At 57.9% G+C, this 57,671-nt stretch carries 44 protein-coding genes and 1 tRNA gene (1 of these 45 cut by a window edge); 22 read left to right on the top strand and 23 right to left on the bottom strand.

Annotated elements, in window-relative coordinates:
* The 4 genes from PLN84_RS00310 to PLN84_RS00295 form a co-directional block, all read left to right on the top strand.
* Positions 1 to 1,081 carry the 3' portion of a DegT/DnrJ/EryC1/StrS family aminotransferase gene (locus PLN84_RS00310; protein WP_292385220.1) on the top strand. The gene continues 98 nt to the left of window position 1, outside the view, so 1,081 of the gene's 1,179 nt are visible here — the last part of the coding sequence; its start codon lies beyond the left edge, outside the window; its stop codon occupies positions 1,079 to 1,081.
* 4 nt (positions 1,082 to 1,085) lie between these two features.
* Positions 1,086 to 1,745 carry a PHP domain-containing protein gene (locus PLN84_RS00305; RefSeq protein ID WP_292385222.1) on the top strand — a complete coding sequence of 220 codons (660 nt, stop codon included), beginning with the start codon at positions 1,086 to 1,088 and terminating at the stop codon, positions 1,743 to 1,745.
* A 160-nt stretch (positions 1,746 to 1,905) separates the two neighbouring features.
* Entirely contained in the window at positions 1,906 to 3,327 is a 1,422-nt protein-coding gene (locus tag PLN84_RS00300) for an aminotransferase class I/II-fold pyridoxal phosphate-dependent enzyme (RefSeq protein WP_292385223.1), read from the top strand.
* 24 nt (positions 3,328 to 3,351) lie between these two features.
* Positions 3,352 to 4,329, top strand: a complete 978-nt coding sequence (locus tag PLN84_RS00295; protein ID WP_292385225.1) for a GNAT family N-acetyltransferase — start codon at positions 3,352 to 3,354, stop codon at positions 4,327 to 4,329.
* A 357-nt stretch (positions 4,330 to 4,686) separates the two neighbouring features.
* On the opposite strand, the gene PLN84_RS00290 is transcribed toward PLN84_RS00295, so the two are convergent.
* The 7 genes from PLN84_RS00290 to PLN84_RS00260 all read right to left on the bottom strand — a co-directional run bounded on the left by PLN84_RS00290 (position 4,687) and on the right by PLN84_RS00260 (position 17,987).
* Positions 4,687 to 6,171, bottom strand: coding sequence for a flippase (locus PLN84_RS00290; RefSeq protein WP_292385227.1), 1,485 nt, complete (start codon positions 6,169 to 6,171; stop codon positions 4,687 to 4,689).
* Positions 6,172 to 6,461: 290 nt separating this feature from the next.
* Entirely contained in the window at positions 6,462 to 8,327 is a 1,866-nt protein-coding gene (locus PLN84_RS00285) for a hypothetical protein (RefSeq protein WP_292385228.1), read from the bottom strand.
* A gap of 7 nt (positions 8,328 to 8,334) precedes the next feature.
* Entirely contained in the window at positions 8,335 to 8,724 is a 390-nt protein-coding gene (locus tag PLN84_RS00280) for a hypothetical protein (RefSeq protein ID WP_299953469.1), read from the bottom strand.
* Positions 8,725 to 8,883: 159 nt separating this feature from the next.
* Positions 8,884 to 10,077 (bottom strand): glycosyltransferase family 4 protein, encoded by a 1,194-nt coding sequence (locus PLN84_RS00275; protein ID WP_292385231.1) that lies wholly within the window; start codon positions 10,075 to 10,077, stop codon positions 8,884 to 8,886.
* Between the two features lie 826 nt (positions 10,078 to 10,903).
* Complete coding sequence (locus PLN84_RS00270) at positions 10,904 to 13,225, bottom strand: CARDB domain-containing protein (protein WP_348531851.1); 2,322 nt, start codon at positions 13,223 to 13,225, stop codon at positions 10,904 to 10,906.
* Between the two features lie 1,982 nt (positions 13,226 to 15,207).
* A complete protein-coding gene (locus PLN84_RS00265; RefSeq protein WP_299954978.1) occupies positions 15,208 to 16,350 on the bottom strand; it encodes a glycosyltransferase family 4 protein in 1,143 nt (380 codons plus the stop codon).
* Between the two features lie 32 nt (positions 16,351 to 16,382).
* Entirely contained in the window at positions 16,383 to 17,987 is a 1,605-nt protein-coding gene (locus PLN84_RS00260) for a right-handed parallel beta-helix repeat-containing protein (protein WP_300033115.1), read from the bottom strand.
* 1,236 nt (positions 17,988 to 19,223) lie between these two features.
* On the opposite strand from PLN84_RS00260, the gene PLN84_RS00255 reads away from it, so the two are divergent.
* The 3 genes from PLN84_RS00255 to PLN84_RS00245 are packed head-to-tail and all read left to right on the top strand — an operon-like array spanning position 19,224 to position 21,813.
* Positions 19,224 to 19,508, top strand: coding sequence for a hypothetical protein (locus PLN84_RS00255; RefSeq protein ID WP_292384257.1), 285 nt, complete (start codon positions 19,224 to 19,226; stop codon positions 19,506 to 19,508).
* Complete coding sequence (locus tag PLN84_RS00250) at positions 19,505 to 20,587, top strand: CapA family protein (RefSeq protein ID WP_292384258.1); 1,083 nt, start codon at positions 19,505 to 19,507, stop codon at positions 20,585 to 20,587. Before PLN84_RS00255 ends, PLN84_RS00250 begins: the two co-directional genes overlap by 4 nt.
* The gene (locus PLN84_RS00245) at positions 20,584 to 21,813 is read left to right on the top strand and encodes a glycosyltransferase (RefSeq protein WP_292384260.1); all 1,230 of its coding nucleotides are present in this window, start codon (positions 20,584 to 20,586) and stop codon (positions 21,811 to 21,813) included. Before PLN84_RS00250 ends, PLN84_RS00245 begins: the two co-directional genes overlap by 4 nt.
* Before the next feature lie 55 nt (positions 21,814 to 21,868).
* Here the strand turns inward: PLN84_RS00245 and PLN84_RS00240 are convergent, their stop codons facing one another.
* Positions 21,869 to 23,326, bottom strand: coding sequence for a right-handed parallel beta-helix repeat-containing protein (locus PLN84_RS00240; RefSeq protein ID WP_292384261.1), 1,458 nt, complete (start codon positions 23,324 to 23,326; stop codon positions 21,869 to 21,871).
* Between the two features lie 544 nt (positions 23,327 to 23,870).
* Between PLN84_RS00240 and PLN84_RS00235 the strand changes: the two genes are divergently transcribed.
* Both PLN84_RS00235 and PLN84_RS00230 read left to right on the top strand, forming a co-directional pair.
* A complete protein-coding gene (locus tag PLN84_RS00235; RefSeq protein WP_292384263.1) occupies positions 23,871 to 25,046 on the top strand; it encodes a glycosyltransferase family 4 protein in 1,176 nt (391 codons plus the stop codon).
* Between the two features lie 204 nt (positions 25,047 to 25,250).
* Positions 25,251 to 27,458: a DUF2206 domain-containing protein gene (locus tag PLN84_RS00230; RefSeq protein WP_292384265.1), complete on the top strand. Its 2,208-nt coding sequence runs from the start codon at positions 25,251 to 25,253 to the stop codon at positions 27,456 to 27,458.
* A 16-nt stretch (positions 27,459 to 27,474) separates the two neighbouring features.
* Here the strand turns inward: PLN84_RS00230 and PLN84_RS00225 are convergent, their stop codons facing one another.
* The 4 genes from PLN84_RS00225 to PLN84_RS00210 form a co-directional block, all read right to left on the bottom strand.
* Positions 27,475 to 28,716 (bottom strand): oligosaccharide flippase family protein, encoded by a 1,242-nt coding sequence (locus PLN84_RS00225; protein ID WP_292384267.1) that lies wholly within the window; start codon positions 28,714 to 28,716, stop codon positions 27,475 to 27,477.
* Positions 28,717 to 28,905: 189 nt separating this feature from the next.
* Positions 28,906 to 31,464 carry a CARDB domain-containing protein gene (locus PLN84_RS00220; RefSeq protein ID WP_348531850.1) on the bottom strand — a complete coding sequence of 853 codons (2,559 nt, stop codon included), beginning with the start codon at positions 31,462 to 31,464 and terminating at the stop codon, positions 28,906 to 28,908.
* Between the two features lie 580 nt (positions 31,465 to 32,044).
* Entirely contained in the window at positions 32,045 to 33,529 is a 1,485-nt protein-coding gene (locus tag PLN84_RS00215; protein ID WP_292384271.1) for a hypothetical protein, read from the bottom strand.
* Positions 33,530 to 34,008: 479 nt separating this feature from the next.
* On the bottom strand, positions 34,009 to 35,559 hold the full coding sequence (locus tag PLN84_RS00210) for a hypothetical protein (protein WP_292384272.1): 1,551 nt from the start codon (positions 35,557 to 35,559) through the stop codon (positions 34,009 to 34,011).
* 499 nt (positions 35,560 to 36,058) lie between these two features.
* Between PLN84_RS00210 and PLN84_RS00205 the strand changes: the two genes are divergently transcribed.
* The 4 genes from PLN84_RS00205 (at position 36,059) to PLN84_RS00190 (ending at position 39,237) form a co-directional block, all read left to right on the top strand.
* On the top strand, positions 36,059 to 36,679 hold the full coding sequence (locus tag PLN84_RS00205; protein WP_299952819.1) for a hypothetical protein: 621 nt from the start codon (positions 36,059 to 36,061) through the stop codon (positions 36,677 to 36,679).
* A gap of 74 nt (positions 36,680 to 36,753) precedes the next feature.
* Entirely contained in the window at positions 36,754 to 37,893 is a 1,140-nt protein-coding gene (locus PLN84_RS00200) for an ORC1-type DNA replication protein (protein WP_292384275.1), read from the top strand.
* A gap of 64 nt (positions 37,894 to 37,957) precedes the next feature.
* Complete coding sequence (gene mch, locus PLN84_RS00195; RefSeq protein ID WP_292384277.1) at positions 37,958 to 38,905, top strand: methenyltetrahydromethanopterin cyclohydrolase; 948 nt, start codon at positions 37,958 to 37,960, stop codon at positions 38,903 to 38,905.
* 258 nt (positions 38,906 to 39,163) lie between these two features.
* Positions 39,164 to 39,237: transfer RNA gene (locus tag PLN84_RS00190), tRNA-Val, on the top strand.
* Between the two features lie 464 nt (positions 39,238 to 39,701).
* Here the strand turns inward: PLN84_RS00190 and PLN84_RS00185 are convergent.
* Positions 39,702 to 41,309, bottom strand: a complete 1,608-nt coding sequence (locus tag PLN84_RS00185) for a hypothetical protein (protein ID WP_299952814.1) — start codon at positions 41,307 to 41,309, stop codon at positions 39,702 to 39,704.
* A gap of 347 nt (positions 41,310 to 41,656) precedes the next feature.
* On the opposite strand from PLN84_RS00185, the gene PLN84_RS00180 reads away from it, so the two are divergent.
* The 3 genes from PLN84_RS00180 (at position 41,657) to PLN84_RS00170 (ending at position 43,524) form a co-directional block, all read left to right on the top strand.
* On the top strand, positions 41,657 to 42,640 hold the full coding sequence (locus PLN84_RS00180) for a proline iminopeptidase-family hydrolase (RefSeq protein WP_292384281.1): 984 nt from the start codon (positions 41,657 to 41,659) through the stop codon (positions 42,638 to 42,640).
* Between the two features lie 54 nt (positions 42,641 to 42,694).
* Positions 42,695 to 42,904 carry a TOBE domain-containing protein gene (locus PLN84_RS00175; protein ID WP_348531852.1) on the top strand — a complete coding sequence of 70 codons (210 nt, stop codon included), beginning with the start codon at positions 42,695 to 42,697 and terminating at the stop codon, positions 42,902 to 42,904.
* A 110-nt stretch (positions 42,905 to 43,014) separates the two neighbouring features.
* Positions 43,015 to 43,524: a hypothetical protein gene (locus tag PLN84_RS00170; protein WP_292384283.1), complete on the top strand. Its 510-nt coding sequence runs from the start codon at positions 43,015 to 43,017 to the stop codon at positions 43,522 to 43,524.
* A 436-nt stretch (positions 43,525 to 43,960) separates the two neighbouring features.
* Here the strand turns inward: PLN84_RS00170 and PLN84_RS00165 are convergent, their stop codons facing one another.
* The gene (locus PLN84_RS00165; protein WP_292384285.1) at positions 43,961 to 44,401 is read right to left on the bottom strand and encodes an SET domain-containing protein; all 441 of its coding nucleotides are present in this window, start codon (positions 44,399 to 44,401) and stop codon (positions 43,961 to 43,963) included.
* Between the two features lie 215 nt (positions 44,402 to 44,616).
* Between PLN84_RS00165 and PLN84_RS00160 the strand changes: the two genes are divergently transcribed.
* Together PLN84_RS00160 and PLN84_RS00155 are read left to right on the top strand one after the other, a co-directional pair.
* The gene (locus PLN84_RS00160) at positions 44,617 to 45,528 is read left to right on the top strand and encodes an ABC transporter ATP-binding protein (protein ID WP_292384361.1); all 912 of its coding nucleotides are present in this window, start codon (positions 44,617 to 44,619) and stop codon (positions 45,526 to 45,528) included.
* Positions 45,529 to 45,535: 7 nt separating this feature from the next.
* On the top strand, positions 45,536 to 46,303 hold the full coding sequence (locus tag PLN84_RS00155) for an ABC transporter permease (RefSeq protein ID WP_292384287.1): 768 nt from the start codon (positions 45,536 to 45,538) through the stop codon (positions 46,301 to 46,303).
* A gap of 107 nt (positions 46,304 to 46,410) precedes the next feature.
* Here the strand turns inward: PLN84_RS00155 and PLN84_RS00150 are convergent, their stop codons facing one another.
* Complete coding sequence (locus tag PLN84_RS00150) at positions 46,411 to 46,587, bottom strand: CxxC-x17-CxxC domain-containing protein (RefSeq protein WP_348531849.1); 177 nt, start codon at positions 46,585 to 46,587, stop codon at positions 46,411 to 46,413.
* A gap of 44 nt (positions 46,588 to 46,631) precedes the next feature.
* Positions 46,632 to 46,808 (bottom strand): CxxC-x17-CxxC domain-containing protein, encoded by a 177-nt coding sequence (locus PLN84_RS00145; protein WP_348531848.1) that lies wholly within the window; start codon positions 46,806 to 46,808, stop codon positions 46,632 to 46,634.
* Positions 46,809 to 47,164: 356 nt separating this feature from the next.
* On the opposite strand from PLN84_RS00145, the gene PLN84_RS00140 reads away from it, so the two are divergent.
* The 4 genes from PLN84_RS00140 to PLN84_RS00125 all read left to right on the top strand — a co-directional run bounded on the left by PLN84_RS00140 (position 47,165) and on the right by PLN84_RS00125 (position 52,314).
* Entirely contained in the window at positions 47,165 to 49,156 is a 1,992-nt protein-coding gene (locus PLN84_RS00140) for a methyltransferase domain-containing protein (protein WP_292384292.1), read from the top strand.
* Positions 49,157 to 49,238: 82 nt separating this feature from the next.
* Positions 49,239 to 50,495, top strand: coding sequence for a hypothetical protein (locus PLN84_RS00135; protein WP_292384294.1), 1,257 nt, complete (start codon positions 49,239 to 49,241; stop codon positions 50,493 to 50,495).
* Positions 50,496 to 50,505: 10 nt separating this feature from the next.
* The gene (gene nifB, locus PLN84_RS00130; protein ID WP_292384296.1) at positions 50,506 to 51,423 is read left to right on the top strand and encodes a nitrogenase cofactor biosynthesis protein NifB; all 918 of its coding nucleotides are present in this window, start codon (positions 50,506 to 50,508) and stop codon (positions 51,421 to 51,423) included.
* Positions 51,424 to 51,456: 33 nt separating this feature from the next.
* The gene (locus PLN84_RS00125) at positions 51,457 to 52,314 is read left to right on the top strand and encodes a DNA glycosylase (RefSeq protein WP_292384298.1); all 858 of its coding nucleotides are present in this window, start codon (positions 51,457 to 51,459) and stop codon (positions 52,312 to 52,314) included.
* A gap of 181 nt (positions 52,315 to 52,495) precedes the next feature.
* On the opposite strand, the gene PLN84_RS00120 is transcribed toward PLN84_RS00125, so the two are convergent.
* From PLN84_RS00120 to PLN84_RS00090, 7 genes are all read right to left on the bottom strand, one after another.
* Positions 52,496 to 53,209 carry an ABC transporter ATP-binding protein gene (locus PLN84_RS00120; protein ID WP_292384300.1) on the bottom strand — a complete coding sequence of 238 codons (714 nt, stop codon included), beginning with the start codon at positions 53,207 to 53,209 and terminating at the stop codon, positions 52,496 to 52,498.
* A complete protein-coding gene (locus tag PLN84_RS00115; RefSeq protein ID WP_292384302.1) occupies positions 53,209 to 53,979 on the bottom strand; it encodes an ABC transporter permease in 771 nt (256 codons plus the stop codon). Before PLN84_RS00115 ends, PLN84_RS00120 begins: the two co-directional genes overlap by 1 nt.
* Before the next feature lie 46 nt (positions 53,980 to 54,025).
* The gene (gene modA, locus PLN84_RS00110; RefSeq protein WP_292384303.1) at positions 54,026 to 54,847 is read right to left on the bottom strand and encodes a molybdate ABC transporter substrate-binding protein; all 822 of its coding nucleotides are present in this window, start codon (positions 54,845 to 54,847) and stop codon (positions 54,026 to 54,028) included.
* A gap of 393 nt (positions 54,848 to 55,240) precedes the next feature.
* Positions 55,241 to 55,522 carry a hypothetical protein gene (locus PLN84_RS00105; protein WP_292384305.1) on the bottom strand — a complete coding sequence of 94 codons (282 nt, stop codon included), beginning with the start codon at positions 55,520 to 55,522 and terminating at the stop codon, positions 55,241 to 55,243.
* Positions 55,523 to 55,784: 262 nt separating this feature from the next.
* A complete protein-coding gene (locus PLN84_RS00100; RefSeq protein WP_300182395.1) occupies positions 55,785 to 56,042 on the bottom strand; it encodes a hypothetical protein in 258 nt (85 codons plus the stop codon).
* Positions 56,043 to 56,167: 125 nt separating this feature from the next.
* On the bottom strand, positions 56,168 to 57,394 hold the full coding sequence (locus PLN84_RS00095) for an adenosylhomocysteinase (RefSeq protein ID WP_292384307.1): 1,227 nt from the start codon (positions 57,392 to 57,394) through the stop codon (positions 56,168 to 56,170).
* Positions 57,395 to 57,464: 70 nt separating this feature from the next.
* Positions 57,465 to 57,671: hypothetical protein (locus tag PLN84_RS00090; protein WP_348531847.1), on the bottom strand; the 207-nt coding region annotated here is incomplete at its 5' end.

Genomic DNA, 57,671 nt, shown 5'->3' with positions numbered 1-57,671 from the left:
CATGGGGCCGGTGACCGAGGAGTTCGAAGCAGCATTTGCCCGTTACCTCGGCGTAAAGCATGCGTTTGCGGTATCGAGCGGGACGGCGGCACTGCACATCGCACACGCGGTGCTCGGCATCGGGAGCGGTGATGAGGTCATAACGCCATCGCTCACGTTTGTTGCAACAGCGAACTCGGTCCTCTACTGTGGAGCGAAACCAGTCTTTGCCGATATTGTCGGAACAGATAATTTGAACATCTCATGGGAAGAGATCGGGGCGAGGGTCTCGCCCCGGACACGGGCGATCACCGTCGTCCATTACGGGGGGTATCCCTGTGACATGCAGCCGATCCTGGAGGTCGCTCGCGATCATGATCTCCGGGTCATCGAGGATACGGCGCATGCAGTCGGTGCGACCTATAAGGGGCGGAAGTGCGGGACAATAGGGGACATTGGGTGTTTCAGCTTCTTTGCGAACAAGAACCTTTCTACCGGCGAAGGGGGCATGGTCGTGACCGACGACGACAAACTTGCCGAGAAGATCAAGGTCCTGCGCTCGCACGGCATGACCACGATGACCTGGGACAGGCATCGGGGGCACGGGTATAGTTACGATGTCACCGATCTTGGGTATAATTACCGCATCAGTGAGGTCGCCTCCGCGCTCGGCATCGTCCAGCTCCGGCGCCTGAAGCAGAACAACGCGCGACGGAAGCGTATCGCTGACCGGTATCGAAAGGCGCTTGAGGGGACCGAAGGTATAGGGTGCCCGTTCGGCGGGAGAATCGATGGTGAATCCTCGCACCATATCTTCCCGGTAGTTCTCTCCAGGGACCTCCCAAGAGCCGAGCTTCAGGCGGAGATGAAGAAGCGGGGGATCCAGACGAGCATCCACTATCCTCCGATCCATCTCTTCACTTACTACCGGAGGCTTTTCGGGGATACGCGGGGGTCGCTCCTGAAGACAGAGTTTATCGGGGAACATGAAATGACGTTGCCGCTCTACCCAGGCATGACCGAGGAGGGGGTGGACTGCATCTGCACCGCTATCGACGAGGTTACCCCGGCCATCCTGGCAGAAAAAAAGGTTTCCAGATGATGAGATGATCGCCGATCTGCACATTCACTCCCGCTGTTCCCGGGATTCTCTTATGGACCCCGCCAAAATTGTAAGTATTGCCAGGAAGCGGGGCCTCGCCGGCATAGCAGTAACGGACCACAACACCATTCGCGGAGGCATCCTTGCCCATGAGGCAAATCGGGACAAAGATTTCCTGGTTGTCATCGGTGCAGAGATAAAAACAGAGTACGGCGACATTCTGGGCCTGTTTCTCGATGCGGAGATCGTAGCACGGAAGTTTGACGATGTAGTCAAGGAGATCCGGGCCCAGGGCGGCCTTGCTGTCCTTGCCCATCCCTACCGGCAATATCCTTCACCCAGATCCCTGATGGAGCAGGTGGATCTCATTGAAGTATTTAATAGCAGGTCACGGCGTCGCATCAACGCGATCGCTGCGACGCTTGGGCAGCCCTCCGGAAAACCGGTGACCGGTGGGAGCGATGCACATGTTTACACTGAGATCGGGAGGGGTGTTACAATCTGCGCAGGCACAGACCTCGAGAAGGCGCTCCGGGTTGGAGAGACTACAGTGAGGGGGCAGGAGTCAAACTACTACATCGTGCACGGGTTGAGTTACACCATCGAGAAACTCAAAGGCCTGACCAGGGCCGGGAAAGGTGGCAACAGCGGGTTTATCTGCTAGTGCGAGATGGCGCCTCCGGGCAATCTGGAGGATGATGCTCCACTCCTCCCTCGACCAACACCAGCAGGGGGATGGCCCGGCCGGGGCTCTTCACCCGGGGGAGAAGATTATATACGTGCTGCGATCACTGCACCCTGTCCATTGTCTTGGGGGAGAAATAATGTTAGCGCGGTCTCGAGCATACCTGAACGTCGAGCGGATCGTCGATACACTGTCTGGAGAAGACTTGGAGGATGAGAACCACATCCTCGACTTCGAGAACCGTTTTCGCGATTACATCGGGGCAGAACGGTGCTATGCGACAAACCAGGCCCGTGCAGCCCTGCTAATAGCGTTACGGGCTTTGAACATCTCTCCGGGCGACGAGGTGCTTGTTCCTGACTTCACCTACGAGGGGGTCGTCGACGTCATCCTGGAGTCCGGGGCGACCCCGGTTTTCGTCGAACCGGCACTTGACGACTTCAACGTCCCGTCAGGGCATTTTGAAGAGAAGATAACAAACCGGACAAAAGCGATAATTGCAACGCACCTCTTTGGAATCCCATGCGATATCGCGGACTTACCGGCCATTGCCAAGGATAACGGCTGCTCTGTCATAGAGGACTGTGCCCAGTGCCTCGGTGCGGAGTTTGAGGGGAAGAACACCGGGATATTAGGAGATTTTGCTATTTTTAGTTTTAACTACGAAAAACACCTCACGACTGGCGAAGGGGGGATGCTGGCCGTCAACAATCCGGCCTTTTTCGAAGATGTGGAGCGGGTCATAAAATCCTGCATGCGTATGCCGCTCTACAATGAGAAATGCTACGTCTACGGCATGCTCATCCAACATATGGCCACAGAGCGGGCAGTCTACAAAACAGACCTTCTCGCATACTTTGGTCAGAACTGCTGCCGGGCCGATCAAGAGATCTTCGGTCTTATAGATAACCTGGTACAGAGGTGCGCAGCATGGGAAGACATTCAGGATGCTCTTCTCCCATACATCGAACGGGAGATCGATAAGACCGGTTATGTACCGCCCCATATGAGGAACGTGGTTGTGAAGAAAGCGCTCTTGCGCGCAGGAGAGGTCAAGTCAAGAGTCTTCCGCCCGCCCATCAAGAGAATAGGGTCAGGTAACTTGCTGATGGGCGTTCCAAGGGCTCTCGCGGGGTTTTGGGGATTAAAAGACCTTCAGGCGGTAAACGCGATCCGGAACAGGAATGCCCACCTCATTTACGACGCCATGCAGGATAACCCGTCCTTCTTACTCCCGAAGGTCTCCCCAGGTAAGGTTCCCGCATTCCTGAAATGCAACATGATAAACCAGACCAACCACCCGCTCTCCGCAATCATCAGGAACGCAAGAATCCGGGGATACGAGATGGGGAACATCCAGTGGCCAAGGCCGGTACACCTGCTTCCCCGGTTCCGGCACGTCGCGTCACGACTGAGAGATGCGTTTCCCGTAACCAGTTACCTGACCGGGCGAATCATCAATATCCCAGTCCACTGCGGCGTGACCCCGGATGATATCGAGGGTATGACTGCCTGCCTTGCGGGGTTTAGCGACAACACCAGGCCAGGTAGGGAGATATAGCAGGTTGTGTGGTGGCAGTGACTTATGCAGTTTGAGTACACTGATTCAGTCTCTCCCGGCACCTGGAGATCGTTTCTTGATGGCAGAGAGAACGTCTATTTCTTCCATACCCCCGAGTGGGCGAAGATCATGAAAGAGGCGTTCAACTATCGAGTTGCGACAAGGCTATACCATACCCCCGAGGGCGACATACTCATCCCGATGATGGAGTCGCGACGGTTCGGGTTTTCCTTCTACCAGGCCGTCCCCCACGGATACGGCGGTATTTTCTCATCTTCGGACGCCTCCGACAGACTCCTGCTGAGTGTAATCGCCAGCATGGCCGGAGGGAGGCATCTTTCCCTTGATATCGCGCTGCCGCCAGGCGCCACGTTGCAGGCTGACGGCCTCCCCCGTATCCGGAAGACCCTATCCCAATGGAATTATACACACATCGTGCGCCTGCGGGGGCCTGGAGGTGCGGTGGAGGAGAAATATAACAGGCATGTGCGGCGGGATATCAGGGTTGCCGAGCGGAACCATGTCGAGACCGTCCAGAAAGATAGTCTCATGCAGTTTCGACAGTATTACGCCCTCTACGAGAGGAGAGCAAGAGAGTGGGGACATCGAATACCACCCTATTCCCTAGATTTCTATGATCTCCTGCACCGCTACGGCCGCCCGTATGTCCAGGTGCGCCTGGCAGAGATGCACGGTGCAGTTATCGGAGGTCTCGTGACGTTCGAGTACATGGATACCATGTTCACATGGAGCAACGCAGCCCCGGAAGCGTCCCGTTCTTTCCGCCCAATTCATCTGCTCCTTCACGATGCCCTACAGTCTGCTCAAGAGAAGGGATACTCACTTGTAAACCTCGGGGGAAGCGGGAATCTGCAGGGAGTTCAAAAATTTAAAGAAAGCTTCGGCGCCACACGGGTCGACCTTGAAACTTACCGTATCGAGTCCCGGCTGGCCCTGCTTGCTCAGATAGGTCGGAAGCCGCTGACCTCTACAAAGCAGTGAGATCCGTGGTTTTGCGTCAAGAGGATCGCGCCAGATTCCCAGGAGCCAGCACTGTTGCTCTTAAGTAGTACGATCTGTAATTGTTTCTGGACCTCATCTCTCTGATTCGAGTGGAGATCATACCTTTGGGGAGACCGACGAGGAGAGACCTGATCACAATGTGGATCTCTCTCAATTCACCGTTCCATCTGCCGCACTCACCTCCTCTGCGTACTCATGCACACGGTAACTATCGAGTCGCCACCAGGGGGTGGATCTCCGTTTGCCTATATCGAGCAGGTGGCCAGTGCGTCCATCATCACCGCTTTGGGCTACTCCCATATTCATTTCGGTTCCTATGGCGGAGCGATCCTCTGATCAGCGTCTATTGAGACGACCTGCGGCGATGCGCACGAATATCGGGGAGACCATACTGAAGAACTCTCTTTTATCGTCAGGTGTCAGTAAAATCCGGTAAATATAGACACCATACAGACCAGTGAAGAGAACTGCAAGTACATATGGGTGAATCATGTCCCGCAACAGGAAAAAAGCAATTATAAGTACTGTGATGACCCCAAACGTTGTTATGATAGTCGCGGACTCGATCCGTATATCAAAGACATGATGAAGTACCCAGAGTATCAGCACTGCGAGTATCGTGTACGATCCGACCGTGCCGATAGCCGCACCGGTTATACCCAACAGGGGAATGAGCGTCACGTCGAAACAGACGTTGGCTCCCGCCATCACGAGGGTCGCCTTTGAAGAGAGCCCGGGCCTGTTCATGGCGCTGATGGCCGGTCCAATGGATGATACCGCTCCGAATACAATCATCCCATACACGAGGATAATGATGACTGGCACGGCCGGCAAGTAAGCAGGGCCGAAAACGAACGTGATAATTGCCTCGGAGAGACAGATGAGGACAAGGCCCACCGTCGAAAGAAGGATCAGGCAGTACCTAATTGACCTAGTTATCACGGCCTCAACTGCATCTCGAAGACCTTTGCTGTAATACTCTGATATCGCGGGGTAACTGACCGTGGAGATCGAACCGGGGAGCGAGAGAAAGGCCACCCGGGCTATTGCGAACGCAACCGCATACCAGCCGACATCAGCATCCGTCAGCATATACCCAATGAGGAGAGTGTCGGTATAGGTGTTGATTAGGAAGATCGCACCTGCGATGAAAACCTGACTCCCAAATGTCAGTATCTTCTTTGTTGTCGCCCAGTGGTCGACAACCTGGAGGCTGAAGTGCCGGCGGGCGACCGAGATGACAAACGCAAACGTCCCGATCTCGGTCAACAACAGTGCCAACACTGCTCCGGCCGCACCAAAGCCCGAAAGTATGAATAGCGTCGCCAGCACTATCAGAAGGAACGAGCGGAGTATGAATCGGAACGAGTAGGATCTCATCTCCCGCAGCCCGTTCAGGAGGCTGAGGAGCGTAGTGTTGACGACAGAGAGCGATATAGCAGGCGCAATAATCCGGATAAGGCCAGCCAAATCCGGCATCCCAAAGATCTCTGCAATTTCTCCTGAGAAGAGGAAGAAGACAAGACTGGCTACGGTACCGAGCAGGATTGAATTGATAACTCCTGTGGTGACGATGGTGTTCAGCCGCTCCTGATCGTCCTTGTAGTCAGCCACGTACTTTACGATCGTCTCCGGGATGCCGATGCCCGCGACCAGCGTAGATACGGTGAATAGAGTCAGCGTAAGGGTGTATAGCCCGAAGTCCGCTGGACCAAGCCACCGGCTCAGTATGATGTTTAAGAGAAAACCAGAGCCGAGAGCGACGATCTGACTGACAAACACCCAGCTGATATCGAATGCAAACTTGGAAGAACCCTTCATATGCTACCTGATCCGACCCATGGTGACATCTAATACATCGCTGGCATTTATACCAGAGTTCTGTTCAAGACTGCGGGAGCAAGAGATAGCTGTAATCCAGTATAAAAGATAGGATCTGAAGGGTGCCTGACCAATCTTCTGTTTAGATACGCTGCGATACCCCTAGCATCCAGACGACTACAGGCACAACCTCCGATCGTCCGACCCGCATAGTTTTCCTCACCACTGGCAGCACCCTCAGCATGCTTCATGATTACATGGCTACAAATATCCACATCGGTTCACCAAGTTTACGAGTTATTGAGCACAAACAGGCTGGCTGAACCTGATTCATACACCCTGTCATACTCTTCCCTATCGAGTGTTCTCTCCGGGTCATGCGTTAACCGAAACATCCCATCGTAACAGATAATAGTATGATCCCTGATATAGTCCCGTACCAGAACTGTGCTTATTCCATGCGAACGATAGGCCCCCTCGATGAGCATCTCGTCGATAGGTATGATGAAATCTGGATCTGAGGCGACGTAATTCACAACCCGAGCATACCTGTCCGCCCCGACCGGGCCAGCCCGTATGCTATCCACCGTGTCAAATGCCCGCAACTCCGACTTCGTGAATCCGGTTCTTACGGCACTGTTCGGTGAGAGAAACGGATTGTCGTTGTTTGCTGCCGGGCTTGCGATCATGGCAAAGACAAAGAGGCTGATGCATGCAGCAAACAGGAGCGTAACCGTTCTTTTGCGGGACCGCCCTATAACCAGTAGTAGCGATGCCGTGAGCGGGACAGAGAGGAATATCTGGGCGAAGTACCACCACCTGTGCTCGATGAACGAGAGCCCCGTCACGAGCGGAAAGAAACCGAGGGCAAGAATGGTGATCCCCACCACCCCTAGGGCAAAACCATTCCTCTCCCTTCGTGCCACCAGGTAAAAGATGCCGACGAGACTCAGAGCGAAGAAGAGGAACATGCCAGTGTTGTTAAAGATCTGTTCTAGAACCGGCACAAACTCGTGATAAATGTCGATAACTCTTGGATTCTGGACGAAGTAGTCTTGGGAAAAACCCTGCCGGATCAAGTCCAAGAGAACTGCAAAATGCCCTGAGACAAAGTACCACCACCCAAGCATGGTAGCCAGAAATAGTGAGGCCAGAGCCAATGTAACAGGATACGCTTCCGTGCTGCCGTCTCTCCTGATGTGGTCGTAGAATCTACATGCACCCCACGTCAAATAGAGCACCAACGCCATGCATGCTGCTGTGATGGTGTGTGTCAGGATGATGGCAAAAAGGAGGATGAGCGCAAGGTTTCTAGCCCAAATTGGGCTGGTAGATTTTAGTTTGAATAGAAGATAGATGACAAGGGCCATAAATACCGCGGCGAAGGCATTAGGGATCGACACGACACCCATGCTGATCTGCTGGTTTGCGGTGATCAGCATGAGCCCGCCCAGCAGCCCGATCCGCTCATCATTGAAGAGGGCCGTTCCAAGGGAGTAGATGACCAGCGGGAAGATTACAAGCTGCGCCAGGCTCACTGAAAACATCGTCGCGAGCCTATAGTCCAATCCAGCCAGGAGCGAGGTTCCGGCAATCTCCAGGTGGAAGAGCGGTATGTAGGTGTACATGTAGCCTTGGGGAATAGTATGGAGATCCAGCATCTGTAATACAAACATCTTGTGCGCCCAGGGGTCAGATTGCATCATACCCGGGATGATCAGGATCTGCGACCACACCACCGATATTCCAAGGAGAATTACCTGCAACAGAATCTCGGACGCCTTTCTCCGACATGGAAGGAGAGTTTCGACAGCGATGACACCAGCCATGAGCGAAGTCAGGATGAAGTAACCAGGCGGCCGCTCATACTGAGAGGCGCGGAGGTAGAGCACGGCGATGCTCAACACATAAAGGGCTAGGAAGAGAATGAACAGCACGGCGGAGAGCCGATCCTTACCGGGACTCACTCCGGCGAGCTGCGGTCCCGGAAACGCCGATTGTGCATTCTCCCTGATAGCAAGCCAGAGCAGGCAAGAGAGGAGGACAAGGACACCGGCAAGCATGTATACCAGGCGTCCAGTAGTGAGCGCGAGGTAGATGACAAGGATAACCGAGGCGACGATGCCGAGGTAGGCGAGGGCCTTATCTAGATGCACGCGGCGATCAACTCCCGAGCCCGTCGATGATGGCAGTGGATTGCGCCACCACCCGTTCGGAGGTGATCTCCGGTTCCACGCACTCCCTAGCGACCCTAGAAACCGGTACCGGGTTCCAGCGCCCGAGGACATCTAGGATAGAGATTACGATGTCTTCCAGGGTGTTTGATGCTAAGGTAAAATCAGTTTCACCATCCCTAATGAAGTCGGGCACAGTACCCACGAGTGCGGCGAGTGCGGGCGTGCTGCAGACCACAGCCTCGATACTGAGGCTCGGAAGCCCGACTGTATAGGAAGGGGGCACAAGCAGCCTGATGCTGTTGGGATCAGGGGAGAAGTCCTCGTGTCGGTTCCACCCCGCGATCATCACCTGCCCAACAATGCTATTCTCGAACACCCGCCCGACGTTCCCCACCACTAGCGGGGTTCGTTCATCCGTAAGACTTGACAGAATCCCAACGGGGTTGGCGGTGGGGCGCAGATCCGATCGCTCGATCGGAGAGGTAAGCGGTCCAACAGCAATCTCTCCCGTGATAGTCCCTGCGTACAGTTCAGATCACCTCTCCCGATAAGCGCCGATAGGCGCTGTAGTCCGTCCACCGTACTCCCCAACTACATCCTTATAGATCCCAACATAGCGCTCGGCAACCCTCGACCAGTCGTAATCATCAACCCTGGCCGCTGCCGCCCGACCAATTCTCTCGCATGCAGCATCGTCTCCCAAGAGCAAGAGTATCCTCTCACCGAGCCCAGCCGCGTCTTCAGAACGGAATATGATCCCAGTCACCCCGTCCTCAACGATACCGGGGTGGGACATATCTGACGCGATTACGGGTTTGCCGAACGCTGCGGCCTCAAAAAGGGGAGAGGGCTGACAGTCCCATCGGGACGGGACGACCACTATCTTGCACTGCCGGTAGCAGCAGTATTTCTCCTCGTCCGGCACGAAACCGAGAAAGGTGACGTTCCTCTCAAGCCCCAGGTCCCGGGCAAGTCTCCGGAGTTCGGGTTCCTGGGGCCCTTTTCCCCCGATACAGACCCTGAGGTCTGGGAATGCCTCCACTACGCCCGGCAAAGCCCTCAACAGAACATCCGCACCCTTCAGCCGGATGAGCGTGTTGATAAAGACGATATCTGGTCCTTCCCCCGGCAGGAGAGAGAGAAGTGGCGACCGGAGCCGTTCGAGGTCAAGCCCAGCGGCAACGACGTGGACTCGACCGTTTTCCGGCGTGCGGAGAAGTTCACTGACTGATGAGGCATCTACAACAATTTCGGGGGCACGTGAGAGTACCCACCGTTCGTTCAGGATGAAGAAGGTGTGGAAGATGTATGAGAGAGCCCGATCTAGCGGGCGCATATCCTCACGGTAGTATGCAATCTCTCTCTCCAAGACGCCAAACGCTGTCACGAGGGTGGGGTAGTCGCTCCGCAGGAGCATGCATGCTGTGGAATAGGGATACTGGGTAGAGAGCACATGGACAATATCAGGCCCGATGGAGCTGACTGTCTTTGCCATCCTGTAGAGCACTAGAGGATGGAAATACGGGAAGGAGAGCAGATCGCCCTTACGGAGAATGTGATAGGTAAGCCCGTCTTCCTGCCGTGTAGCGTTTACGCTACCCATAGTGATGAGATGCAGATCGATATCATCATGCCCGGCAAGGCGTGATATCAGTTCTGATGTGTAGATGTTTGAACCTTTATACGATTCCATCTCTCTGGCATATTGGCAGAGAAGGGCCACTTTCATGGACATCTCCCTTCAGGTTATGGTACGCCGTCCGAGTAAGGTCGTTAACTACTCAATCATACGGTGCAAGAACGTAGTTATCATCATTGCATATATAGTTTCACGTATAAATCGGCAGGCTGAATGAAAGAGCGCACGTCCCGGATCGCTGTCCAGGATACCCGGAAAGCGGGAATGAGATCATGCAGGATCAACTGGCAATCCAAGCAACATCGACGTTATTGGTCCATTTATGAGAGAGACTAACCTTGATGTTGTACTCACCGAACACCAAGATCTGACCCTCTAACAGGTCGTAGATCTGCATTCCGTAGTCGCCAGTAGATTACAGTTTACAACCTCGCAGCCATGGAGGAGGCCCAATCCCTCGATCGCGAAGAGATCGGTTTGAGTGTGATTGAACCAGTGTTCCCTGTGGACCATCCTTATCGATGACGGTAGCAAGGAGACACTTCCTGAGAATATCCAATCCACAGGCTTTCGCTCATATGTCCTCACGCTAAGGTTTGGACGGAACGGACTGCCATTGAAGATCAATTTCGCATCAGTTTACTTCAACACAAGTATGGCCCCAAATGACAAATATGTCAATTTGAAGAATAGATTTAGCCCTAAAACGCCCCAACCCCTATTAGATCACACCATAGACCCGAGCTACGACGAGGAAAGTATTTTCAACAATTCAGTTTCTGATCTGCGCAGCCTCATAAGCGTTTGGGATATGCTCCACCAGTAACGTTCACGAGAGCGGCAGAGAAATTTCCGGCTAGCAACCGGGCAAAATAAAGCAGGAGAGAGGGAGATATCTCCGCTCCCGGTACAGGCGTTAGAGCGAGGAAGTCCTGCCGAAGAAGAAGTCAGCGAGCAGGGCAACGTCGTTCCAGTCCACAGTGCCGTTTCCGTCAAGGTCGGCAGCCGTGTTGGGGGTGGTCTTCCCCTGCGCCATCTCGGCAGCGACCGTCACGTCGGCCCAGTCAACACTGCCATCTCCGTTGAGGTCTCCCCTGACGGGAGCCGGGGTGGCGCCGACGACGATCTCCTTGCTCATAACGTTGTTGGTCTCATCAGCCTCGGCAATCCGATCGATATCATCCACCCAGGCTTGGACGGTGTGCGTCCCGGAAGTTGCCTCCCAGATGGCAGAACCACTCGGACCGCCGTTCGCGGTCACGGTCACCCATTCACCAGGTGGGATCGCAGAGGTGTGGCTATCCGACCAGACAGTAAGACTGTCGTCCACGAGGAAAGCAACACCGGTGATGACTCCCGCAGGCGCGGGGGCAGTCCCCTGATTCTTGAGGGTGGCCGAGAACGTCACCGCACTCCCGGTTGCCGGACTTGCCGGGTTCCAGGAGATGTCAGTCACCACGAGGTCCGGCTTCCCGGAGGGAGCCGGGGTGGCGCCGACGACGATCTCCTTGCTCATAACGTTGTTGGTCTCATCAGCCTCGGCAATCCGATCGATATCATCCACCCAGGCTTGGACGGTGTGCGTCCCGGAAGTTGCCTCCCAGATGGCAGAACCACTCGGACCGCCGTTCGCGGTCACGGTCACCCATTCACCAGGTGGGATCGCAGAGGTGTGGCTATCCGACCAGACAGTAAGACTGTCGTCCACGAGGAAAGCAACACCGGTGATGACTCCCGCAGGCGCGGGGGCAGTCCCCTGATTCTTGAGGGTGGCCGAGAACGTCACCGCACTCCCGGTTGCCGGACTTGCCGGGTTCCAGGAGATGTCAGTCACCACGAGGTCCGGCTTCCCGGAGGGAGTCGGGGTGGTGGGCGTGGGGGTAACCGGTGACGGTTGCTCGCCAGAATACGGTTGCATGGTCAGGCGCGACACGTCGACCGAACCTGATACGGCAACAGGCTGGGCCGCGTTCGACCGGACGGTTCCGGAGAACTGGATGTTCTGACCGTTCGGACACGAGACCGGGGTGCCCCCGCCACCGTAGGTGTCGATATTAAATGAACTATCCCTGATCGGGTATCCGGAGATGCCGAAGACGTTGCTCTTTGAACCGTCACCTTTCGGGTTAACGATGACCAATCCATTTGTAGTTATTTGCCCGGCATCTGCCGCCCTGATTCCGTACTTCTTGGCGTCAACTGAGATACAGTTCTCCAAATGCACATTACTCGTGTAGTCAAGCCAGTACCCGATCTCAGAACCGGTGTCCGTACAATTATAAAGGCTGGCATACGCCGATGGATACCACACAGCATACCCATAATTCCTGTTATCCGCCGCAGTGCAGTTAATGAGAGTCATGTCTCCATGAAGAAAGAACCCGGCGCCGAAAAGGCACCCGTACGAGTCCGAATCTTCTGGACCATTGTAATAATCGTCAGGTTTTTGGCCGTTGTTCTTCGAGACGCAGTCCTGAAGAACAAACCGTGTCTTTTTCGGGGCTGCCTCGACGATGAACCCCGCCTCTAAATTACCTTCCGCGTAACAGCGAATGACCTGGCAGTCCTCGACATCCGCGTTCTCTGCAAGCTGGAACCCACACGTCCACTGGCCGTGCGGAGAATACTGGCTATATCGACCGCAGTTGATCGCTTCACAGTCGATGTAACGAATGTTCCGGATGACCCTTGGCGACCCCTCTCCGGCACTCTGCCACCCGTGCCTGCCGCAGTCAATGGCCTTACAGTTGACAAACTCGATATCCTCCATGACATCATTGCCTACGTAGAGGAAGAAGGCCCCGCCGTAGAAGGAGTTGTCAACGGTTGCCGTGACATTGTGGACTTTCACATGGTCGCTGTTGTAGAGAAAGATTGCGCCAGTGCCTGTCGTCTTGAAATCACGCAGCACGACGTTTTGTTGTGCTTCGCACATTATACGGCCGGAGGACCACGAGAGCCAGGTAGCGTCAGGCCCCTGCCCTTCTAAGACCACATTGCTCGGAATGTTCAGGTTACTATCGAGCTGGAAGGTACCCTCGGTCAGGGTGACCGTGCCTCCCGCACTGCCGAGAGCATTAAGTGCTCGCTGGATCTCAACCTGATCAGCGGTGCCGTCGCAGGTATAATCTGCCTGTGCTTTCGACTGGGCAGAACTGTCACCTGCCGCAACAACCAGAGCGCTGCCGGCCTGCACAATGCAGCCAAGAGCAACGCACCCCAGAAGGAGCAGCAGCACCTTCCGGTGGAGAATGGGGTTTCTTTTGGGTTTTTTCTGTATTTCGTTAACAGGATAGCTCAACCGCATACCTCCTATACTCAAGGGCCGGAGCAGAGGCGCTCCGACGTCCATTATGTATCATAGTTCTACTATATATAGTAATTGATTTTAAAAAACATTTAAAATCACGTATTTATCAAATATAGTGGGTTTTATTAAATATAATTCATTTCCATCAGAATAAACAAACAATATGTTTTGGATATACATATAAATATCACATTATGAGACATAGAACAGAGCACGACAACACCCGCCAATTGACGGATAAAACTTATAGCCTGCCGATTTTTTCGAAAAGGACTTTTTCATGAAGATGACATGAGAAATCATATCTTCCCCAAAGGGTTCAGGCCGGTATGTATCGTAGAACTGGATGGAGAAATGCCAGGATCTCGCCCCAAAACTCTCATGAATGTCTTAGCCACTGGCTCGGTTGACAGATAGCGGGGCATCAGGTGCAGAAAACAAGTGCGCCAGATCCAGATTTCTCTCCGATTGCCCAATGTCCTGAGCCGTGGCGACTATCGTCACGCAATGGAGAGGAGCGAGAAGGGGAGAATCCCCTAAAGGTGGCATTCTCCGGAAAGTCGTGTTTGAAGGCATGGAGAACAGGACACCTTTTCGATATAACTACGATTTTTTGTAAAAATCGCACATGAAGCCGAGAGGGGGGCCAATACACCAGATGAAAACACTCATACCAGTCCGATGCCTCACGGTCCAGGTACGGATAACGTGAGGCTCCCACCGGTTATGAAAAACACTATGTCTGGGAGCCAAACGGCTATTGCACGAACACCCCTTGTTTCCAGATTACCGATTTTCATCAGTTACGAGAGAGGTCGTCCCAATATTCTCCGAACCTTCGGTATACCCTGATCGGAGCACTTATGTCCATTGAATCTGCCGTCTAAGCTGTATCCATGGCTAGGAAGGTGAAACGGCTTTCCATTGGGAGTCGCACCTTCGCACCTGCGGTGCTCGAACTTCGGTTCTACGAACCGTCGCACTTCGCGTTCTTCGCGACTTCACGTGAGGTCACGTCATCACCCTCTCCCGGTAACCGGGTGTTCTCTAGGGGGTGTGCGAAGCACTTCAACAGAGCCCAATTTATAGCAATCATGCCAGATTGATCCCATTTTTCGCCGAGATTACCCTAATATCGGCCACACCGTGCACGAGATTAATCTTTCTGATCCGGTACCGGATCGGAGCGGGTCAGGGAAGATCACCTGGTACACGCCTTTCTCGCACAGTTCAAGGTGGTACCGGTGTAGTGTTGATCAGGTGCCGCAGTTTGCCGGGGTTGGAAAGTACAGGATGCCGTTGAACATATGGAGAACACCTCGGTGATCTCCAGTTAGGGAAATGTTCGATTTTCTGTGGCCGGCGAGAGGTCACATCGGGGCCGCCCGATATGCGGCTTCGTTGGTGGGAACTATTTCTCAACAATTACCCACAGATCATCATCAATTTCCCGGAATACCACGGTCCAGATTTTAATTCGAGAGGCGACATATTTTTAGGACGACCTCAGACAAAGACTCATAATGCGCTCTGTCTACTTGTGCCCTAGGCACAGTTTCGCATCACGGAGAAGGGAGCTGCCCTCACTCCCTGTCGCGATAGCCCACCATGGTCCATTGCACGGGACAAGGCCGGGAAGAGCCGGCCCTGGTTATCCCTGCACCCTATATCTCATGTACGTTTTATATAAAAAACACCTCTGCCGGGAGAAGAGCAATCTCTCCCGCTCCCTCCTGCGAGACGATAACGTGGGAAAACCCTATCCTCAATCCATCTAGCACCGATAGTAGACCTAATAGTTGTTGAACTACGCGATTGTGTCCAGTTCCATGAAAATATTCAACTGCCGACACACCTAGGATGTACTTAGTGCTAGAGATTCCAGCCTGGAAACCGGTAGACGGGAATGATCACCCAAGCATCTGCTCATACAGCCGTTCATATGCGAGTACAACACTATCCCAAGTGTAATTCGATCGCACAAGTTCCCTCCCCCTCGTCGAGAGTTGCTGGCAACGTGCAGCATCATCGAGTAGCTCCGGGATAACATAGGCCAGAGTATGTTCATCACGGGGGGGTACCAAAACAGCATGATCACCAAAATTGTCCCTGATGCAGGGCAGATTCGTTGTGATAATCGGCAGGCCGAAAAACATGGCCTCCAGGATCACTGTAGGCATTCCTTCCGAGAGGGAAGGGAGAACATATGCATCTGATGAGAGATATGCCGAGACGAGATCCTGGAACGCCACCGTCCCCGGGAATCTGACATAAGTGTCGATGTGGTAGCTCCGGGCGAGTTCTCGTGCTTTATCCCGGTAGTCACCATCCCCGATGAAAAGGAAAATCAGATTATCCCGACCCTGCTCGTTTACAATCAGGTCGACCGCCCGCACAAGCGTGTCAACCCCTTTCCTCGTCGAGATCTGCCCGACAAAGAGCACCCTCTTCTTTCCTTCGAGCCCATACGCCTTCTCAAACCCGGTCGTATCCCTGGCCATATAAGGCAGGAAGTCCCCGGATCTGATTGCGTTTGGGATAATAGAGATCTTCTCTCTGCTGACACCAAAGGTCGATACGTACTCCGCATCTGAGGGGGAGAGCGTAACAATCCTGTCCATCCTGTTTACCAGCCAGCGTTCGACCGTCTTCCGGTAGAGCGTCACAAACAGGTCTCTGATCGGATCCCCGAACATATGCTGCCCGTGGTGTGTCAGAACCGTCGGGATACCGGACTCTTTCCAGGCAATAGCTGCACTCAACGCAGCAGCGCTGTATGCGTTATGGACGTGCAAGATGTCAGCTCCCACGAGGTTCTCACTGGGCCTGAAGAAGGATGGCACAAACGGATCGCTGAAGGGGCATGCCAGGCAGGCGTAGCGCTTAACCACGACCCCATTGTCGTTCTCAACCGGGTTACCCTCTGGTATGTTTGCGGTCAAAACAGTTACCTCATGGCCCCGGTCGGCAAGCGCCCTGCCCAGATTATGGACATATCGCTCAATGCCCCCAGTGTGCGGTGGGTAATAGGGTGTAACCTGAACTATTCTCATAAGTATGCCATCACAATCCTCATCAGGAAGTTCTACGGCCAGTAACTGTCCTCTGTTCCAGTTAAAATCCGCAGCCCGCTAGTATCAACATCGCTGCCGCCCCTAATAACCACCGGCTCCGGGTGATCAGTCCGGATGACTCCCGTAAATGTGAGACCCCGGCCTCCTTCGCCGTAGACAGTCCGGACATCCGCACTGTTCTGGCCGATGATATCAAACTGGCTGTTGAGGACCGGGTGCGCGAGTGTGCCGAAGAACGTACCGTTACCATTAACACCGGCAGGATAGGTCATACACAGATTCTCCATCGTGACTCCCTCTGCTTCGAGCGCATAGATCGCATAAGCCCGTGCATTCAGGCTGCTGCAGTCCTTAAGATAGACGCCGTGCGTCTCAACCAGCCAGAATCCCACCGTCGACCTGTTGTCAGTGCAGCTGTAAAGATGGACATCTGGATCCGTGGAGGAGAGTCCTATGTTCTCTCTACTTCCTGACGTACCGTTATAAGTGCTAGTCTTCCTCTGCATCTGGTAGCCGGACTCCACAGGGATTCCATGTGATCCCTCTAACGGCCTGTAGACGTCGTCCGTGCGGTCAGGCTGGTGCCCGATCTCAGAACCGGCATCTGTACTGTTATAGAGGCTGGTATACGATGATGAAGACCACACAGCAAACCCATATTTTCTGTTGTCCGCCGCAGTACAGTTGATGAGGGTCATATCTCCGTCGATCCAGAACCCGGCACCGAAGAGGCATCCCGACATACCCTCATCTGGACCATTGTAATAATCGTCAGGTTTTTGGCCGTTGTTCTTCGAGACGCAGTCCTGAAGAACAAACCGTGTCTTTTTCGGGGCTGCCTCGACGATGAACCCCGCCTCTAAATTACCTTCCGCGTAACAGCGAATGACCTGGCAGTCCTCGACATCCGCGTTCTCTGCAAGCTGGAACCCACACGTCCACTGGCCGTGCGGAGAATACTGGCTATATCGACCGCAGTTGATCGCTTCACAGTCGATGTAACGAATGTTCCGGATGACCCTTGGCGACCCCTCTCCGGCACTCTGCCACCCGTGCCTGCCGCAGTCAATGGCCTTACAGTTGACAAACTCGATATCCTCCATGACATCATTGCCTACGTAGAGGAAGAAGGCCCCGCCGTAGAAGGAGTTGTCAACGGTTGCCGTGACATTGTGGACTTTCACATGGTCGCTGTTGTAGAGAAAGATTGCGCCAGTGCCTGTCGTCTTGAAATCACGCAGCACGACGTTTTGTTGTGCTTCGCACATTATACGGCCGGAGGACCACGAGAGCCAGGTAGCGTCAGGCCCCTGCCCTTCTAAGACCACATTGCTCGGAATGTTCAGGTTACTATCGAGCTGGAAGGTACCCTCGGTCAGGGTGACCGTGCCTCCCGCACTGCCGAGAGCATTAAGTGCTCGCTGGATCTCAACCTGATCAGCGGTGCCGTCGCAGATGTAATCCGCGAGCACCTTTAACTCTTCCGGACTGTCGTGTGCGGTGACCAGAATGGTGTTACTCGTGGAAACAGGGGCGACAGGCTCGCTATTTTCCTGCATAAATGTTAAGATAACCATCGTGCTCATGAATATCGCGAGCAGCACGAGGATTCCCATATTTATTGCACTCTGAATCATGATTTGTTTGCCGTGGACACTCCAGAGTTCTAACCTGAAGAGAGGCAACCTCCGTGACACTATTCTGTGTAACCAGCGGTACAGGGACATTCGTCTGCTAACTCAGGAGACCGATCTTCTTACTTGCATTTGCCTCGCGACACCCACGGAATTCAGCGGCATACCGCAAGGACTGGATGTAGTTGGTGATCCAATTATGAGATAGATAACGGGTAGCGATCGTCTTAACCAGACTATGGACATGAAAACGAAGTCAGTAACGCTCTCACAGATTAGATGGTGCCATTGTTGGGCTGCCATAAGTCCTCCCCGGTACAAGTCTCCAATCGGCGTAAATCAGACCCCCATTGAAACCTTCAACAATGATACTCACCACCCTGAATTAAGCTACCCCTTGAATTAAGCTGTCTTCGTGAGTCTATGGGATAGACCCTGTTGAGATTATGTTTCTGCAGTGGCGTTAGTGTGGCGTTTCCCCGATCTTCGACCAAGATCGAACCCTGGATCAGGGAGAACGGATATCCTGATCCCATAGAGAGCAGACGAATAATTTTAACAGAATCGCAAGCAGATCCTATCCACTCCTTGAGAGTCGGTCCTGCAATATGAAAGTTCCGGTTGCCTGGTAAAGATTATTCACGACCCAAATAGTCGACGGACAGGAGGTAACTGCACCGGTCAGCCCAATTCGGTCCATCGATGATGATAGCAGCCAGGGACCGACGTGGCCCAGAGAATTCGACTATAGCCGGTTATCCCGTACCTTCGGGAGAAAACACCGCACCGCATATCGTTCATCTCTGTGAGGTCAACTACCCCGCCCTGAAGGGCGGGGCTTGAAACTCTATCGTGTCGATAGTTCTCGTCTGGGTGGTTGAAGACCCCTGGCAGCCGGCATGCCGCCACCTCGACAAGTCTTGCCGTTCAATCAGCAACCCTAGAAAGTACAGCAGTTACAGTCGCCCGGTCGGTTTTGCTATGTCTGGCTACCCCGGAAGGGGAACTCTAGGAAAAGAAGGCTCCAAGGTCCAGGTGCCCCTTTCCTGATATGAAGAACAGACTCTTGCGATGAACACAGAACGGCATCAGTCCCCTGCTTCATCATCGGTCAGTGGGGGTAACTCTCATCATCTGCCGCATATTGTATTGAAGCGTTCGACCTGCATGAAGTTAATGGTTCGGCATTCCGGGCGGTCCTGCTGCCGGAACCATTCTATGCCCCGGTGGAGCCCGGGAACCTACAGGTGGGTCCCGGGAACCTACGGGACTGCCATACGCGCCGAGAGAGGCTCGCCCGTAGCCTTAATCGGGGCAAAGATATATATCGCCGAACTGCCAGTTTGGAACTCAACACTTCGAGGGAGGGAAGTCAATATTCCGGGATATCCGTACATGAAGGTCTTTCTCGAAGAGGGCGAGGACCTGCAGATGATGAAGAAGGCCGACTACGGGTCCAGATCCTCCGTAAACAGAAAAGTGACTGCCGGAGAAGAGATATGACATCCATGCGGCTGCAGGCCGTCGGAGATGTGCTTCTCTGGATCAGGAACGAAAAAAAACCGTTCGCCCTGATCCAGGACCAATTCCGGCAGAAAGACCTGCTCTTCGGGAACCTGGAGACGGTCCTCTCCGAGAGCGGCGATCCGAGCCAGAAGCGCTGGGTTAATACAACCCCGCCGGAAGCGGGCGATTACCTCAAAGACGCCGGGTTCGATATCCTCAGCCTGGCGAACAACCACACGCTCGACATGGGGCGGGAGGGGTTTGAGAAGACCCTTGAGGGTCTCGAATCCCGTGACATCGCCTACATCGGAGGGGTGCGAGGCGACGAACCTCCGGCAGGGCTGGTCGTCGAGAGAAACGGGATCCGGCTGGGGTTCCTCGGCTATACGAGCGGGAGATTTCGGTCCCCGCCGGGCGTCACAGTATCGAAACTGAAGAAGAAGGCCATCATCAATGACATCAGGGCACTGAAGGGCCGGTGCGACCATATCGTTGTCTCCCTGCACTGGGGGATCGAGAACACCTACTATCCTTCCCCTGACCAGACCAGACTTGCCCATGCCCTCATCGACAGCGGTGCAACCCTTATTCTCGGGCACCACTCACATACCATCCAGGGGCTGGAACGGTACAACGGCGGCCTGATCGCCTACTCCCTCGGGAACTTCCAGTTCGATACCGAGATCTTCAAAGAGAAGATTAACAGCACTATGATCCTCTCGGTAGATTTTGACCGGCACGGTATCCGGGGCTACACAGTCACCCCCGGCGTCATCAATAGCGACTTCCAACCGGAGGTGGCGAAGGGGCAGACCCGCGAGAAGGTGCAACGCTGGATAGCAAGGTGCTCTGATCGAGTGCAGAACGGAGAGGTCACCCGGCAGTGGTGGTTTGAGCAGATCAGCGAGGATTACCTGGCCTACAACCTGGAGAGTTACCGCTACCGCATCCGGCAGCACGGGTTCGCCCCCCTGGCCGAATGCGGGGTCTGGCTGGTGACGCCGTTCTGCCTGAACTGCTATGCCGGTCTGATCCGGAGACGGCTGAGGGGACGCAACACTGGGGGAGATGCATGAAGATACTACAGGTCACCCCGTTCTTCAAACCGCTCTGGGAGTCGGGGGGGGTGGCACGGGTCGCATACGACATCTCGCATACCCTCCACGAGAGCGGACACGATGTCACGGTCTATACGACTAACCGGAGCATCTACCCAAGCGACCTGCCGACGAACCGCCGGGTCGATGTCGACGGGATGAATGTCTACTACTTTGAAAATCTGCGAAAGTATTGCCCGATGGAGGCTGCGCCGGTGCTGCCTTACTACATGCCGGCGGTCGCACGAAGAGAGATGAACCAGTTTGACCTGGTCCACATCCACGACCACCGCACCATGCTCACCGTCATCGCGTCGCACTACGCGAGGAAGTGCGGCGTCCCCTACGTGCTCCAGGCGCACGGGGCGCTCCCGCAGGATACCGGTTCCAGGCGAATGAAACGACTCTTCGACCAACTCTGGTCGAAGGAGGTGATCCTCGGCGCCTCGGGGGTGATAGCGCTCAACGAGACAGAGGCAGAATGCTATCGCGCCCTGGGCGTCGCGGAGGAGAAGATCGCGATCTTCCCGAACGGCATCGACCCCGCTGAGCACTCTGACCTTCCGGCCCGCGGCAGGTTCCGTGCAGCGTGGGGCATCGACGGCGCCGCGAGGGTTGTGCTCTACTTAGGAAGGCTCGATCCAACGAAGGGGATCGACCTTCTGATCCGCTCGTTTGCGGAGGTCGCACGGGAGTTCGACGACGCTGTCCTCATGCTGGTGGGCGGGGACATGGGTCACAACGATGAGTTCAGGCAACGGGTCCGATCGCTCAACCTCGACGACCGGGTGGTCTTCACGGGGTTCGTGAGCAAGGAAGACAAGATGGCCGCATACACCGACGCCGACGTCTTCGTGACACCGAGTTTCACCGGCTTCCCTATGACGTTCCTCGAAGCATGCCTCTGCGGAACGCCCATCGTGACGACGGGGCAGGGGGACCTGCTCGAGTGGGTCGACAACACGGTCGGGTTCACTACAGAATACACGCCGGAAGCGTTCGCCGGTGCCATCGGGCGCCTGCTCGACGACGACGTCTTACGGGCCAGGTTCGGGGAACAGGCGAAGGAACTCGTCCGGACAAGGTACAACTGGCAGGCAATCGTCCGTGACATCGAGGGTTTCTATGCAGATGTCGCAAACAAGGGCCGGGATAGGAGTCTGCCTGCGGGAGCCGGAAGCGGGCTTCCGGGGCAAAATCTCTAAAAACCAAAAAAAAAGATGGGGCGGACCCGGATCGAGTCCGATAGTATTGACGAATTTACTCGCCGGCAGGCGCAACCGTCATGCCTTCGGTCCTGACGTTCTGGCCGCCTTCAACCAGGAACGCATCGGCCGAGTCGGAGGAGATCTCGCCCGAGTACTGGACGTTCTGGTTGTTCTTCGCCCAGACGAGTGTGTCAACCTGATCGCCGGAGGCGACGATATCCACCGATGCGTCACTGAACTGGCCGTTCGTACCGCCAAGGCTAGCACCCCTGCCGTCAATCCCGGCCGGGTTCACGAGCTCGAAGTTCTTGATCTGGATATTCTTCGCGAGATCGACCTGGATGCCGTAACCGTGCGAGTCAATGCTCGTGCAGTTCTCAAGCACCAGGGCGGGGTTCGCTGAACGGCTCGGGATACTGTAGTAGCCGGCCGGCTTACGGTAGGTGTAGTCGGTCTTCCCGGCACCGGTATCCTTCTCGACGCAATCGTAGAGCTTGCCGCCGTTCGTCGCGTAGAACCCATACAGGGAGTTGCTCTCCGCGGTGCAGTTCTTGAACGTCACATCAGCGTTCGGAGCATAGTAGCCGCACCCGAAGTAGTGCGTCGACATGTCGCTCTGCTTGTAGGGCACTGTCGGGTAGGGCTTCTGCCCGTTGTTCTTGCTCACGCAGTTCTCGAGGACTGCGTCCGTCACCGTGGGATCGAACTCGAAGTGGAACCCGGATTCCAGGTTGCCCTCCGCGAGACAGTCCGTCACCCTAAGACCATCCATGTCGTTCAACTCCGCAAAGTCGAACCCGGTGATCCAGGGGTTAAACGCCCCGTACTTGCCACAGTTGATCGCGGCGCAGTTCTCGTAGCGGACGTCCTTGATCACCTTATTGGAAGACCCCCAGGCATTGTGGAGGAACCCGTAAGTCCCGGTGTCCACGGCCTTGCAGTCGACGAACTCGACGTCCTCGAGGGTCGGAGCGTACACCGCCGGATCGTGAATCAGGAGGTAGACCGCCTGAATGCTTGCATCCGCCGTTCCCGTGACGTTGTGGATCGCAGCATGGCTCGCACGGACGGTAACTACACCGAGCCACTTGACGCCGCTGCTGTAGCCGCTCCCCTCGACGTGGAACCCGTCCAGCGTGACGTTCTCCTTATCAACGCTTATGCGCCCATCCTGGGTGAACACAAGGTTCGTCGCATCCGGACCCTGGCCGGAGAGCGTCGTGCCCGCTGCCGGTGCGATGACCCCGGCGCAGTTGAACGTGCCCTCGGTCAGGACGACCATACCGCCCTCCGGCAGTGCGGCTAGCGCTGCCTGGATCTCGGCCTGGTCATTGACTCCGTCACAGACATAGTCTGCCTGGTTCTTCGACAGTTCGGTGCTATCGTTTGCAGCCACGGTGAGCGTGGCCGGAGTTGCAGACTCGGCTGCACTTGCCGGAGCGAATGCCGGGATAAGGCAGCACGCCAGAAGTACTGCAGCCAGTCTTAGTATATTTTGCCTATCTGTCATGCCATTCAGCCTCTTTGTGAGGTATTACTACCGTCTTTCCATTACAGTATAAATATTTTATTGCCAAGATAAAATCCCATATGAGGCCAATTCAACAATATAGGACCCAAACACCCGGTTAGTTCGGGTTAAGACTCAGCACACCGGAGATAGAATCATACAAAAACATATTATACCATTGTTGAAATTGAAACCAAAAATTATAAATAGCCGCGCCTTCTGTCGCTGATCGTCGGGAACGGCCCTTCTCGAAACGCTTTCACGCAGAGCGGATGGATATTCGGTTCTGTGCGCCGGTATGACCCGGGAACCCCGGCCCTCACCGCCGGCCGGCGGTGCGAAACACCGCAGCCTCCGTCCCCCCAACCGGGATCCAAAGCCGCCGGAGCCGGATGTGGCAGGGAGTCCCGGTAAAACAGCCTGGAAGAGAGGCGATACGCCAATGAAGGCCAACGGTCTCACACGCCCCTATCCATGGCGGATCGCTCCAACGGCGCTCCACGGCACAATCTCTATATAGAACGTCCTCCCAGAGAGTGCCCCTATGCGAGTGGCATGCCTGACCTTCTGGTTCTACGACTACACCATTCAGATGGCAAACGAACTTGCCCGGCATACCGAGGTGCTGCTGCTCCTCCCCGACTACAGGTCGGAAGAGTACCTGGCGAGCATCGACCCGAAGGTGCAGGTCCACCTCTTCGGCTACTCCCGGTACGCCGGGAGGCTCGGTCCGTCGTGCTACCCGATGCTCAGGGAGATCGTCGCCGCAATCAACGATTTCGAGCCCGACGTCATCCACTTCCAGGTGAACAACCCCATGCTCTGCCCGCTCCTCCCCATGCTCCGGAAGTACCCGCTGGTGGCAACGTTCCATGACATCGAACCACATCCCGGCGAAGACCGTCTCCTGGATGTAGGCTCCCTGCTCTACCGGCTCACTCTCTTTACATCACGAGTCCTGCCCGACCGGATCTTCGTCCACGGGAATGCGCTCAAGAAGATCCTGGTGGAGAAGTACCACATTTCCGGCCGGAGAGTGCACGTCATCCCGATCGGTGAGCACGAAGTGGCGCCGTTTGTTAAGTTCGAGCAGGACGACGTGGAGCCCGACGGCCTCCGGGTTCTCTTTTTCGGCCGCATCCACCGCTACAAAGGGCTCGACTGCCTGATCCGGGCAGAGCCGCTCATCACCCGGGAAATCCCGAACGCCCGGATCGTCATCGCCGGAACGGGCGAGGACTTCGGCAGGTACGAGGAGGCGATGGCAGGCCGGGGCACGTTCGAGATCCACAACTACAGGATACCCTATGAAGAGGGCGCCCGGCTCTTCCAGCAGGCGAGCGTCGTGGTGCTCCCGTATCTCGAAGCTTCCCAGAGCGGCGTCGTACCGACCGCATACGGGTTCCGGCGGCCGGTGGTAGTCACAGACGTGGGGAGCCTGCCGGAGATTGTCGAAGATGGGGAGACCGGGTATGTCGTGCCCCCCCGCGACCCGGAAGCACTGGCTCGTGCAATCGTGAATCTGCTGAAGGATCCTGCGGCCTGCCGGCGCATGGGGGAGCAGGGCTACACGAAACTGAAGACAGACATGGCCTGGTCCACGATCGCGCGATCCCTCCTCGCGGTCTACGGCGAGCTGGCACCGATCCCGCGGAGGGGAAGAACTCCTGCAGATGAGGTCGTCACCGGGGCAGTTTCCGCAGGCAGAAAGGAACGATGAGCGGCAGCGGAGACGCGGGAGGACCCCCGTCCGGAACCGACACGCAAGAACAACCTGTCCCCCGAACTATCGACCATACGAAGGATTTAATAGACAGACCCGATAGTAAGTGCACGGCATACGGGCCTGCCACACGCCATACAAGAGGAAGATACATCTCCCGGATACAAGACCGATCAGAGACTTGCCAGAGGTACCACATACATGCACCTGTCTAACCCGTTCAGGATGAACGACTGGGATAACAAAACGTTTTTCTGGGTATTCCAGGCCTTCCAGGTTGCCTTCATCGGCGTAGTCTGCCTCGGCCTTGCCGGGTATCACATACCTATCGCACGGGAGGCCCTGGCCTTTCTCTACCTCACCTTCCTGCCCGGAGTCCTCGTGCTGAAGGCACTCAGGCTTCATAACCTCGGCACGATTGAGACGGTCCTCTACTCTGCCGGGTTGAGCCTTGCGGTCCTCATGCTCACCGGCCTTGCCGCAAACATCGCCTACCCGCTACTCGGATATACGCGGCCGTTCTCATTTGCAATTCTCTTTCTCACGATCATCGCCGTCGTGCAGGTTCTGCTCTACCTCGCGCTCACCAGGGATCCGGGACATGCCGGTGTGAATCAAAAGATGGAGATCTCCCTCTCTCCGGTAGCACCGTTCCTGATAATCCTCCCGTTCCTCGCGATCATCGGGACGCATATACGCGACGAGTATCACATGGTGACACTCCTCTTCCTGCTGCTCGTCCTGATCGCCGTAATTGGAATCGCCATAGGATCTGACCGTCTCATCCCGGTCTCCTGCTACCCACTGGCGGTCTACTCCATTGCGCTCGCGCTCCTCTACCATACTTCGCTGATATCGGAGTATGTCTGGGGCTATGACATCCACCACGAGCTCCACCTGGTAAACAGCGTTCTGATACCGGGGTTCTGGGACATGACCATCCCGTACAACACAAACGGGATGCTCTCCGTCGTTGTGCTCGCCCCCATCTACTCGCTCATCTGCGATCTGGATCCCGTCTGGGTCTTCAAGATCCTCTACCCCCTCCTCTTTGCGCTCGTGCCGCTCGGGCTCTACCGGGCGGTAGAGAAACAGACGAGCGCGAAGATCGGGTTTCTCTCGGTCTTCTTCTTCGTCTCGTTCTTTACATTCTATACAGAGATGATCTCCCTTGCCCGCCAGCAGATCGCGGAACTCTTTCTCGTGCTGACAGTCCTCGTGATGATCGATAAGTCCATGGACAGGGGCAGGCAGGCATTTCTCATGGTCACGTTCGGCTTTGCCATGATCGTCTCACATTACGGCCTCTCGTACATTTACCTCTTCTCGCTCATTCCGGCATGGCTGCTGCTGGTCACGCTTGAACGCCTGCCGCCTGGAATAGAGAAGAGACTCAACTGGATGACAGGCACCCCGGAGGTAGACCCGCTCTCCCCGGAGAGTACCGCTAAAAAATCACAGATCCGGACGCTTGTCCTCCCTTATATCCTCATCTTTGCCGCCCTCGCGTATTTCTGGTATTCGACGGTAGCCGAAGGCACGGCATTTGCTACCATCGCCGGCATCGGCGATAAGATATGGAACACCCTCTTTGCGGAATCCTTCGACCCGACAACCATCCAGGGAATGCATATCCTCACCAGCCAGTCGATCACACCCCTGCACAACCTGGCGAAGGTCGTCCATATCGCCACCCAGGGACTCATTGCCGTGGGACTGTTTGCAACCATCTTCAAGCGCGAACGGTGGCGCATTGAACCCGATTACCTCGCCGTCTCGCTCGTCTTCCTCCTCATCAACATAGCCGGCATCATCGTCCCGTTCTTTGCGAGCTCGCTCAACACCAGCCGGCTCTACCACATCACCCTGATCCTCCTTGCTCCGTTTGCAATCATCGGCGGTATAACGCTCTATGAGGCAATAGTCGAGAAGATACACGCCATCCAGGCCTTACCGTTCATGAAAACGGCCTATCAGGCGCTGTCGGTCTTTTTCGTCGTCTTCTTCCTCTTCAACAGCGGGGTCGTCTACCAGATTGTGAACGACAGCCCGACATCGATGGCGCTCGAAACCACCGGGGATAAGCCCGTCTTCAACGGCAAAGAGGTGCAGGGAGCAAGATGGCTCTTCTCGGAAGGGAGTGAGCGCCCCACCTATGTCGACGGCACGCGCTGGTGGCTCTTGCTGGGATTCAATCCGGGCTACCAGCGGTACCTCCCCACAAACCCGTCGCTGGTGGAGCCAAATTCCTACCTCTACTTCGGCACGTATAACCTTGTACGGGAGAGCGTCCGGATAGAAGTGCAGCAGGCCGTCACTGTGGCGGGCTACGTCGATGCCGGGCGGTTCACCTGGGACCAGAACAGGATCTACGATAATGCCGGCTCCGCCATCTACCTGCAGAGGTAGCAAGGCAGGACGGAAGTTATAGCCACCCTTTCTTCTTCAGGATCGCGGCGACCAGCAACGTGCCTGCAACGTACGTGCCGAGCCACGCATACCCCATGCCGATGAGGCCGAACCGGTTCATCATGGTGTAACCAAGTCCGAGCAGGCCGACACTGACGAACCCGCTGAGGATGATGAGGCTCCGGATCTCGTTTCTGACCTTGGCGATGGATATGAAGGTCTGGCATATAGAGACGAAGAGGGCGGAGAACGCAAGCACCCGGAGCAGGGCTATCCCTTCGACGTAGTCCTTGCCGATCAGGTTGAGGATCTGCTCCCCGAAGAGGGAGATCCCGAGGATTGCAGGAATCAGCAGAGCGAACATGCTTGCGAGCGTCCGAAGCACGCTCTTTTTCATCTCCCCCCCGTGACTCCCCTCGACAAAGAGCGAAGTCGTGAACGCGTACGGGATCATGAAGAGTATCGAGACGATCGCATAGGTGATGTAGTAGTTAGCGGTGCTCTCGGCCCCGAGCACGTGGAGCACCAGGATCGGGATGACCATGTTCGGGGCGGACATCAGCATCCCGGCAACGTATGCACCGGCGGAGAACTGCCATGCCTCCCGCAGGAAGACCCGGTCCACACCCAATGCCGGCCGGATGGAGCACCGGGCGAGGAGGAGAAGGGCGAAGATCAGCCCGAGGACGAACGAGAAACCGAAGGCGCTGAAGATGCCCGTCGCGCCGAGGAAGACCAGGGGGACGAGGAAGAGGATCCTCGACCCGTAGAGGAGGTTCAGGGCGAAATAGTGTTCGGATTTCCGTAGAGCGTTGAACGCACCCTCAAGAACCCAGGTGATAGAGTAAGCTCCGAGGAAGAGGAGGTAGAGCGGTGCAATCGTCTTTACGATCGTCAGTTCGGGGGATACGATGTCCACTGCGGCGATGAAGACCAGTCCCGCGCCGAGCGCCACCCCGGTCGGCACAAGGATGGCGGTTCCGAGCACCTTGTTCTTGTCGCGACTGGGGAAGAACCGGATCACCGACTGGTCCAGGCCGAGCCGGGAGATGAGAATGAGGAGCCCCATAGACGACATCAGAGCGGTTGCAATACCCACATCCGCCTGCGAATAGAGCCGGGCTGCGATCATCCAGAAGAAGAACCCAAACCCTGCAGCGACGAACGATGACGCCATGATGAAGAACGAGTTCCTGATAAGCGGCTCCCGGAACTGCTGCCTGACCTTGCTGAAGTTTTTGGGGAGTGCAACTGCCATCGGCGCCAGTATCGGACAGCACCTATATAGATGTATCCGCCGCTCCGACCTCTTCGAGGCTGCATAGCCGGTGGGAAGAGGTCTTCGATGCCACGCTGGCCGGTACAGCCCGGGGCTGCCTTCGCCCGGACAGGCAAGATTAAAATAAGATGGGTGGTCGGAGGATAACCCCGACTCCCGCTACAGACATTACAGTGAGGAGGTTCTGCCGAAGAAGAGATCGGCGAGCAGGGCAACATCGTTCCAGTCCACGGTGCCGTCTTCATCGAAGTCGGCAGCAGTATTGGAGCTGGTGGTTCCCTGCGCCATCCCGGCGGCGATCGTCACGTCGGCCCAGTCAACGCTGCCATCTCCGTTGAGGTCTCCCCTGACGGGAGCCGGGCTGGCGCCGACAACGATCTCCTTACTCATAACGTTGTTGTTCTCATCGCTCTCTGCAATCCGGTTGACATCGTCCACGTTGGCCTTCACGGTGTGGGTGCCGAGGGCGGCCTTCCAGGTTGCACCGGCCGAGCCGCCGCTGGCGGCCAGGGTGACCGATGCACCCGGAGCAATCGATGCGATGTGGGAATCGGACCAGACACCAGGACCAGCAGCCCCGTCATCGAAGGTGAAGATGACACCGTGCTTTACGCCCGCAGGCGTGGGAGCCGTCCCCTGGTTCTTGACCGTGGCCAGGAGCTTCACCGCGCTCCCGGGGGCCGGGCTTGCCGGCTCCCAGGAGATACCGGTCACCACAAGGTCCGGCTTCCCGGAGGGAACCGGTGTGGTGGGGGTCGGGGTGGGCGTCGATCCGGCCTTCAAGACCGTGATCTGCTCGGTGCGGACGTTGTTCGCTTCGTCGCTTTCGGCGATCCGGTTGACGTCATCCACGTTGGCCTTCACGGTGTGGGTACCGAGGGTGGCCTTCCAGGTTGCACCGGCCGAGCCGCCGTTCGCGGTCAGCGTGACCCATGCGCCCGGAGCGATCGAGCCGGTGTGGGTGTCGGACCAGACACCGGGGCCGGCGGCCCCGTCATCGAAGGTGAAGATGACACCGTGCTTCGCGCCCGCAGGCGTGGCGGCGTCACCCTGGTTCTTGATCGTGGCCGAGAGCGTTACCGCGCTCCCGGTGGCCGGGTCTGCCGGCTTCCAGGAGATATCGGTCACCACAAGGTCCGGCTTCCCGGAGGGAACCGGTGTGGTGGGGGTCGGAGTGGTTGGGGTAGTCGGCGTGGGAACCGGAACGGTCGGGGTCGGCACCGGAGCACCGGTGGACGTTACCTTCACGTTCTGGAGTTTCGCCTGACCGGCCGGAACCGTGCTCACGATGGTCACGCCGGAGGAACCGGCGGGGAGGGTCTTGGAGACGATCTCCATATCCTTCACGAGGACGTTTCGGGTGCCGTACCCCTCGATCACGAACGGCTTTGCGGAGTCAGAGACGATCTGGCCGGAGAAAAGGGTGTTCTCGTTCTCCTTCGCCCAGACCAGCGTCTCAGGACGGTTGCCCGACGCGTAGATGCTCACCTCGGCGTTGTCGAACTGACCGTTTGTGCCGCCGAGGCTTGAACCCTTACCGTTGTATCCGACCGGATCGATCAGGTGGAAGTTCCGGATCTTCACGTTGTTCGCGAGGTCGACCTGAAGGCCGTACGCGCGCGAGTTGATGCTCGTGCAGTTCTCCATCACCAGGGCAGGGTTAACCGAGCGGGACGGGACACTGTAGTAGCCGGCAGGTACCCGGTAGGAGAAGTCGGTCCTCCCGATGCCGGTGTCCTTCTCGACGCAGTTGTAGAGCTTACCACCGTTCGTCGTGTAGAACCCGTTCATGGAGTTGCCTTCCGCGACGCAGTTGATGAACGTTGCGTCGCAGTTCGGGGCGTAGTAGCCGCACCCGAAGTAGTGGGTCGACATGTCGTTTACGTTGTAAGCCTTCGTCGGGAAGGCTTTCTGCCCGTTGTTCCGGCTCGTGCAGTTTTCAAGGACTGCATTCGTCACCTTCGGATCGAATTCGAAGTGGAACCCGGACTCCAGGTTGCCTTCCGCGAGGCAGTTCGTCACGCGGAGGCCGTCCATGTCGTTTAACTCCGCAAAGTCGAATCCGGTGATCCAGGGATTGAACACGCCGAACTTGCCGCAGTTGATCGCGGCGCAGTTATCATAGCGGACGTTCTTGATCACCATGTTCGTCGATCCCCAGGCATTGTGGAGGAACCCATAGGTCCCGGTGTCCACGGCCTTGCAATTGACGAATTCGACGTCTTCGAGGGTCGGAGCGTATACTGTCGGATCGTGAATCAGGAGGTAGACTGCCTGGATGCTCGCATCCGCGGTGCCCGTGATGTTGTGGAGCTTTGCGTGGCTTGCCCGAATGTTTATTACACCGAGCCATTTGACGCCGCTGCTGTAGCCGCTCCCCTGGACATGGAACCCGTCAAGCGTGATAGACTCACGGTCGACGTTGATGCGCCCATCGCGGGTAAATTTCAGGAATGTCTCAGATTCACCTTCCCCCATGAGAGTGGAGCCTGCTTTGGGAGCAATGATCCCCGCACAGTTGTATGTGCCACTGGAAAGGAGGACAACACCGCCGGATGATGGCAGGGCATTCAGTGCTGCCTGAATCTCCACATGATCATTGACCCCATCACAGACATAGGCAGCCGCCGCTTTCGCGGCCGCACTGCTGTCGCTTGCCGCGACAATCGTGGTGGGGGTCGTCTCGAGTGCCCCGACGATCGGGATGAGCCCGATAATCAGAAACACTGCGATTAGAAGCTTCGTTGTCCGTCTATCTCTCACTATCTCACCTCTTGGGAGATACTGCATTATCTGATAGCAATGTTTTAAAATCTTTTTTAATTTAATTCAACGAAATATATAATTCCGAATGTTAAAAAAACTGCCAGATATCATTAAAATCACATATTTCCACTGTTTCATAAGTTCAACTTATAATAGAAAACTATATATAATAAATTAAACTTTAGCGCAGGCGCAACACCGATCCCCCGGCAAAACCGGAGAACCCAGGAGGGACCCCGGACCGGTGAGCGGACATCGGATGCAGAAGATCATCCAACAATCTTATGAAAAAAATTCGTGAGCTTAACGAGATCCGTGCCGGATCAATCAGGACGGCAGCCATCCCCTGCCGCACCCCGGAGTGGGAGGGATACCTGCGACACCATGCCACGCGACACCCGGGCCGGAACAGAATTTGCCGAAAGATGCATCGTTACCGACGCATCGACAGGACCCCGCCGACCTCTCACCCTCATTCGGAAAGAGGACACCACGGCTTCACGCCTGCGGATACCGCACCCCTAATCGACGCCACGGGGCATCACGGCACGCTCGAGGTGACCACCACGTTCTCAAACTTTACCGCCCCGGAAGGCACCGTATTTGCGAGGACCACGCCGTTCGTGAACAGTGCGAGGTCCGCCGAGACGATCTCCATATCCTTGATCCGGACATTCCTGGTGCGATCGCCCTCGATCACAAACGGTTTTGCCGCATCCGAGACAATCCGGCCCGAGTACTCGACATTCTCGTTATTCCGGGCCCAGATCAGCGTCTCAGCCCGGTCTCCCGATGCATAGATGTTCACTATGGAGTTGGCCATCGGTCCTCCCTGTGATCCACCAAGGTCCGTCGCCTTTCCGTCGATCCCGGCCGGGTTCTCCAGGCGGAAGTTTTTAATCCAGACATCGCTTGCAAAGTCTATCTGAATACCATAACCGTTTGAATCGATGCTTGAACAGTTCTCAAGCACCAGAGACGGAGTAATTGATCGGGTCGGGGCGGCGTAGAACGATGCCGGCTGTATGATCCGGTAATCGGTCTTCCCGGCGCCGACGTTGCGGTCGACGCAGTTGTAGAGTTTGCCACCGCTGGTGGCGTAGAATCCGTGCCGGCTGTTTCCCTCAGAGTAACAACTGATGAAGGTGATGTCTCCCCGGGGGGCGTAGTAACCGCACCCGAAGTAGTGCGTCGACATATCGTCCAGGTTGTAGGCCTTTGTCGGGTAGGCTTTCTGCCCGTTATTCCTGCTCACGCAGTTCTCAAGGATGCAGTCACGCTTCTCGGGGTCCCACTCGAAATGGAACCCGGACTCCAGGTTGCCTTCCGCGAGGCAGTTGCTCACCCGGAGGCCCTCGATGTCGTTTAACTCCGCAAAGTCGAATCCGGTGATCCAGGGATTGAACGCCCCATATCTGCCGCAGTTGATAGCCTGACAGTTCTGGTACCTGACATCCCGGATCACCGTGTTCTCCGTCCCCCAGGCGTTGTGGAGGAACCCGTAGGTCCCGGTGTCCACGACCCTGCAGTTGACGAACTCGATATCCTCGAGGACGGGGACGTAGACGTTCGGGTTGTGGAGCAGAAGGAAGACCGCCTGGGTGCTCGCATCGGCAGTCCCCTCGACCTCCATAATCTTCACGTGGCTTGCATAGATCGTGACCACGCCGAGCCAGAGGTCGGGCTCGATACGGGGATAGCCGGTGCCCCTGACGTGAAAATTATAGAGCGTGACGGACTCCGTGGAGATGTTGAGCCGCCCGTTCCGGCTGAACTCAATGAATGTCGCATTCGGCCCCTCCCCGCGAAGCATGGAATCAGCGCGGGGGTAGACGCTCCCGGTGCAGGAGAACGTGCCCTCGGTCAGGCAGACCGTGCCGCCCGACAATGGCAGGGCATCAAACGCGGACTGGATGTCGCGTTGGTCATCCGTGCCGTCGCACAGAATGTCGGCCCGGGCCTTCGACGTGGGGCTGCTGTCACTTGCCGCGACGATGACCGTCGGCCCGGAAACCTTCGGGGGCACCGCTGGCGTCGTGGGAATCGGAGTTATCAACGGGGGAGGCGGAGGCGGCGGGACCGGGCCCGGTGGATAAACGTGCATGATCAGCACAACGGCGCCGATCACCGACAGTACGATCGCGATGGCGATGAGGATGCGTCTGGTCCCCAGAGATGGTCTTGCTGACATAAAATTACGACCCGTCTATGTTTGTCGCCGTGGTGTCCTGATGTGCCGCGACCGTGAGAGTTCACCATCCCGGGTTGAACCGAACCGTCCGGAGACGGGATCGGGAGAGCCCGCAACGTCTCCTACCCGGTCAATACCCCTATGATGCAGAAGTACCATTTAAGGGTTTAGCCGACCCGCACCAATCGAGGGGATTGGTGCAGAAGCCCGGCAGACCAATGGCAGGTTTTCCGGCCATGCAGGGGCTTAAAGATCTACACGCGAAGTTATCAGGATGGGAGCATCCCCGATCGCGATGGAGCCGGTCCCGATCCCTACGCCGTGCTGTTGATCCGCAGCACCTCGAGGCCGGCGAGGTCCGGACCTCCCGCAAGGGTCCACTCGACCAGTACCGGCTGAGCAGCATCGGAGATGACCCTGCCGGAATACGTGACGTTTCTATTATTCACGATGTACAAGAGCGTCTGCGGCCCGTCTCCCGACGCGGCAAGATCGATGACCGAGTTGGAGATGCCTGCATCGATCGTCGAGTTTACCGGAAATTCTCCGGAAGGGCACCCCAATACCGCCCCAATGCCGTCAATGCCTGCCGGATTGGTCATGGTGAAGTTCCTGATGAGGGCGTTCTTCGTGCCGCAGACGAAAAGACCCCAACCATTCGAATCAAGGCTCCGGCAGTGATCCATCACGATAGATGGATTCGTCGGGATGGGCAGGGACTGGAGGATGCAGTAGGAGACGGGTTTTGAGGAGGAGCCGCTGGCCGGGACGCGACCGGTGCCGCTCTCGGTACAGTTGTAGAGGAGCATACCGTCCGGGTTGATGATGAAGAACCCGAATGCACTGTTCCCTTCGGCCCGGCAGTTTATCAGGGAGACCTGACCTCCCGGGAGGTAGAAACCGGACCCGAAGAAGTCCGGGTCGCCCACCAGGTAGCCGTCAGGACGGGGTTTCTGTCCGTTGTTCCTGCTCGAGCAGTTGATGAATATGCAGTCACGCTTCGCCGGGTCCCACTCGAAGTGGAACCCGGACTCCAGGCTCCCCTCGGCAGAAGAGTTGCTCACCCGGAGGCCTTCGATGTCGTTTAACTCCGCAAAATCGAACCCGGTCACCCAGGGATTGAACGCCCCATACCTGCCGCAGTTGATTGCGGCACAGTTCTCGTAGCGAACGTTTTGGATCGTTGTATTCTCCGATCCCCAGGCATTGTGGAGGAACCCGTAGGTCCCGGTGTCGATCGCCCGGCAATTGACGAACTCAATATCCTCGAGGACGGGGGCGTAGACGTTCGGGTTGTGAAGCAGGAGGAAGACCGCCTGGATGCTTGCATCTGCTGTTCCCGTGACGTTGTAGACCCGGGCGCCGCTCGCATAGATCGTGAGCACGCCAAGCCACTGGCCGAGGTCAAGGGTCGTGTTCGTACTCGCGTTCACGTAGCCGAACCCCGCTATATGAAACCCGTCCAGGGTAACGTGCTCCTCCGAGACGTTGAGCATCCCGTTCCGGCTGAACTCAAGGGACGTTGCTTCCGGGCCCCCGCCGAGGAGCGTCGTCCCCGCCGCCGGAACGATGCTCCCCGAGCAGTTGAACGTACCCCCGCTCAGGACGACCATACCGCCGTCCGGCAGTGCATCAAGCGCCGCCTGGATCTCCACCTGATCGTCGAAGCCGTCACAGGTGTAGCCTGCCCATGCCTTCGATACAGGATCGCTATCGGCTGCCGCCACAACGAGCGGGGTTCCCGGTGCTGCAGCAGCACTCTGGACGAAGAGGAGGCCGAGAACGAGACCGAAGAGAAGAAGGCTGAACGGGGCCTCCCGGTGTGGAGCGCCCCGACTGTACTCATCAGCCACGGAACCGGGCATACTGTCACCACCACTCATCGAATACCTGCATAGGTTATTTCACACAGCCACATCAGGGAGATCGGCGCTCCGTCACTGTTGTATGTTCGTGCATGTCGGTTAAGGCGGGCTTCGGGAACAACGCCCCTGTCCGGGCAACCCGGGTGCCGTCCCGGCATCCGGCGAACCACGACTTACCATAAGCACAGAACTATAAAAGTCAGATGGTGCAACGTTCTCATATAGCCCTGAGATCAGGGTATTTCCAGTCTTGCACACAACCAAATCCTGCGAGTTGCCGCGGGCCCATATTTTCCTGCCAGAGATGCCTGTCCCGTTCTGAGCAGGAAATGGCGCCGATAGAAAATTGGGGCGTTTACGGATACCGGATTCCGGTTCACGGCCGGAACCGCCACCGGGAGACGCAAGAGGGAATTCGGGACCAGGCTGACGGAATTGAGAGGCGGTGGGGGTCGCCGGAGGAATTGTATATAAAGAAATACAATATTATTCTTGAAATATGACCAGTAAGAAGGAAGTCACCATCGGGATCACCGTCAACCTCGAGAACTATGAAAACCTCCGCCTCGAAGTCGAGGGCGATGTAGAGACCCGTGAGGATGTGGACGACCTTATCACGTTCCTCGACGGGATGCTTGCCAGATTCGGGCGCGGTGATCCGGCGACCGCCGAGCGGGTGGATGCATACCGGCGGCGCGTTCTCGCAGCCAGACCTGCAGGGCCGCAGACACCGACCGCGGGATCGGTGCCGGACGAGAAGGCTACCGGGCCAGCGGCACCGGCAACCCCTGGAACGGAACCGGCTCACCGGCAGAAAGAGAATGCCTGTCCCTCCCCCGGGACCATCGAAACCGCAATCCCCCCGGCGCCGGAACACACCGAGCCGCCCCGGACCCCCGAACCACCCGCAAAACCGGAGATAGTTCCAGAGCCAGAACCCGAACAGGCGCCACCCGTACAGGTGCCGCCGCACCAGGAACCGGTCGCGGCAAAGCCGCCTGCCACCCCGGGAGAGGGTGTCTGCGAGATGTGCGGAGCAGAAGTAACGAAATCACAGGCGAAACTTTCTCAACTCTTCATGAGTAAAACGCTCTGCAAGAAGTGCATGGAACAGCCGTAGGTCCTGTTAGATCCGCTCGATGAGGAAATAACAACCAGGGGGTTATATATACTACAATACCCGAGGATTGTATAATGAAGAAGAACCTGCTTATGTGGGACGAGACACTTTTTCGAGATCCCGAGGTCTTCGAGATCGATCACGTCCCTGAGCAGTTCAACCATCGTGATGCCCAGATCAGGGAACTTGCCTTCCAGGTCCGGCCGGGCCTGCGGGGAGCTCGTCCCCTCAACACTGTCTGTCGAGGTCCACCGGGGACCGGGAAGACGACGAGCGTCAAGAAGGTCTTCGCCGAGATTGAGGAGGCCACGAAGAAACTGGCCCCCGTGTATATCAACTGCCAGATCGACAACACCAAATTCGCCGTCTTCTCGCAGATTTACAGGAAGGTCACCGGACGCTCGCCACCTGCATCGGGCACGTCGTTCAAGCAGGTCTTTGACGCCATAGCCCGGGCACTCCTCCGGGAAGAACAGGTGCTCCTGGTGGCGCTCGACGATGCAAACTACCTTCTCTACGAGAACGAGATCAACCACGTCCTCTATCCTCTGCTCCGCTCCCATGAAGCCTACCCCGGCGTCCGGATCGGTGTCATCGCCATTGTCAGCGATATGTCCGTCAGCCTGCAGAACGAGGTAGATGCCCGGGTGGCATCGGTCTTCCGGCCCACCGAGATATACTTTCCCCCCTACTCGGAAGAAGAGGTCCGCGGCATCCTGGAAGAGCGGATCCTGCAAGGGCTCTACCTGAACGTCCTCCGGTCCGACATGCTGGATCTTGTGGTCGAACAGACGATGAAAAGCGGCGACCTCAGGGTGGGCATCGACCTCCTCAAGCGGGCGACCCTGAACGCTGAGAAAGAGGCGCGCCGCTCCGTCGAGCGGGAGGACATCTGCAAAGCATACGAGGTCTCCCGATACCTGCATCTTACGTACTCGCTCCGGGCGCTCAAAGCTGAGGAGAGGGGGGTGCTCGGCAGGATTGCGGAGATGTCGGCGCGCGACGATCGGGAGATGAACGCCGGCGACGTCTACCGTTTCGTCAAAGAGGAAGTGCGGGTCGGCTACACCAAGTATTATGAGATACTTCGGAAGTTCGACGCGATGCGGCTCATAAACCTCCACTACCGCCAGGGAAAGGGTCAGGGAAAGGGGCGGACCAGGCTGATCAGCCTCCGTTACGATCCCAGGCGGGTGCTGGAGTACCTGCGGTAGGAGCGGATTGTTTGATAAGAATTATCTATTTCGCCGCCGTTTGTATTCTGATGAGGTTTTCCACATGCTCAGCGTGAACGAACTGGCACTGGATATTTTTGAGGAACTCTTCGAATATGCCGAGGAGTTCCATGCCGTCCCATACGAACTCGACAACGGGGCACGTATCGTAGACTGCGGCGTCAGCACCACCGGGGGGTACCTGGCAGGAAGACGGTTCACCGAGATCTGCATGGGCGGCCTCGGGGAGGTCGACATAACGATGGGCCGGATCAGGGACGTCCCGATCCCGTTCATCGAGGTCAGCACCGATTTCCCGGCCATCGCGTGCCTCGGCGCTCAGAAAGCGGGCTGGACAATCAACGTCAACAAGTACTTCGCCATGGGCAGCGGGCCGGCACGGGCACTCTCCCTGAAGCCAAAGCACACCTACGAGGTCATCGACTACGAGGATGAGTTCGATTACGCGGTCATCTGTCTCGAAAGCGACCACCTCCCGAACGCCGGGGTGATGGAGAAGGTCGCCGAAGAGTGCAACGTGGACGTGGCGAACACCTGCGCGGTTGTCGCCCCCACGGCATCGATCGTCGGGTCGGTCCAGGTCGCCGGTCGCTGTGTCGAGACCGCGGTCTACAAGCTGAACGAGCTTGGCTTTGACACGAAGAAGATCACCGCCGGCATCGGCCACGCCCCGATCGCCCCCGTCAAGAAGGACGGCATGAAGGCGATGGGCAGTACCAACGATGCTACGATCTACCACGGCAGCATCATGCTGACGATGAACGCTCCCGAGATCAAGGACTACCTGGATCGGATCCCGAGCAACAAGTCCAAGGGATACGGAAAACCGTTCTACGATATCTTCAAGGAAGCCAACTTCGACTTCTACCAGATCGACACCTCGCTCTTCTCTCCAGCCGAGGTCGTCATCAACGAGCTCTCCGAGGGCAAGGTCTACCACGTGGGAGCCGTCAACCCCGAGGTGACGCTGAAGTCCTTCGGGTTCATCTAACCCATTTTTTGGTGAGCTCCTCTCTCCCGGCAGGATCTCTCCCCAAAACTCCGATGAGCGTCCTTGCGAGCAACCACGAACCTGGAAGAGTGTCGGGGTCCGGTTTGCAGCGGTGGAGCGGCAGGTTCGCCGGTTTCGGTGACACGGATACGGGATAGTTCTCCAGAGCCCCTTTTCGAGGAGGAAACCGGACCCACTGGATTCTCGGCAGGCAACACGTTTATCCGTCACGGTGCAAAACACTATAAGGCATCCACAGGGCTTGTGGTCTAGCTGGTCATGACGTCGCCCTTACACGGCGAAGATCGCCGGTTCGAATCCGGCCAGGCCCATTGCGGCACGGCACTGCCAGCGTAGCGCTGTTTATCTCGCATTTGATTCTCCACCCGGCCTTCCAGATTCTTGATGCGCAGTTCGAGCGCCTGAAGCCGCTCTTCACTGCAGATCTGTGTGCTGACGTTACCGGGTTGTGCAACACCGTTCTCCGGCACGATGAGGAATGCCCGCTGCCCCAGGTGATCAGTCCCGTAGATACTCACGCGCTCTCCAATCAGGTCGGAATACTCCTCGGGGAGACACACGATAGGATAGACCATGTGGGATTTCGGAACCTTCTTCCCCACTGTTGTAAACTCTAACAGCTTCACCGTATGCAGCATTCTGCCACCGGACAAACCGTATATACCGACAGGTTATGTATTTCTGGTTTCAGTTTTTGGTCTAACTTATCCAGGGCTGCTCCAGAGCCCCCGGGAGAGCCCCGACGAGGAAAAACAAAAAGGGCCTGAACGGACAGTCACCTGCGGCGAAGCGCAACCGTCACCAGAAGCCCCACCACCACGTAAACAACCCCGAACCCGGGTACCTCCGCTGCCCCCGTCGGCGCAGGTGCCGCAACAGCAACAGCCGCCGCCGTGGACTGAGTCGTTGCCGGCGACGGTGCCGTCACCTCCAGTTCGATCGTCCGGTTCGTCTCTTCTACGAGAGCCCCGGTCGTGTTGTAGGCGTTCACCGCGAGCAGCCACGTTCCTGCCGGCATCGTTGAGGTGTTTGCAAACGCGTGCCCGAACTCGTAGTTGGCACTCCCGATGTACCCGCCTTCAAACTCGCGATGCAGGCAGCCGGTGAACGTGAACCGCCCCAGCGTTGCGTTCTCATAGACGTATGTGACAATCTGGTCGTCAGGGATGTAGCGGTAGGCGCTGCCGGCATCCGTCAGCGTCGTTGCACTCGGCCGCGTCACCCCATAGAACGTCAGGTTCTCCCCCTGCACGATCCTCACCTGCATCGGCGTTATATCGACCGTTTTCCGGCTGTCGTTCACGACCGTGGCGAAGTGGTTATCCCGCACCGGCTCATCCGTGATCTCCGCACGGGTGTACACGACCCGGGTCCCGGCAGGGTGCGCCACCAACCGTCCGGTTACCGACATGACCGCACCGCTCGCTCTATCCGTCCAGGCCATCGACGCCTCACCGACATCGTAGTGCGTGAACGTCGTATGGTCGGAATCCTCAAGACCGTTCCTGAGGATCGCGGCAAGTTCGACCTGCAAGGTCGCAGAGGTGTTGCCGATGTTGTAGATGAGGCAGTCGTTCTCTGCAGTTGCAACGCTATCGACCGTTGTCCCCGGCAGGTCGTTTACCACCTCAATGGCGTTATTCGCCTGCCACCGATCCGGGATCTCATACCCGCCGTCGCCGCTCCGGAAGTATCCCGGGAGCCAGCCGAGGTAGACCCGGAGCGGCGGCGTTCTCTCCTCCGCCCAGCCGATTACGTTCTGCTTGTTCTCATCGGGGCGGAAGACACCAAGGGACGCATGGGTCGTGCCGAAGGCGATCTCCTTCTCCACCCTCTCTCCGGCAAGATCCCCGTCCAGTCCTTCCACGACCAGCGTGTAGGTTCCGGCGGTCAGATCCCGCGTAATCGGCTCCAGTCTCCCGCCGCTGACATCGGTGTAACTTCCCATCCCCCTGGTTACGCCGCCCTGTACCAGGGCAAGGTAGTAGGTATCGGTCACCAGTACCTTGTTGCTGCCGTTTGTAATACCTCCCGGCCAGATGATCACGTCCGGGGCTAACAGCCCTCCCCACTTTTCCGGAACAAGACTCATATCCACCGAACTCTCCGCTGTAACACCGGTCTCATCGACGCTGCTCATGACCGTGCGGAGAACAGCGCCGCTATCGTCTTTGAGGACGATGCGGATGTTCCCGGGGTGCGTGAGCGGTGTCGGAAAGATCCCGTAAACATAAAAGTCCCGCATCTCGGCAAAGGTGGTCTCATTTTGGGAGGGCTCCGTAATGACGAGGGTCCCGGCGGACATAGCAGTCACGGGAGGTATGACCAGCATCACCAGAACGAAGAGGGCTATAGCGGTCTTCGGCGAGGGCATAACATGCATGGTTGAAGAAAGATCACCTGGAGGATTAAAGATATCGAAGAGGTAAGGCGACGGAGAACAAAGATACAGGGAATTTAAACGTTTATGAAAGAAAATTAGACAGACTCAGCGCAATGCGCGACGCAGCATTCAGGAGCGGCCTGCTTCACACCGGACGATGACATCCGGAAAGAAGGAACAACACGGACGCTACCGGGATGCGCTTCAGATTTCATTCCGCAACGTTCTAAATACATCCTGACAAACAGTTCCGCAGAGCACATACATCGGGGAGGCGACCGACAACCTTCCTTGATGGTGCATTCAGGATTCAACCATGCCGGGCAACAGGTCACGGGGGATATCTCATGTTACTGATCTTTCTCACAGCTGCAGCGCTGCTGCTCGCGCTCTGCATCACGACTGACCGGACAGGCGACGCATCAAGCGTCACCATAACAGAAACCGACGGCGACACCCGCGAAGGCTATGTCGACGTCGCCGGCGGCCGGGTCTGGTTCCGGGTCGTCGGCGCGGACAGCGCGGGAACGCCCCTCCTGGTCCTCCACGGGGGTCCGGGGATGACGCACGACTACCTCGAGCCGCTCGAGGCCCTCGCGGACGAGCGGCCGGTCGTCTTCTACGACCAGTTCGGGTGCGGGAACTCCGGTGCTCCGGACGACCCCGCCCTCTGGACGGTGGAGCGCTACGTCGGAGAGGTCGGCGAGGTCCGCGACGCGCTCGGACTTCGTCGGGTGCACCTCCTCGGCCAGTCGTGGGGGGGCGGCCTCGCGGCCGAATACGTGCTTTCCACAAACCCCGGCGGCGTCGAGAGCCTGATCCTCTCCGGGCCGCTGCTGGACGCCGATCGGTGGGTGGCGGATCAGAGGGCGAACCTTGCGGCGTTCCCCGACGGGATGCAGGAGGCCGTCCGGGAGGGGGAGGCGAGCGGGAACTTCGACTCGCCGGAATACCAGGACGCCATGGAGGCGTATTACGCCCGGCACGTCTGCCGGACGGACCCCTGGCCAGAGTGCCTGAACAGGTCGCTTGAACGGCTCGCCATGCCGATCTATCTGCAGATGTGGGGGCCGAGCGAGTTCACCTGCACGGGGATCCTCCGGGAGTTCAGCGTCGCCGACCGGCTCGCCGAACTCTCGGTCCCGGTGCTCTTCACCTGCGGGGAGTACGACGAGGCATCGCCCGCGACCATGATATACTACCAGAGCCTGGTGCCGGGATCGGACCTCGAGGTCTTTGAAGGCGCTTCGCACAGCCACCACCTCGAAGAGACCGAGGCGTACCTCGCGGCCGTGCGGGAGTTCCTGCGCAGGGTCGATACGGCACCCTGATCGGGAAGCCTTTTTTTCACTCCGGGGACAGAGCAGGCAGCAGCGCTCTTCCTCATCCCTGGCGACAGGGGGCATCGTGGAACCCCCGCCTGCACGGGAAGAATACGCACGACCGCACCAGGGTTTCAGGGATCAAAACCTAGCGGGGACGGCGAACTCATCGCAGTCATCACGAAAAAGTCCGTGGAGAACCTTGGGCTTGCCGTCGGCAAGAAGGTCTACGCCGGGGTCAAGTCGACAGATGTCATGGTCGCTACCGACTGAACAACCCCACCCTTTTTTCCCCGGCCTGCAGTTCCCGAAACGGCAGGGCAGCAACGCATAAATACGCCAGCAACCGTTGGCAGCATACCCATCGAGGGAGTACCGGCACCATGGTACGAGAATATTCCCCCATGCTGATCGCGGTCCTCATCTGCGTCGTGCTCACCGGCATCGTCATCGCCTACGGCCTCTTCGCGGACGAGGACGCATCCCCTCCAGGACAGCCCGCACCTCTCCCGGCCCCGACAGCAACGCAGGGGACGCCGGTGGCGACGGGAGCCCCGGTGCAGGTCGTTTCCCGTTCGTTCTCCGTCAGCGTCACCCCCGGAGCCGCCACGGTTCGGCCCGGCGATACCGTCAGGTTCACGCTCAGAGTGCACCCCAAAGGCGGCTTTTCCGCACCCGTGCATGTCGTTGTCTCCGCTACGGCGCTCGGGGGCGTTTTCCGCGACAACCACGACCTCGGCACGGTCTCCCCGCCCTACCCCCCGCTCACGTACGACGTCGTGGCGCCCGACCTCCCGCCCCTTGTCTCCACCGCAACCGTGGACGCCATGGTGACGGCGACCGGAGGGGAGACCGTGCGGACGGAGCAGGTGCAACTGGTCATCCGACGCTAGAACGCCGGTACGGTATATCGGCCGGCACGGCCTTTACAGGGAAATCCCGGGAAGTTCCGGGCAATATCGCCGCGATCATGCCCCCGCGTTGCAGATGGCCAGGCATGATATCCTTAAATTGTCCTTTAATCCCATAAAATCCTTAAAAATGACGGGCATTTCTGAGCCACCTGCAGGGCCGGCGGGACGGTTACAGGGGTCGGCGGACATTACGGGCGATCGAGATAATCTCTACGATCTGGGGAGATTATGGCAAACCCCCTGATTTCCACTGGAGATCCAGGCGCGCAACCCGGAGCGGCCCGGGAGGACCGGGACGTTGCCTCCACCCCCGGTTCCCGGTGCCGGTAAAACACCGCTGCTCCTCCGGCAGCAACCGTGCTCCGGCGCCTCCGCGGGAGCGAACCAGTGCGAACACGGAGATGATAAAGAGAACTCAATTCTCCACCACATCGAACCAGACGGGATCCGGACAGTCAGGCCGGCCGCCGTAGTTGATGGTGATCTCCTCGCCCTTCCGGACGGCATGATGGGCGTAGATACGGATCTCGCCCCGGAGGACGTCACAGACATGGTCTGCGTTCGCGTGGTAGGAGTGATTGTAGAGTGACCCATAGCCCAGCGCCACGGCGGCCAGTTCCTGGTGCTCCCCCCACGCAAAGTAGTAGTTGAAGAGGCGCGTCTTATCGAGGAGTTCCTGCTCATCCAATCCCCCGAGCACGATCACCGGGCAGACCTCGATCAGATCGCCGGCCACGAGATCCCGGCGGGCGAATACTCCACGGCCACGACAATCCGACGAAGAGACATAGACAAGATCGGAAGGGAAGATGGCCTCGTCCGGATCCGCACCCCGCCCTCCAGCACCATCAATCATGGTATCGTCGCTTCTCCATACGTATGAGTTATACTAGTAGACCCTGTCCGGACAAAAAGGATGCGGCCTCCGGGCCGGGCCAGAGAGAATTACGGCTGTTTCTTCCCGATGAATACAGGAAGACAGCCAGAGACCGCCTTCGCCGGAGAGAGGGATGGGCAAGCGAAAGAGTGTTCTATTCGCACGACCTCACTGACAGATCAGGAGGAACGATCATCGGCGACGTCATCGTAGCGCGCGACCTGGAAAAGCGGTTTGAGGATCTCATCGCAGTCGACCGTATAGCCTTCCGGGTTCAAGAAGGGGAAATATTCGGGTTCCTCGGGCCGAACGGCGCGGGAAAGACGACGACCATGAAGATGATCCAGTGCGTCTCCCCTAAGACCGGGGGCACCCTGCAGGTCTTCGATATGGATGTGGATACCCACCAGCGGGAGATAAAAAATCACATCGGCGTGGTGCCGCAGGAGACCAACCTCGACCCGGATTTTTCAGCCTACCGAAACCTGCTGGTCTACGCCCGCTACTTCGGCATCCCGAAGCGGGAGGCAGAGCAGCGGGCGGAAGAACTCCTCGCATTCATGCAACTTGAGGAGAAACGGGATGTCCTGATCGACAAACTCTCGGGCGGAATGAAACGGCGTCTGATCATCGCCCGGGCCCTGATCAACGCACCGGAACTGCTCATCCTCGACGAGCCCACCATCGGGCTCGACCCACAGGCGCGGCACCTGATCTGGGAGAAACTCCGGAGCCTCCAGGCGGCAGGGAACACCCTTGTCCTCACCACGCACTATCTCGACGAAGCGGAACGTCTCTGCGATCGACTGGTAATCATGGATCACGGACAGATCCTCGTCGAGGGCGCCCCGGCAGACCTCATCCGGGAGCATGCCGGGAGCGATATCGTCGAGGTCGAGCAGACAGAGAAGGTGATCTCCTGCCTGACCGGACTTGGCGTGAACTATGACCCTGCTGGCGACGTAATCCAGGTCTTCACGGATCGTCCCCACGACGTGGCACGCAACCTGCTCGAGGTCTGCCGGCACGAGGCGGCGGTGACGGTTCGCCCGGCAACCCTTGAGGACGTCTTCCTGCGGTTGACCGGCCGGAGCCTGCGAGAGTGAGCGAGCGATGATCGACATCACCGGCAGGGTATGGAGTGTCTGGCGGAGGAACTGGGACGCCTTCCTCAGGACCTACCGGGTAAACTTCATCCCGCCCTTCGTTGAACCGGTCCTCTACCTCCTGGCCCTGGGATTCGGCCTCGGCACGTATGTCGAGGCTATCGACGGTATACCATACCCGGTCTTCATCGCACCGGCCCTCGTCTCGATATCGGTGATGTATTCGGCATTCTTTGAGTGCACATACTCGTCGTTTGTCCGGATGTACTACCAGAAAACGTTTGATGCCGTCATCGCAACGCCGGTCAGCATCGACGAAGTGATCGCCGGGGAGATGCTCTGGGGCGCTACCCGTGGGATGATCTATGCAACCCTGATGCTCCCGGTGCTCCTCCTCTTCGGCGTCGTGGCCATGCCGTCATCCCTGCTGCTCATCCCCTTCGCCTACCTTGCCGGCCTTCTCTTTGCAGGTATTGCGATGTGCTTCACGGCGATCACGCCGAGTATTGATGCGCTCAACTATCCCTCGTTCCTCTTCATCACCCCGATGTTCCTCTTCTCGGGGACGTTCTTCCCCCTTGACCTGCTTCCGCAACCGATCCAGTACTTTGCCCTCGCCGTTCTCCCGCTGACGCACATCGTCGGCATCAACCGGGCGATAACGCTCTCGAACTTTTCACCAATCAATCTCCTCAGCCTTGTCTGGATCGTATTGGCGACAGTATTCTTCTTCGTCCTCGCCATCAGGTTGATGAGGAGGCGGCTTATCGTGTGAGCGGCAGGAGAATACAATGGGCAAACCCTTCAGGGCTGCATGCGCGGGGCGGACGCATGGCCGGCAACTCCGAGGAGCGGATCCTCACGTGTGCGCGCCAAAAAAAGTTAGAATCGGGGTTTTCTGTGCTTCGGGAGGCAGTCGCGGCAATAGACGGGTCTACCCTCCGTGGGCTTGAAAGGAACTTCGCACTCTTTGCCGCAGTCGGAACAGACTGCCTTGTGGAACTCGCGGGGGCGGCCCTCAAACGAGCGGGGACCCCTGCTCGGATATCTCTCATTCATTGGGATTTCACTCACATGTGGGAAACTGTATTCACACAAACGACTCAGTACCGGGGTTTCCTGTACTTCGGGAGGCAGTCGCGGCAATAGACGGGTCTACCCTCCGTGGGCTTGAAAGGAACTTCGCACTCTTTGCCGCAGTCGGAACAGACTGCCTTGTGGAACTCGCGGGGGCGGCCCTCAAACGAGCGGGGACCCCTGCTCGGATATCTCTCATCCATATACTTCAACCATGCAGATAGTCTGCACATATACAATAACCTGCCTGCATATAGGTGTTTCTCCGGGATCCCGGAGACCAAAACCGGCCCTGATCTGCTCACTCCACCCGGTTCCCACCACGCACCGGGAAGCACAGGTCCCACATCCTCCGGCGCGTGAGGGGGGCTTCAGGGGGGGTGAAACCCTCTTATCACGTGATTGTTTACTCTGACAGAGAGAACGATGACATAACGCTTTTATCGATGCCATCCTACTCAATGATTATCCAACTATGGCACGTGTCAACCGCTCTCTTTTGCAACCTGGCAAAACGCCGATTCTATCCCGGAGATGGGATTAGGATGAGAGGCTCAGCATGACCGATGAGATCCACACAGACGAACCCCCTGATAGCAAATTGAAGGGAAAACACCGGGACAGGAGGACGTTCGGTCCGGTCCCGAACCTTGAAGAGCATGTGAAATCCGACTGGTGGAAAGGTATCTTCAACCGTCTCTACCTGAAGACCGACGGCGACGTCGTCGACGACCAGCAGATAACCAGAAACGAGATCGACCGGATCGCCCAGGTCCTGAACCTGGGGCCCGACGCGAAGATCCTCGACCTCTGCTGCGGCCAGGGAAGGCACACCCTTGAACTTGTGCGCAGGGGCTACAACGCCGAAGGGCTCGACCAGTCGCATTACCTGATCCAGCGTGCCCGGTCGACCGCGAAGAAAGAGGGGTTCTCGATCCGGTTCCGGGAAGGAGACGCACGCCGGTTGCCCTATCGCACCGACACCTACGATGTCGTCCTCGTCCTCGGGAACAGTTTCGGTTACTTTGATTCCGTCGAGGAAGACCTGCGGGTCCTCACCGAACTCCGGCGCATCCTCAAGCCCTGGGGGCGGGTGCTCCTGGATGTGGCCGACGGCGAGTACCTGAAGGAGCACTTTCAGGCGAGGTCGTGGGAGTGGATCGACGATACGATGTTTGTCTGCCGGGAGCGGTCCCTCTCGCTTGATTCGCAGCGCCTGATCTCAAGGGAAGTGATCACCGACGTCAATAAGGGCGTCGTCGCCGACCAGTTCTATGCCGAACGTCTCTACACCCCCGAGGCGCTCAGAAAACTCCTGGAACGGGCGGGCTTCTCCGGCATCACTTTCCACGGCATCGCCACGGAGTCACAACGGAACCAGGACCTCGGCATGATGGAGCGCCGCCACATCGTCACCGCGGTTCTCAAGAAGGAGTGGGCGACGACGAAGGCAAGAGGGCAGGAGAGGACAAAACATGTCGCGGTGATTCTCGGCGACCCCGCCAAACCCGATGCCTTGAAACCCTCCTGTACCTTCGACGACGACGACTTCTACACCATCGACCAGATGAAGGCGGCCCTCCGGGAACTGAAAAGATACCGGTTCACCTACCTGTGTAAACACGAGACTCTGATGCAGGACCTCCCGAAACTAAAAGGAAAGGTGGATTATGCCTTCAACCTCTGCGACGAGGGATTCAACAACGATCCACGAAAAGAACTCCACGTGCCGGCGCTCCTTGAGATCCTCGATATCGCGTACACGGGATCCGGACCACAATCACTCGCGTTCTGCTATGACAAGTCGCTCGTGCGCGGAGTCGCGAAAGAGATGGGAATTCCGGTGCCGGACGCCTGCTTCATCACTCCTGGCGACCGTACCTACGATGTCGGGATGAATCTCCCGGTGATCGTCAAGCCGAACGCAGGCGACTCCTCATACGGCATTACGCAACGGAGCATCGCCCATACCATCGAAGAACTCTCCGACGTCATCAATTCCCTGCGGACGACGCTCGGATACAACCAGTCGCTCCTTGTCGAAGAGTTCCTTACGGGAAAGGATATCAGCGTCGGCATCATCGGGAATCCATCGGGATATTGCACGGTGCTTCCCATCACCGAGGAAGACTACTCCGCGCTGCCCCCGGACCTTCCCCGGCTCTGCGGCTACGAAGCGAAGTGGCTTCCAGACTCGCCGTACTGGAAGATCGTATCAAGGCCGGCGGATCTCCCCGAGGAGACCGAAAGACTGGTCGTGCGGTGCTGTCTCGCCCTTTTTGAGCGCCTGGAGTGCCGCGACTACTGTCGGTTCGACTGGCGCCTGGACGAGCACGGCAGCCCGAAACTCCTCGAGGTCAATCCGAACCCCGGCTGGTGCTGGGACGGCCACCTCGCAAAGATGGCAAAGTATGCGGGCCTGACGTATCCTGAGATGCTCGGCCTGATTCTCAAATCTGCGGAGGAGCGGTTAGGTATGGAGCAGGAAAGGTCAGCGCGGGAGGCCGAAGCCGGGTCTTCCTCGCTCGATCTCACCCGGCAGACAGCCTGACCTACCCAATCTTTCGCCGGAGTGGGAACGGTCCAGATCTTGCGAACGCATTTATCCTGGAGAGACCACTGTCTTCCCGCAGATGGTGTTACCGGAGAACAACATTCACGCTGGAAGGTACGCCCGGGAGGCCGGGGCGCTCGCAAGAGACGTGAAGGATGAGATCGCGCGTGAGGAGGAGCGGCACTCGTCCCTCCTCGCCCGCGACGACCGGCTCCACGCCACAGGCCCCTTCATCCTCGTCGCTGTCCTCGCGAACCTCTTCTTCCTGCTCGTCTTCCCCCGCTTCATGCTCTACTGGATCGTCTCGAGTTTCATCCTCTATATGGTGAATCCCTTCATCCTGATGATCCCGACCGGTAGCGGGAAGATGGCCTTCCGGGGCAGGGAGACCGCCGGAGAGATCGTCCGATCGATCCGGGAAGCAGGAGGGGTCTCCTATCTCCTGGGCCGCGAGGGGAGGACGTTCGGGAAGGTCTTCTGGGACACCTTCTTCATCAACAGTCAGCCTCTCGCCGCCGGGTTCGGGCTGCTATTCGGCATCAATATACTCTTTGCGTTCTTCAGCGGTTGGGTTGCGGGATCCCTCAAGCCGGGAGCGGCAGCACTGATCACGCTCCAGTCCCTTGCAATCATCCTCTTCTATGCCGGCATCTGGCATGTCAAGCCATATACAACAGACTTCTTTCTCTCACTCGATGGAATGCGGACGAACCTGCAGGAGAAGATCAGGGCAGGCTGGCGGGCGGCAATGCGGGTCATCCTCCTCGTCACCGCCCTGGGGGCAGCGAGCGGGATCCTCGCCGTATCGGCGATCTTCCTCCCGGGGATGACACTCTCCACGTTTCTCGCCTCAGTCAACCTCGCTCTTGGGTGGGGCCTCCTGCCGCTCTTTGCCATATTTGCCTCGCAGGTCGTGATCGTCCGGTACCTGCAGGGGACCTACAGCCGCGAACTCTTCCTGCAAGTAGGCGGCTACAAGGTCCATGTCTTGCGAGACGAGATCCTGAACCGTCTCACTACAGTCCCAAGAGTTCCGGAGGAGATCCAGAGCACGGGGCATCTTGCGGACCTCGTGGCGGAACTATCGCGGATGCAGAGCGACTACAGGCGAATGCAGATGTACACAGCGGAGTATCATAGCATCTTCGGCTTCTTTCCGGTTTATCTCGTTCTCCCCGAGATCCCCGTTATCCTTGACAGGAGCCACGGCGCGCCCCCAAAACCCACACCGGAACCCGAAGGCCTGGTGCATACGGAGCCGGCCGATCGGACTGCAGGATACGAGTGCCGCAAGCCCGCCGGCACCCATCAGTATATAATATCCTCTGGCGCATAGATCATGTTATATGGCCGATGAATCGTATCGGACCGCGACGGTCCAGGGCAGGGAGGTCCCCTACGATCCGGAGCAGCTACGCAAGATCAGCGAGCACCCCTGCTACTCCGATAAAGCGTGTCACTCCTTTGGGCGATGCCACCTCCCCGTCGCCCCGAGGTGCAATATCCAGTGCAACTACTGCGTGCGGGATTTTGACTGCGTAAACGAGAGCCGGCCGGGTGTGACGAGCAGGGTCCTCCCGCCGGAGGAGGCGCTCGACCTTGTCCGGAAAGTCATGCAGGAGCACCCCTACGTGAAGGTGATCGGCATCGCGGGGCCGGGCGAACCGCTTGCAAACCCCGAGACGTTTGAGGCGCTCCGGCTGGTCCACGAGGAGTTCCCGCACCTGATCATGTGCATCAGCACGAACGGCCTCATGCTCCCGGAGTCGATCGAGGAACTGGCGAAGTACGATGTCGGGAACGTTACGGTCACGCTCAACGCCATCGACCCTGCGATCGGGGAGAAGATCTACTCCTGGGTCGAGTACAACGGGAAGAAGTATCATGGGCGTGAGGCGGCGGAACTCCTCCTCTCCCAGCAGATGAAGGGGATCGAGATGGCGGTTGCAAAGAAGATGTTTGTGAAGATAAACACCGTCTACATCCCCGGGATCAACGACGAGCACATACCCGAGATAGCAAAGAAGGTCGGTGAGATGGGAGCGTTCACCTTCAACGTCATTCCCCTCATCCCGCAGTACAAGTTCGCCGGGATCACCCCCCCGACGCCGAAGGATAAGCGGGAGATGCAGGACCGGTGCGCCCCGTTCATCAAGCAGATGCGGCATTGCGCACGCTGTCGGGCGGACGCGATCGGGAAACTCGGGCAGGATGTGCAGTCCTGTGTCTACCAACAGATGAAGGATGAGCAGAAGGCACAATAACCAACTCTTTTTCACCTGCCGGGCTCGCCGGCCATGACGACGATCACGCTTCACGACGACCGGTCGTTTGACCTCGACCGGACGCTCTCCTGCGGCCAGGCCTTCCGCTGGGAGAAGGCGGACGGGTGGTGGCAGGGGGTCTCCTGCGGCCGGGCTGTCCGGATACGGCAGGATGCAAACCGGCTCACGTTTGAGGGGGCGGATGCGGGGTTCGTCCGCGCCTACTTCCAGCTGGACCAGGACCTCCCCGCGATCCTCGCATCCATCGACCGCGATCCCATCATCGGCGCTGCCATCCAGGAGTGCCGCGGCCTCCGGCTTGTCAGACAACAGCCCTGGGAGTGCCTGATCTCCTACATCTGCGCCACGAACACGAACATCCCGGCGGTGAAGCGGCGGGTCGCGCTGATGGCGGAGCGCTATGGAAAGCCGATCGACGGACATTCTGGAACGGCGCATGCGTTCCCGGAGCCGGAGGTGCTTGCAGAAACCTCCCACGCGGACCTGTGGGACTGCAAACTCGGTTACCGGACGGATTACGTCTGCGAGGCTGCTGCTTACGTGGCAGAACACCCGGACTGGGCAGAGCGAGTCGCCGCCCTTCCTTTCGAAGAGGCGCGGCGGGCGCTGATGCAATTTACGGGCGTCGGGCCGAAGGCGGCGGACTGCGTGCTGCTCTTTGCGTTCGGGTTCTTCGAGGCGTTCCCGGTCGACGTCTGGATACGCCGGATCGTGGCGGAGACCTACCTCCCGGACCTCTCCGGGAAGGGGTGCACCCCGGCGGAGTATGAGCGGATCCGGCGATTTAGCCGGGACTACTTCGGGGAGTACGCGGGGTACGCACAGGAGTACCTCTATTGTGCACGGGGCCCGGCGAGTCGGCCCGGGTGAGGCTCATTCTTTCCTGTTGCGGATCCGATGCCGGGACGAGAGTAAGAACCGCGACCAGTGCCAGGAGCAGGAGAGAGGCCCGGCGGTCATGTACCATTGACCGGGTGGTGGGCACCCGAGACGTAAGAACGTGACGAAATCTTTTTTGGGGGGAACCTCCACCCCTCATGCCTTCTCTCACTCATTCTCCGGCAAAGCTCTCGATAAACCCATTCTCCCGCATCCCGAGCACCTCCTCCGGCGCACCGTCGACCACCACCTTCCCCTCCTCGATGAGGCAGAGGCGATCCCCCAGTTCCAGGGCGTCGCGGAGGTTGTGGGTGACGACGATGCAGGGGATGCCGGCGTTCCGGATCTGGTCGTGGAGCTCACTCCGCATCGGCGCCTGAGCCCGCATATCGACGGCCGCAAGCGGTTCGTCGAGGAGGAGGAGTGCGGGGTCGAGGATCAGGGCCCGTGCGAGGCCCACTCGCTGCCGCTGGCCTCCCGAGAGCCGGCCGACGTTGACGTCCGCGAGGTCGGAGAGGTGCATCGTCGCGAGCTGCTCGGCCACGGCATCGGCTATTTCGGCTTTCGGGACCTTCCTGCTCCGGAGGCCGAACGCCACGTTCTCAAAGACGGTCATGTGCGGGAAGAGGGCATAGGACTGGAAGAGGTGGCCGATGTTCCGGTTCTCGGGAGGAATAGCGACCTTTTTTTCGGACGAAAAGAGCGTCCGGTCCTCGAGGGTGATCTCGCCGCGGTCAGGGGTGAGGATGCCGGAGATCAGGTTCAGCACCGTGGACTTGCCCGATCCGTTCTCACCGATGAGGACGAGGGTCTCGCCTGACCGGGCCGAGAGCGCGACGTCGAGGACAAAGTCCCGCAGTTGCCGCACGACATGGACGGAGAGCATCAGTACCTCCTCCGGGTGACGACCTTCACGGCAGAGATCACCGCAAACGATATCACGACAAGAATGATGGAGAGGCTGATCGCGGCGTTCATGTCTCCTTGCATGGTCGTATAAATCGCAAGCGGCATCGTCTGGGTCCTGCCCTGAAAGTTCCCGGCAAACATGATCGTGGCGCCGAACTCCCCGAGAGCCCGGGCGAACGAGAGGATCGCCCCGGAGACGAGTCCGCCCCACGCAAGCGGGATGGTGATCCGGAGAGCGACAGCTCCGGGTGAGGCCCCGAGGGTCCGCGCCGCATCCTCGTAGAGGCGGTCGACCGCCTCGAAACTCGCCCGCGCCTGCCGGATGTAGAACGGCGAGGCGACGAAGACCTGCGCGAGGATCACCGCGGTCGTAGTGAAGCCGATATGGATGCCGAAGATATCGAGGTACTGCCCGATCACGCCCCGACGGCCGAAGGCCATCAGTAACGCGAGTCCCGCCACCGCCGGCGGGAGGACGATAGGGAGGTCGGTGAGAGTGTCGACGAGTTCCCTCCCCGTGTAGTCGCGTCGGGCGTTCACCAGGGCAAGCGGTGTCCCGAAGAGGACGACGATCACCGTGCTCACCGTCGCGGTGACGAAGGAGAGAGAGAGCGCATCAAGTACCACCGGTTCGGTGAGCGAGTGGAAGAACGCCTCCGGCGATATGCGCAGGAAGAGCGAGACGACCGGCAGCGTGATGAAGAGGAGGAAGATTACAAGAAGGACGGTGGTGAAGAGGGAGAGCATCACCCTCCTCAATACCGTCCGGCTGCCGAGCAGGGGTATCCCACGCTCAGGCAGGGATCGGGTCAAAACCATATTCCGTCAGGATGGCACTGCCGTCCGGACCCCGGACGAATGCTATGAACGACTCTGCTTCGGCCTTGCTCGGTGACTCCGCAAGGATACCGAGCGGGTAGGTGGCCACGACGTTGTACTGGGCCGGGATCTCGATCCGGGTCACTTTGGTCAGGTCGTCTTTTGAGACATCCGACTTGTAGACGATCGCCGCATCCGCCTCACCGAGCGCCAACTTGGGCACCACCGAGCTCACCGCCGTCTCCTCGGAGACGACGTTCTTCATCACGGCGTCCTTGTAGGCCGGACCATAGGCAGGATCGGCGGCCATCTTCTCGAACATCTGCCGGGTGTAGTCGCCGAAGGGAACATCCTTGGTGCCGATGACGAGTTTCACCCCCGATCTGTTCAGGTCGGCAAGACCATTGATGGTTGCCGGGTTATCGACCGGGACTACCAGAGCCAGACTGTTCCCGAGGAACGGAGCCACGGTGCTGTTGTCCATGAACCCGCCGTCCTGGAGCGCCTTCATGTGCTTTGTACTCGCCGAGACGAAGATATCCACATTCGCGCCCTGCTCGATCTGGGTGCGAAGGGTCTGTGATCCGTCAAAGACGAAGTCGACCTTGACGTTCTCATTCTGTGCCTCGTAGGCTTTGCCGATATCCGTGAAGGCTCCCGTGAGCGATGCGGCCGTAAAGACGGTCAGAGTCGTCTGCTCGGGGGTCTCGGTGGTGGTCGTGCACCCCGCGACCAGGAGACCGGCGATCACCAGAAGACATATGGCAACAAGGGTTGCCGAGGTTGACGTTTTCATACTGATACCTTTCTCACATGACAATTGCGGCTCAATATATTTAATTTCGTTGATTCCTGACCAATATAAAGCGAATTTTATTTACAACCCGGGAGAGTATTAAAAGTGTGCGGTGCCTCTGGAGATCCGACGCGCGGAACATGGGCGAAATGCCGGGGCATCAGTCGGGTGAGTGGTCCGGTCCACAGGCAGGCGGCCGGTGCCGGAGCGAATGAAAAGAAGGGTTCAGGGGAGTTTTTCATGCCCATCGGCCCGGAGTAAGAAGGTTCCCCGCCTCGCACGCACCGGCGCAGGAGTACCGCACGGCCGGTGCGGCCATAGGAGGTGCATTGGCGAGGACACCTCTATCCGGCATGCGACGATCGTGCACACGTAGAACGATGATAGGTCCGATCAGGTACGCCGCCGCTTCATCTCGTCCAGAAGCTCACGGCGGACTCCCTCGATGCGCTCGTTCACCATCCGGGCAAGGGATTCGTCCTCGCAGGTATTGTATAGTGTGGTCTCCCGGCACCGAGATTCTTCGAGCGTCCTGGCCTTCGTAAGTTCCCCGATGACGGACTGGGCCATATTCGAGTACTCGCCGTTGTCGACCTTATTCTTCAGCCACCGGTAGAGGTGGCCCGGCAGCCGCACACCCACCTGCTTGCTTGAAACGTTATCGGGAGACTCCATCTTCCCATTCAGGTATCCCGGCAGAACAATTATATTGCACTGTTATTATTCTTCCAGCCGGATACCATAAGATACCAACAGGTATCATTAAGCAATCGGAGCCCCCATAAAGGTGTATGAGACAGAGCAGGTCGGTCGGCCTGTGCCTGCCGGGAGGCGTTCAGCAGGCACGAAAAGGGCGGAATAGCACCATCACGAAGAGGAGCAACCTCACCGGATGGAGGGGGATTGGTGCGTGCGCGTGTTAGATGGGAACCGGAAGTCAGCGCACCCGTCGGATGACGCCGGAGACGACGCATCTACTCCCTGCCCCTTCTGCGGGTGCCGGCACCACATCGAAGACATCGTCGCTGCAATTCCGCGGATCCATACTATCCACCAGTGTCTCAGGTGCGGCCGCTGGTTTGACGACGTAGGGCCGGCATGTCCCCGGTGCGGTTCTCCCGGAGAGCTCCTCGGCGATGTCGACGCCCCCGATCACGGCCTTTATGCACAATACCGGTGCTGTGAATGCGGCCACGGGTTTATGGTGCGAATGAATGGTGATGACGACGCCCACCCGACCTGACGGCGTATTGGGCCCGGGACCATCTACCCCAGGTCTTGTGCCGGGGCTCCCGCGACGATGAGAAAAAGGAGGGGGAATTACGTCCCGATCGTCCAGCTGCTCATATATGTTTCCTGCTCGGGCGTCAGCCGGTCGATCGAGATGCCGAGTGTGGCAAGTTTCAGCCGTGCTATCCCTTCATCGATGGCGGACGGGACATCGTGGACTCCCGGAGCGAGCTCGCAGCCATGCTTTGCGATGAACTCCGCAGAGAGAGCCTGGACGGCGAAACTCAGGTCCATCACCTCGACGGGGTGGCCCATCCCCTTCGGCGTCGCGAGGTTCACGAGCCTCCCTTCAGCGAGGACGTGGATGGCTTTCCCGCCGAGGAGGTAGGTGTCGATGCCGTCACGGTGGAGAGTGGAATCTGCATGCGATGCGAGCCACTCGACGTCGATCTCGACGTTGAAGTGGCCGGCGTTCGCGAGGATCGCGCCGTCCTTCAGGTTCGGGAAGTGCCGCTCCGTGATGATGCTCGCATTCCCGGTGGTGGTGACGAAGATCTCGCCGAGGGGTACCGCATCGTCCATCGTCATGACGTCGAATCCGTCCATATACGCCTGGAGCGCCCGCCGGGGATCCACTTCGGTCACGATGACGCGGGCACCGAGGCTCCGCGCCTTCTGCGCAAGTCCCCTGCCGCAGTAGCCGTAGCCGGCGACGACGAGCCTTTTACCGGCGATGAGGATATTCGTCGTGATCATGATCGATGCAAGCGAACTCTCCCCGGTCCCGTGGACGTTGTCGAAGAAGTGTTTCATCGGGGTGTCGTTGACGGCCATGACCGGGAACTTGAGCGCCCCGTCGCGCGCCATCGCGCGGAGCCGGTGGATGCCGGTCGTGGTCTCTTCGCACCCGCCGATGACACCATCAAGCACATCCTGCCGTTCGGTGTGGATGCGGTAGATCAGGTCCATGCCGTCGTCGATGGTGATTGCCGGCCGGGCGTCGAGCACCCGGTCGATGGCCGCGTAATACTCCTCGACATCGGCTCCCCGGCGGGCGTAGGAGTGAATCCCCTTACGGGTGTTGAGCGCCGCAGAGACGTCGTCCTGGGTCGAGAGGGGGTTGCACCCCGTGATATGCACCTGTGCACCGCCTGCCGCCAGGGTCTCGACCAGCACCGCAGTCTTTGCCTCGACATGCAGTGCCATGCCGATAGTCATGCCGGAGAAAGGCTTCTCCTCAACAAACCGTTTCCGAATGGACGAGAGTACCGGCATATATTGCCGCGCCCACGCAATTTTTAAATCTCCTGACTCCATGAAACCACCAGACCGGTAATCTGTCCGGATATGCGTCCGGCTTGCCTGTAAAGGTATCTTTCAGGATTACTTAAACGTAAGGTGCGACGGGCGGGAGCGAAGCGAGCGGCCGGAGCAGGAGCACCGTAAGGTGCGACTTGCGACGCTCCGCCAGGAACGGAGGTCGAGCACCGTAAGGTGCGAGTTGCGACGCTCCGCCAGGAACGGAGGTCGAGCACCGCCAGGTGCGAGTTGCGACGCTCCGCCAGGAACGGAGGTCGAGCACCGCCAGGTGCGA

Source organism: Methanoculleus sp., assembly GCF_035363275.1.
Lineage (GTDB): Archaea > Halobacteriota > Methanomicrobia > Methanomicrobiales > Methanoculleaceae > Methanoculleus.
Note: the sequence above shows the minus strand (reverse complement) of the source record. Positions and strands in the feature narration are given on the sequence as shown.

Excerpts from the sequence above, each read along its gene's own strand:
- PLN84_RS00095 (WP_292384307.1), bottom strand. The coding sequence starts at position 57,394 with ATGGAGTCAGGAGATTTAAAAATTGCGTGGGCGCGGCAATATATGCCG.
- PLN84_RS00120 (WP_292384300.1), bottom strand. The coding sequence starts at position 53,209 with ATGCTCTCCGTCCATGTCGTGCGGCAACTGCGGGACTTTGTCCTCGAC.
- PLN84_RS00275 (WP_292385231.1), bottom strand. The coding sequence starts at position 10,077 with ATGAAAGTGGCCCTTCTCTGCCAATATGCCAGAGAGATGGAATCGTAT.
- PLN84_RS00200 (WP_292384275.1), top strand. The coding sequence starts at position 36,754 with ATGAAGAAGAACCTGCTTATGTGGGACGAGACACTTTTTCGAGATCCC.
- PLN84_RS00135 (WP_292384294.1), top strand. The coding sequence starts at position 49,239 with ATGGTGTTACCGGAGAACAACATTCACGCTGGAAGGTACGCCCGGGAG.
- PLN84_RS00140 (WP_292384292.1), top strand. The coding sequence starts at position 47,165 with ATGACCGATGAGATCCACACAGACGAACCCCCTGATAGCAAATTGAAG.
- PLN84_RS00115 (WP_292384302.1), bottom strand. The coding sequence starts at position 53,979 with ATGCTCTCCCTCTTCACCACCGTCCTTCTTGTAATCTTCCTCCTCTTC.
- PLN84_RS00300 (WP_292385223.1), top strand. The coding sequence starts at position 1,906 with ATGTTAGCGCGGTCTCGAGCATACCTGAACGTCGAGCGGATCGTCGAT.
- PLN84_RS00125 (WP_292384298.1), top strand. The coding sequence starts at position 51,457 with ATGACGACGATCACGCTTCACGACGACCGGTCGTTTGACCTCGACCGG.
- PLN84_RS00150 (WP_348531849.1), bottom strand. The coding sequence starts at position 46,587 with ATGAATGAGAGATATCCGAGCAGGGGTCCCCGCTCGTTTGAGGGCCGC.
- PLN84_RS00260 (WP_300033115.1), bottom strand. The coding sequence starts at position 17,987 with ATGGGAATCCTCGTGCTGCTCGCGATATTCATGAGCACGATGGTTATC.
- PLN84_RS00180 (WP_292384281.1), top strand. The coding sequence starts at position 41,657 with ATGTTACTGATCTTTCTCACAGCTGCAGCGCTGCTGCTCGCGCTCTGC.
- PLN84_RS00255 (WP_292384257.1), top strand. The coding sequence starts at position 19,224 with ATGCCCCGGTGGAGCCCGGGAACCTACAGGTGGGTCCCGGGAACCTAC.
- PLN84_RS00265 (WP_299954978.1), bottom strand. The coding sequence starts at position 16,350 with ATGAGAATAGTTCAGGTTACACCCTATTACCCACCGCACACTGGGGGC.
- PLN84_RS00245 (WP_292384260.1), top strand. The coding sequence starts at position 20,584 with ATGAAGATACTACAGGTCACCCCGTTCTTCAAACCGCTCTGGGAGTCG.
- PLN84_RS00290 (WP_292385227.1), bottom strand. The coding sequence starts at position 6,171 with ATGAAGGGTTCTTCCAAGTTTGCATTCGATATCAGCTGGGTGTTTGTC.
- nifB (WP_292384296.1), top strand. The coding sequence starts at position 50,506 with ATGGCCGATGAATCGTATCGGACCGCGACGGTCCAGGGCAGGGAGGTC.
- PLN84_RS00170 (WP_292384283.1), top strand. The coding sequence starts at position 43,015 with ATGGTACGAGAATATTCCCCCATGCTGATCGCGGTCCTCATCTGCGTC.
- PLN84_RS00185 (WP_299952814.1), bottom strand. The coding sequence starts at position 41,309 with ATGCATGTTATGCCCTCGCCGAAGACCGCTATAGCCCTCTTCGTTCTG.
- PLN84_RS00305 (WP_292385222.1), top strand. The coding sequence starts at position 1,086 with ATGATCGCCGATCTGCACATTCACTCCCGCTGTTCCCGGGATTCTCTT.
- PLN84_RS00105 (WP_292384305.1), bottom strand. The coding sequence starts at position 55,522 with ATGGAGTCTCCCGATAACGTTTCAAGCAAGCAGGTGGGTGTGCGGCTG.
- PLN84_RS00235 (WP_292384263.1), top strand. The coding sequence starts at position 23,871 with ATGCGAGTGGCATGCCTGACCTTCTGGTTCTACGACTACACCATTCAG.
- PLN84_RS00230 (WP_292384265.1), top strand. The coding sequence starts at position 25,251 with ATGCACCTGTCTAACCCGTTCAGGATGAACGACTGGGATAACAAAACG.
- PLN84_RS00240 (WP_292384261.1), bottom strand. The coding sequence starts at position 23,326 with ATGACAGATAGGCAAAATATACTAAGACTGGCTGCAGTACTTCTGGCG.
- PLN84_RS00155 (WP_292384287.1), top strand. The coding sequence starts at position 45,536 with ATGATCGACATCACCGGCAGGGTATGGAGTGTCTGGCGGAGGAACTGG.
- PLN84_RS00250 (WP_292384258.1), top strand. The coding sequence starts at position 19,505 with ATGACATCCATGCGGCTGCAGGCCGTCGGAGATGTGCTTCTCTGGATC.
- PLN84_RS00145 (WP_348531848.1), bottom strand. The coding sequence starts at position 46,808 with ATGGATGAGAGATATCCGAGCAGGGGTCCCCGCTCGTTTGAGGGCCGC.
- PLN84_RS00205 (WP_299952819.1), top strand. The coding sequence starts at position 36,059 with ATGACCAGTAAGAAGGAAGTCACCATCGGGATCACCGTCAACCTCGAG.
- PLN84_RS00165 (WP_292384285.1), bottom strand. The coding sequence starts at position 44,401 with ATGATTGATGGTGCTGGAGGGCGGGGTGCGGATCCGGACGAGGCCATC.
- PLN84_RS00210 (WP_292384272.1), bottom strand. The coding sequence starts at position 35,559 with ATGCCCGGTTCCGTGGCTGATGAGTACAGTCGGGGCGCTCCACACCGG.
- mch (WP_292384277.1), top strand. The coding sequence starts at position 37,958 with ATGCTCAGCGTGAACGAACTGGCACTGGATATTTTTGAGGAACTCTTC.
- PLN84_RS00225 (WP_292384267.1), bottom strand. The coding sequence starts at position 28,716 with ATGGCAGTTGCACTCCCCAAAAACTTCAGCAAGGTCAGGCAGCAGTTC.
- modA (WP_292384303.1), bottom strand. The coding sequence starts at position 54,847 with ATGAAAACGTCAACCTCGGCAACCCTTGTTGCCATATGTCTTCTGGTG.
- PLN84_RS00295 (WP_292385225.1), top strand. The coding sequence starts at position 3,352 with ATGCAGTTTGAGTACACTGATTCAGTCTCTCCCGGCACCTGGAGATCG.